Here is a 57,322-nt window from a genome sequence, read left to right on the forward strand (position 1 = left end):
TAAAGGTTTCATCCTATTTTACCTTTTTTGGTCTACCCCCTTGACAATTTGCACTTTTTCTTAACTTGTCACAAATGATATAAAGCAAACACGTACAATCTGGAACTTGACGCAGAAATCCAGCGCTTAAAAGCTCAAGTTCTCCTCAGTTGGGAAAAGGAAGCGCGCACTTTAAAGTGGTTCGGTTTAGCCGACGGGATGAATGTTTTGGAAGCTGGTAGCGGGCCGGGATTTTTCACCGAAAAACTGTTAGAATTGCTGCCAAACAGTTGGGTAACAGCGGTAGAAATTGACCCGGTACTGCACGAAAAAGCAGTAGCATATTTGCAGGACAAAGGGGGCGATCGAGTAAATCGCATCCCAGCATCGGTTGCGGATACTGGTTTGGATGATAACACGTTTGACTTTGCGATCGCCCGTTTGCTGTTCGTTCACCTTCCCGAACCCGTCGCAGCAGCTAGAGAAATATTCCGCATCTTGAAACCGGGCGGTAAACTGGTGATTATCGATAGCGATGCGGATCTGTTTTGGCTGACAAATCCGCCTTGGTCAGTCGAGATTGTCAGGGATAAATTCAAGCAGGTGATAGCATCGCGGGGCGGCAATTTATGCGTCGGGCGAAATCTGTGCCGCATTCTGAAAGAAGCTGGGTTTGTTAGCGTTGATTTAGAAGCGGTTGTCACCCACAGCGATATCATCGGAATTGAAGCGTTCCAACCTTTGCTTGACTCCGGGCCCATTTTGCAGATGGTCAAACAGGGGTTGATTTCAGAGTCGGAAATACAAAGCTATCTGGTTTCGCGGGATAAGTTTGAAGCTGCGGGCGATCGATCGATGATGAGTTTTTGGTTGATGGCTTGCGGGGAAAAAAGCAATAAAATTAAGACAGATATTTCACACAATATGGAGGTTCCGTCGCAGCACAACCTCTAGCACCCTCGCTACATTCCCAGCTAACAAAGCAAACTTATTTAACAGCAAACCCGGAAAAACTTCCCAATAAATTATCCCCTCAGCATTAGGTTAAAGCTGCACGTATAGCTCTATAATCGTATCATATCAAATCCGGTAGTATCGTCGGGCGTCAAATCTAGTCAACAGTCAAAAATCACGAATCCTGCCACCGGATTTGATCTAATTCATCTGCGTTAATCTGTGTTTATCTGCCCTCATCTGCGGTTAAAAGAAGAGAAATTTTTAACCGCAGATGACAATGGATTGACGCAGATTCACGCAGATGAAGGAAGAGAGATAGGAATAATTTAGTAACTTTACACCTACAAGTCTAACAAATCCTGGGAGCCGATCGCGCAAAGGTTGTTTGTGAGAGCCAATGGTTGTCTGTCACATTTTAGCTTAACCAATCAAGTCGTTAGGGAAGCTCTCGTAGACGATCGCACTTTTTACCAACTCCTCAGCATTCAACCCACTTGCCGAACCCCATTAAGAAACTCCGTCCTTGCCTCAATCCTTGAAGGCATTAAAACGCAGCGTACCAGCAATTCTAAATCCAATTCCGGCAGCAACTCACTTCTTGAAACTTGCTCATAATTATCCTCCCGCAACCCATACACAGCCAACTGATTATTTTCCCAAAACCAGACTTCAGGAATGCGAAGTCGCAGATATTTAGCTAGTTTATTTGTGCTACCGCTAGTAATCGTTACTTCCACGGCTAAATCGGGATGCTCTTTTCTTGAACCTATATAATAAGACTCGTCTGGTTCAAATGATACATCTCTTGCCCGGTCTCTGCGAGTTGCACTCCCTACAGGAAAGAATTCAATTCCGAGTTCAAAAAAGTATGCTTCCAGTAATATAGCGATCGCTTTTTTCAAGCTTTCATGTGCTTCACCCAGTGTCATAAACTCGATCCACCCATCAAGATAAGTTATCCGCAAACCCGGAGAGTCAGCCATCAAAGATTCGAGAGCCTCAAATTGCTCCCAAGTATAATAACCGGGGAGAACCAATCGCTGTTCCGCAAGCGTACCTATTTCTTCTAAAATTTTTGCTGTCATAGGTATCACCATCCTATTTTAAATATTACTAGCCCCTACCCAGCACAAACCAGGCAGGGGCATTCACTCACATTCTAACTTAATGAACTAGCTCGATCGCCCTTTTAGTCAACGCCTCAGCAGTCAACCCATTAAACGCCATCAACTGACCAGCACTAGCAGTAGTTTCCCCCCGCTTCCAAGCGAAAGTATCCCGCTTGCAATTGCTGCGGAGCATCACAGGTTCCAACATCCCAGAAGCACCGCCTGTCACGCCAATCAAGGCATCTCCGCCAAACATTTCGGCAAATTTTTCATCGCTCAAAAAGCCGCCGTCAGCTTCCGAACAAGTATCCCAAGCAACATCACCTTGACGGTACAAACGCCGGGGGTTCACAACAGAAACAATCCGCACTCCAATCCCTTCTGTTTCCAAAAATGCCGCTGCTTCAAACACTGGCATTAACGTCATGTCGCCGACAACTGCAAACACCACTTTCTTGCTCCCGCCTTGATTCTGGGTAGCTTGGGGGGAATCGACTTCGTGCAGCACTATTGCACCGTCTTGCAAACCTTGGCGAGTCTGTTCAAGAGTAGTGCGAATTGGCAGTGGCGACTTGCTTGCAGTAATCACAACTCCCTTATTTCTAGCAGTCAAAGCCCACTCGTAACAAGCTTGAATACTGTTAGCATCCGGTGGAAACAAAGGAAACACATTTCCGTTCCGCATCATCGCGGCAAAATAAGCCTCAATTTCCGGCCGCTGGTGCGTCCAACCGTTGCGGCCTTGTTCCAATGCACCCGCTGTAAATAAGGTGACAGTTGCCGGAGTTGGACGGCGCAATTCTGCCATTGCTTGGGTTACAGTTTGCCAAATTGGTAAACCGTTGATGGCAAAAGATTCGTAGGAACACCACAAACTCCGCGCTCCGAATAGCGATAAACCTACGGCTAAACCGGCGCAAGCATCTTCGCTCAAAGGTTCGTAAACTTGACCGTTTGGCGATTGATTGTACAAATCATCTGTCGTCGGGTGAATAATTTTGAGAGCTTGGTTGATATTGGCAATTGCCGATGCTTCGTTGCCGTCAGCATTAGTGACAAGAAAAGTACGATCGCGCTCGCCAACTTTCCCTACCAAAACCCCCATTGCTGTGGTCGAAATCTTCGGTTCTCCCCCAACTGCAAATTCTTCTAAAGGCAATTCGCCTAAATCTGCCAGCGGCAATGTAAACTCAGTAACAACTGTTTTCGCCGCCGGCCCGCCGCCCGCACGCTCGCAATTTGTCCGCACCAACTCCCAAGCAGCAGCAGTCAAAGCGCGCTCTTTTAAAGCACTGATAATGTGCGGAGCATCCAACGTATCTTTCGGATAAAGGTTGTGAGATTTTGCTCCGCGCGCGTGGACGCCAGCACCTTTCAACTGTTTGATAATAAACGCAGTTAATTTGCCGCCGAGAGCAGATTTTGCCGCTTTGTCAACTCCTTCTAAAACAGCTTTGGTAAATGCCATGCGCTGTTCGAGCGAAAAAGCAGTGCTGTCAACATAATCTTCCGGTTGATTTTTATCGTCAAATTCCTTAGCATCAACTAAGATAACTTCTTCAAAACCGTTGCCTTGCCAATAAGCAATCATTTCAGCATTAGTTTTAGTCGAAACCATGCTGTGATGTTCCTGAGAATATCCGTTCCAAACCAACACAGGCAAAAAGTTAGTAACGCTGGGATAAGCAGTGTGGAAATGCGCCATGCTGCTCATCGGATAGGGTTCGCCCATGCCGCCGTCGCCCATTGTGAAAGCAAACAGTTTTTCGCGGTGTAAAAGCGCTCCAGCCATTGCGAAATGCTGCCCTTGTCCGAGGGGGCCGGCCGGTGCTAAAAGGCCGGGAATGAAACCGGAAAGATGTCCTAACAAACCGTCTTTTTCTCGGAATTTATCGCGCACTTGCTGCACGTTGAAAATTCCCATATCTTCCAAAGATCGATCGAGAAACATGGCACTGTAAAAGCCGGGGGCGTGATGGCCGACTTCGGTGACAATGTTCTTGTGTCCGAGCATCACCAAAGCGGCATAAGCCTCAGCTTGGCTAGCAAAACCCCCCGGATGTCCCGATGCCTTGCTGGCGGTGACTTGCAGTGTCAGGTAGCGCAGGGCGTCTGCTCCCAGCATCGTTTGAAAGACGGCGACGGGATCGGCAGGATCGGCGATCGACTTGCTCCCCTCGGCGATCGCAGGTGCTTTCCCGTAAGTCTCAAAACCAGGGAGTGTTTCCGAAAAATATTGAATGCCTTCGCAAAAAGCGGGCGTTGTTGACGTTGCCTGCGGGGTAGTTGCTGTCATGCTTGATACCTAAAAAATTTGAATTCGATTTACGAATGTAAGAGTAATTTTATAGCTTCCGCGTTCCAAAAAATCATGAGTTCTATTATGTCAGTGATAAATAAGTAAAATATCTCACTTTGTCAGCTAATAAGTAGTTGTTTGAGAACCCCGACTTTTTTAACAAGTTGGGGTTCTGTGTTTACCTATTACTAATCCCTCTAAAATCTCAAAGCCAAAATCTAAAATTGTTCCAGCCGTTCCCGGACATCGATATAAAGCACAGTACCGCTTTCAGAAAGAGAAGGCACAGCCTTTTGATTCCCCAGCCAAACAAAAAAACTGCTCAGTGCAGGAGTCGGATCTTGATCGCGGCGCAGCGTGTAGATCAAACCTTCGCAAGGCCCATTAACGCGGCTACTCGTGCAAATCGCTTTCTGGTTATTTACAATACCCACCGTGACATAATTTAGCTGTTTATTACGGTTATAATTCTCAAGGCGCTGAGTCACTTGTTGGCAGCGAGTTAGAGGATCGTAGCCCGAACTAGAAAAGAAATTAGAATTCCAGCGAATCCAAGGCTCTCTGAACCCTTGCGGATTTTGATACACAGTCACCGGCTCGCCCGTTGAGGTATCGCACACAAATCCTCCATAACCCAGACTCGGCTGGTTTTGACCGAAGGCGCTGCTGAGAGAAAGATTGCTGAGAATATCAAAGCCGTTACGCTTGTTTTGTGAAAGCAACTCCCTAAAAGCATCGATCGGGATTGCTGCATTCAACCCCGTTTTAATCTCCTCAATCTGACCGTTCCACTGACTCCTAATTGTGCCAACAGTATCCCCCTGGCCGTGAATTCCTACCACCCTACCATCAGCATCAAATACAGGCCCACCGCTCATCCCGCGCCTGGTTACAGCTTGGTAACGCAGACGATACCCTGATGAGGCGCTGCCCAAGCGAGAAGAGATGATACCAGCAGTAAACTCAAGTTTTCGTTCAAATCCCGAAATTGGCAGCGGATAGCCAGAAACGTAAATAGCAGAACCAACAACAGCACGTTCTGACTCGCCCATTGGTGCTACTGGATACTGTTCTCGGCTCTGAAACTGTATCAAAGCCAAGTCTATATCCGTGTCATTTTTCGGTAAGCGCTGTATTCTAATCGCAGCATAATCCTTTTCCAAATGAGTGCGAATGCTGTATTTTTGAGCGAGGCTTGCCACCACATGATTAGCTGTCAGAACAGTGTAAATGTTACCCTGTTTGGCAATAATTACTCCCGATCCACTAGCAAAAAAACCCAGCGTATTGTTGACTTCCACAGTTGTCAAGGTCGCTAGCTGGGCAATCTCTTGGGCTGTTTTGGCACAGGCAGCATATTGTTGGCTGACAAGCGCCGTCACTGTTAATGCACCTGTCAAGATGATTGTCAGCGCGTCAAACCGCAAACTCCACACATTCATCGATAACTCCCTAGATGAGACGAGGCGAACTGCAAATATATACTAATCGGAATTCCCCAACTGGATTTAACCATTTTTTCCAATAATTCCGCTGTTGGTTCACTTCCCTCTTCAAAAGCATAGACGCCAAAATTTGGATCTCGATACTTGCCCCTACAGTTAATCCCAATCAAGAAACCTTTGGCATTAAAAATCGGGTCGCGACTCATACCGATTTTAACCTCATTTGTATAGCCCAACCTATAACCTTGAGGCAAAGATTTGGGTAGTGGCACCGAAACGAAGCCAGCGTCAATCGATTTTAGATTTTAGATTTTAGATTTTAGATTAAACAATTGAAGCATTGACCCCACGGATAAATTCGGGGGGCAAGTTTCATCGGATACAGGTTTTTTATTTCTCCACGGATGAATCCGGGGGCTTGTATCCTTTATGCTTTCGGTCACCACCAAACCCCCAAACTCAGCACACGCAGGAAAGCCGACTGCCAGCATTGGCTCAGACACCGCTCCTGCCTCAAGGCTTAATGGTGCTATTTTATACTCGATCGCGCGGCGAAACAGAACGATCGCCAGCTCGATATCGCCCAGCCGGCTCAGAACTCCTAGCAGTGGGTGGAGGAGGCTGTCGTCGGTGACAATTATTAGATCGCCACAATCTGCTAGTTAGTCAGCACTGTATAGGTTTGGCCCTGCTGCCGGACGATCGTCCCAGAACCAGAAGATTTCCCCGTCGGGATGCGTACCGCTGTTTGACGCGCCAAATTTGCCACCTCAATCCTTGGAATTGGTGATGGGATGGAAAATTTGCCAATCTTTAAGGCTGTCCGAACGGTGGGGAAAAGGGGGTAGTTGCGCCTCATCATCCATATTTTCCCCTAGCTTTTCGCTGACATCAATGTAAGGAATTTTACTGGTTTCATCAAAAGACGGCATCCCGACATATCCTTGGCGCCAAGCCAACAAATTATACAAAGAGCCGATCGGGTCTTGGCCGGGTCTGAGGGTATAAATCAAATTTTGACACCGCCCATTAACTTGATTCGCCGTGCAGATGACGTTCTGGCCGTTCATTTGGCCCGCAGTAATGTACTTAAGCATTCGTTGGCGGCGATAGATTTCGAGGCGTTGACTCACTAATTGACACCGAGTTGCCGGATCATAGCCAGAACCGGAGAAATAATCGGAAGTCCACTCAATCCAAGGCTCTACAGCACCTTGAGCGTTTTGGTACACCGTCACCGGCGCACCGGTCGAGGTACTGCACCAAAATCCACTTTCCCCCGATGCTCGCCGACCGTAACTCGGTTGAGAAGCAACCGTCAGGCCGCTGAGGGCGATCGCTGTTGCCACAAAAACTTTTGTCAATAATTGCTGTTTCATGATTTTTTCACTGTGTTTTTATGAGATTCGGCACAAAAATCACCGAATGCTGCGATAACACCCTTGACACGCCTGTTCGTTAAAGATCCGCTGACTGAGGAATTATGTGATTCGCGACTTAACCAGAAACCAGTTTTTTTTACGAAAACACTTCGTTGCAGCCCTTATGCCTGGTTAAAAAACCCGGTTTTTTTGCTCTTGATGCGTAAGTTTTGATATTGTTCGCGACTTGCACATTCCTTATAAGCGCGATTTCGGCGCTGTTAAAAAAGCGCTCCGAAGCCGAGCTTAAAATGCGCGCACCAGTCGGAATTCTGTCCTCATTACTACTAATCAAACTCAGGCTTTTACCAACCGGAAGAGGCTTTTCACCTCAGACCTTGGAAAGGATCGAGTTGCAACGGTACATCACACCACTGACAAGGTATTTGATATCACTTACGAGCTGGGTCGCGAGCTTGATCTGCTGAGAAAGGTAAACTGCGGGGTTACTCCACCGAGGGGTAAAACCCCTCTTACCTGATTTAACACTAAAATCCACGTATTAACAAGAACTCTTAACTTGTTTTCATCTCCGTACTGCGGGAAATACTTCTAAGTGAGTGTAATCAGGGTCTAAGTGCTTTCTACCACCAAAATTCACCCTCCATACACTGACGTTTAGTAGAGTATTAAAAACTATGAACCGTATCTGCAAACAGTTAGGATATTTAGGCGTTTGGTTAATTTTGATAGGCGGTAGCAGTTGTTCTAGCTCAGATGCAGCTACCTCAACCGAAGACCAAAGCCCACTCTCAGCAAGCGCCCCTCAGTTCCAACACCTACAGCTAACGGGAAATCAAATTGAGGCTCGATCTAGTCAATTAACGCAGCCTTCTAACTCTGTTGCCTCAGTTTTAAGCAGTGCTACCATCTCAGAAAATACTGTCACCGTTACGGTTTATAAGGTAGATAATTTGTGTCAAACTCTGAAGCCGGAAACAGTTACAGGCCCAGAGAACCAGTTAATGTCCTCGGCGGTTAATGAAGTGTTAAAGCAGCAGATTTTCGATAGTCTTGGTTTGGCTGGTTATCGCCTCACGATCGATCGCGACCTCGGAATAGCTACCGTGGATCTGCGAGCCTCCGGAAATTCGCGGCAGAAATTGCAAAACCTGTCCAGTTGTCAGATGTTAGGTTTGTTCGGGGGCGTGCGCCAAACTTTAACCAGTTATGCTCCTTGGCAAATCAAAACAGTTCGTTTTACAGAGCTTGGAGAGGATATTTTGAGCACCGTTCGAGAATAAGCTAGTGAACTAACCTGACGGTCAACTGGGTACAGTTAGACCGCAGGCTTCTTTTTCCTTTTTTGCAAAGGCTTTTTTGAGTGACGAAGTTCCCCCGCCACTTTTGTAACTCAATCCAATCTTCTTTATAAGTTTGGCTGAATTTTCATCTCGATCCAAAGATTCTCCACACTGACAGAAATGCCAGCGCTCCGATAATTCTTTTGGAACTTTGTTGAGACAATTCCAGCAATGCTGAGAAGTTCCTTTTGGGTCAATAAGCAAAACGCTTTTGCCCAATTTCCAAGCGACATATTTCAGGACGCTAGCAAATTGCCCGTGAGCAGCATCAAGCATGGATTTATTCAAACCACTCTTAGCTGACCGACCGTTAGGCAGATAAACCAAATTACCATTCTCAATATCAGTCTTGGGCTTGGCACGTCTAGTTAGATTTTTGACGCTCAAGTCTTCAATAACCAAAACATCACATTTACCGAATAGCTCATGTGCCGTTTTGAACTGGAAATCTAACCTGGCTCTGGCAACAAATTGATGGAGTTTGGCGATTTTACCCTTGATAATTTTCCAAGGCTTAGAGCCCTTAACTTTTGTAGCTAATTTCGCTGGCAGCCTTGCCAGTTTTTCAGCCAATTTCCTCAAGAATCTCGGATTTTCAACTCTTTCACCATCGGAAAGGTAAGCGTAATTAGATATTCCCAAATCAATGCCAACAGTATTTTCTTCAGTCGGCTGAATTTCTGCAACCGTTACGGGAACCGTTTTATCTTCTAGCGTTAGGGAAATATACCACCCATCCGCTTCTCTGATAACTGTACCCGTCTTGACCTTGAAACCTGTTGGTATTGGACGATGGAAAACCATCGGTACTTGACCTATTTTGGCGAGACTAATACAAATTCTATTTTGCTCATCTTTGACAATATTTAGATTATCTAGTTGAGAATAGGTAAAGGATTTATAGTAGTGAAGCCCTTTGAATTTGGGCTTGCCTCTACGATTACCATTCTTATCCGGCGTGGTAAAGTTTGAGAAGGAAGTTTCAACTCGGCTGACGACATCTTGCAAGACCTGCGAGTCCAACACTTTGTAGTCAGAGAATAGCTTTTTTGTGTTTTTTAGGTCGGCAAGTTGTATTGTCTGCCACTGTACATATCCGCCTTCAATGTTCGAGAAAATGTCACCTTTTTTGGTTAGAGGGTTGCCTGATTCATCTTTTTTTCTGCCGTCCCTAGTTTGCACTCTCGTCAAAGGAATGTTTCGATAAATCTCTTCAATAGGGACTATCGAAACAATTAAGGGACAGGCATTGATGGGCGTTCTCGTTGTTTCCCACCATTTAAATCTTTCGCCGAGTCGGTAGTTGTACTGCCGGCGACAAAGTTCCAGGTGAACCATAATTGTTGTTAATTGAGCCTTGGTGGGTTTGAGGCGGTATTTGTAAGCGAGCTGCATTTTTTAGCTTCCTTTTTCGACCTTTGCACAGTATAGTCTGCGTATGCTCAAAATGCAACACCGAAAACAAAAAATATGAGAAACGACTTTGTGGCAAACGCTCGCTCGGTTTCAGACCTCAAGGCTCATTTAGTCCTGTGCACTAAATATAGGCGCAAGGTGTTCAATGCTGAAATGCTCGCTAGACTCAATGAAGTGTTTGCCGATCTCACTGAAAAATGGTCGTGTAAGCTCGTAGAATTCAATGGCGAAGAAGATCACATTCACTTCTTATTTCAGTATTACCCGCAAATGGATTTGTCGAAATTCGTAAATAATATCAAATCGGTAGCTAGTCGCCGACTCAGGAGCGAATTCCCCGAAAGGGTAAATGAGTTCTACCATAAAGATGTTTTGTGGAGCAGTTCTTATTTTATTGCGTCTTGTGGAGGTGTTACCGTTTCAACACTTAGGAAGTACATTGAGAATCAAGATGCTCCCGAAGATTGATTCGTAGTAGGCAAGTCTAATTGTTGGTTTCCGTTCCTCCACCCAACACGCCTTTCATCCCTACGGTAATTCATTCGGGGTACTTCGCGCAGCGCTCAGATTCATCCCCTCTGAATATACCGAGGGGCTTCCCGGCTGGTAGTTAAAATTATTGGAGATGAGACTTACGCAATTTTTCCCTTAAAAATAAGGGGTGGGAGGGATTGAATAAACCTTCAAACCCTTTGAGATTTGTTGATGCTGCTAAGTCCAGTGACCCAAACCCCGGTAATTCCTATGACACTACCTAATGGCCCCAAAGCTCCACCCTTTGTGCAGCTAATTCAATGGATCGGCGATCCGCTGACATTCATGGATAAATGTGCCAAGCAATACGGCGACATTTTCACAGCTCGAGTGAACAAGGGGAAACCATTGGTTATGATCCACCACCCGCAAGCTGTCCAGGAGATGCTCAATAGCAGCGCGTTTCACGCTCCAGGCAGCCTGAACAGCCTCCTAAAACCCTTGATGGGAGAACAATCCATGATTCTTCTCTCAGGAGAAAGGCACAAACGCCAGCGCCAATTATTGATGCCACCTTTTCACGGGGAACGGATGCGGAATTACGGCCAACTAATTTGCGATATTGCTCAAGATGTTGCCAGCAAATGGTCGGTCGATCGACCTTTTGTGGCCCGCAGCGCCATGCAGGAAGTCACCCTGCGGGTAATCTTACAAGCTGTCTTCGGCCTGGATGACGGGCCGCGGTTGGAAGAGATCAAGCCCCTACTTACCTCAGTCCTGGATATGACTGGTTCTCCGTTGCGATCGAGTATGCTGTTTTTCGGCTGGATGCAGCAAGATTGGGGTTCTTGGAGTCCTTGGGGACGCATGAAACAGCGGAAGCAGAAACTTGACGATCTGATATATGCCGAAATTGAAGAACGCAGGCTGCAACCAGACGCCAACCGCACCGACATTCTCAGCTTAATGATGGCCGCCCGCGACGAAAACGGGCAACCCATGACCAATGAAGAATTGCGCGACGAGTTGATGACGCTGCTGCTTGCAGGCCACGAAACCACAGCAACGGCCCTAGCTTGGGCGTTTTACTGGATTCACAACTCGCCCTCGGTGCGCCAGAAGTTGCTGCAAGAATTGGACAGTTTGGGGGAAAATCCCGACCCGATGGAGATTTTCCGCTTACCTTACCTGAGTGCAGTTTGTCAGGAGACGCTGCGAATTTACCCCGTGGCAATGCTGACGTTTTCGCGAGAAGTTCTCACGCCCGTGGAACTGATGGGATATCAACTCGAACCGGGCACGGTTGTCGTCGGCTCGATTTATTTGACCCACAGACGGGAGGATTTGTATCCAGAACCGCTGCAATTTAAACCTGAACGGTTTTTGGAGAGGCAATTCTCGCCTTATGAGTATTTGCCCTTTGGAGGCGGCAGCCGCCGCTGTATCGGCTTGGCGCTGGCGCAGTTGGAGATGAAACTCGTGCTGGCAACCATTTTGCGGGATTTCGACCTAGTATTGGCCGAGAAAAAGCCCGTACAGGCCAAACGCCGAGGGGTAACTTTAGGGCCTGCCGGCGGCGTGCGGATGGCGCTGCTGGGGCGGCGGATGCCACGGCAGATGCCTGAACCTGTTCTGAGTGGGGTTTAAAGTCGCAGCAGTTGCAGGTGGCGATCGAACTTTCAGCTTTGAGTGCAAACAATTTAGCGAGAATGTGCGATCGTCCGCCAATGCCACCATTTTTTGTAGCATCCGCTACAGATAAATAGCTAGAATCCTTAACCTGTAAGCCTCCCCCCTCTCAATTTTCAAATTCTCAGTCTAAAATAATAGGAGCCTTGCAAACACAGCCTGAAAGCAAAAGTGGGTGATTGCAATAGTCCTCTTGATATCTCAAAAGCCTCCCTGCCATACTTTAAAAACATATGCATACCCTGTTATTCAGCAAGGTCGGAAGCGTGTTGGCATTGCCAGCAATCTTCCGGCCTCTTTATTTTTTGGGCTACTTCAGGCATGGGGTACAAGATGCAGAAGGCAAGGCAAAAATATAAATTCTGCCCCTCTCCCCAATCTAGAGCTTCTGCCTCTAATTCCCATAGAATCCGACAGCAAGTTTAAGGAATCACTAAGGAATAATTAATAACTTGTTAAATCAGCTCCTTTTGCCCTTCTCTCAATCTTCTGTTTTCAGAAATTCCGATACCGAGACAGACTTCGGGAGACTCTCCAGATCTTGAATTTCGCTTTCGTGGGCAAAAAACTCGACTTCTTTGTCGTCAATCTGGATCTGATAGCTAGCGGTAGCTGTCACAACCCGTCGCTTTTTTTTGTCTTCTATTAAAACCCAACACACGACAGGTCTTACCCATCTCTCAACGTGCTGGCTTTGCTTGGTACTCCCAAAGGCATACCAGCCTTTAGCTTCAATAATCTGAAGCACTTTAAAATCGTTACTTGCCATATATTTCTATCGCGTTAACTTCAGTATTCTTCTTAGATAGAACGGCTAGCTTGCTAAGCATGGCAAAGGTTTGACTATCCCAAGCCACACTTTATAACCTGATTTTTTGTCAGGGAAGCGGGTTGGCAGGGCCTTGTATGCGTTGTTGCTTGCTAAATGTAGTGCGAGCTTTTTGTACTCTCCCACAATTACCGTAAAGTATCTATACCGCATCCTCAAAAATTATTCTCGCATTAGCCTCAACAGCAGCCAACTAGACCTTAGCTAGCTGCATCTAAGTGGATGCCAACTGCTTCTAGCGCCTGGTTGGTGAGAGCGATCGGCATACAATATTGTTAAGACTTTTTGCTGCAATCAACTATCATCTTTACCCGATGGGGTAAAACTTAACTAGAGGTTGCCGCTTTCAATTCTAAGCCTCGGCGCGCCTAATTACTAATTAATTGTATGGTGTAGTTGATAATTGCCAAACCGTCGATCGCACTCAACCGCCGTGTCTAACTCTTCGATTACCATCACCGTTAAACTGTTCGCCGCCTTCGGTGAAGCCTACGGCGTTTCGGAACTTACATTAGAACTTCCTCCCGAAACCCCAGTGTCTCAAGTGCTCGAAAACTCGATCGCCCAATATCCTCAATTAGAACAATGGCGCGATCGCACCCGCTTCGGCGTCAACATGGAATTCGTCTCCCCCGACACCATCCTCCAAGACGGCGACGAAGTTGTCCTCATTCCTCCCGTCAGCGGCGGGTAGGCTAAGTTGGTTAATCAAAAATTCGAGGTTTTGTAGTTGTGTTCGATCGCACGACTGCCCAATTGTTAGCCCAAAAAAGATTTATTAAGTTTTGTAACAATTCCGTCGGCAAATCATCCTTGAGCTCGATCGGGCTCGCGTGTGGGCCTGACAATCTGGATTAAGAGCCCGATCCTGAAAACAAGTCAAATCCTTGTGGGGAGTAGGGGTTGGGCGTCCCGCCCGCCCAAATATCAAAGTTAAATACACCACTGTTTAACTGAAAAGTAACTGGAAAATTAATCCCGACTAAAAGAATCGGGTATGGTTGACGCACTAATTTGAGCGTGGTATTCTGCGAAAAGAATTAACAAACATCGCAAAACTAGAGAGTTGAGCTATGACCCAGGCGACCAGAACCCAATCCACAGCAGCAACCTTCACAGCCCTTAAGTGTAAAGAATGTGGCGAAGAGTACGAACTCCAAGCCAAGCACGTCTGCGATTGCTGTTTTGGCCCGCTTGAAGTCAAGTACGACTACGACGCCATCCGCCGCAGCGTCACTCGCCAAACCATCGCAGCCGGCCCCAACTCGATCTGGCGCTACCGCGCATTTTTACCAGTCGCTACAGATAACGTCATCGATGTCGGCACTGGGATGACTCCTCTATTAAAATCCCACCGCTTGGCGCGCCGCCTCGGTCTAAAAAATCTTTATATTAAAAACGATGCCGTCAATATGCCCACTCTCAGCTTTAAAGACAGAGTGGTGTCAGTCGCCCTCAGTAGAGCGAGAGAATTGGGTTTCACAACGGTATCCTGTGCCAGCACTGGCAATTTAGCTAACTCTACGGCTGCGATCGCCGCCCACGCCGGACTAGACTGCGTAGTCTTCATCCCCTCCGACTTAGAAGCAGGCAAAGTCCTGGGCACTCTGATTTACAATCCAACTGTCATGGCAGTTCACGGTAACTACGACCAAGTTAACCGCCTCTGTTGCGAAGTCGCCAATACACATGGCTGGGGATTTGTCAATATCAACTTGCGTCCCTACTACTCCGAAGGCTCAAAAACCCTCGGCTACGAAGTTGCCGAACAGCTAGGCTGGCAATTGCCCGATCACATCGTCGCTCCCCTCGCTTCCGGCTCTTTGTTCACAAAAATCTACAAAGGTTTTCAAGAATTCACCGAAGTCGGTTTAGTCGATGAAAAGAAAGTCCGGTTCAGCGGTGCCCAAGCTGACGGCTGTTCACCCATCGCCCAAGCCTTCCGCGAAGGTCGCGATTTCGTTAAACCGGTGAAACCGAATACAATTGCTAAGTCGATCGCGATCGGCAATCCAGCCGACGGTATGTACGCCTTGGAAATCGCTCGCAAAACCAACGGCAACATTGAATCCGTCAGCGACACCGAAATCATCGAAGGCATGAAACTGCTAGCAGAAACTGAAGGCATATTTACAGAAACTGCAGGTGGCACGACAATCGCAGTCTTGAAGAAACTCGTAGAAGCAGGTAAAATCAATCCCGATGAAACCACCGTCGCTTACATCACTGGCAACGGTTTGAAAACGCAGGAAGCAGTTCAAGGCTACATCGGCGAACCCATCACCCTCGAACCGAAACTAGAAGCGTTCGAGCGCGCCCTCGAACGCGCCCGTACACTCGAACGCTTAGAATGGCAACAAGTTTCGGTTTAACAGCTATTAGTCAGTAGTCGGTAGTCATTAGTCATTGGTTGTTAAGCTGTTGACTGATGATTACTGACTGATCACTGATGACTAATGACTGAGGACTAATAACTAATAAATGACTACTGACTAAGGACTAAAAAAATGACCGTCAAAGTTTTAATTCCCACTCCCCTGCAAAAATTTACCAACAATCAAGCCACCATCGAATGCGCCGGCGATAACATTTCCGAACTAATTGAATCGCTGGAAACAAATTGTCCCGGCATCAAAAAAAGCCTGTGCGACGAAAAGGGAGAACCCCGCAGATTTCTCAACTTCTACGTCAATAGCGAAGACATCCGCTTTTTGGATGGCTCAAAAACACCCCTCCAAGATGGCGATGAAGTCAGCATTGTTCCTGCTGTTGCTGGTGGCTGATTTTGCAACCGCAGATGGTGGCAGATAAACACAGATGAACGCAGATAGAATTAATTACTATCTGCGTTCATTTGCGTTTATCGGCGGTTAAAAACTCTTCCCTCACTTAGTGAGGAAATCTATTTATGAAATCAAATCTAGGGTTGTAGTTGCGCTTGGATGCCCAAGCGCAACTACAAAACCTAAAACTCCTTTCTTGGTTCGCAGTGCGTCCGAAAATTATCGCCCTAAGAAGCTGCCCTTGCAGCAGTCCGGGGACGGCGCCGGCCCGTCACCTGATTGGCAGGAGATGGCAACGATGGCGAGGGCGATGATGGCGAGGGCGATGATGGCGATGATAATAGCTTAGGTGCTTCCAGGGAACCTGGAGATACTGCTGCTTTTTCCGATCGCACTGCTTCTTCAGGAATTTGCATCAGGAATACCAACAGCGGATTGCTTTGAAGTTCCCGGCGCATCACTCGCTGAATTGCCTTTTCTATTTGCGTTTGAACTCCTACCCAGTCAACATCAACTTGTGAGTCAGCAGTGGCGGGTTTGACAAATTCTGACCAACGATCGCTCAAAACTGTTTCAATAGTTTGAGTGATTAATTTTATCACCTCCGTGCGCTCGGCTGATGTCACTACACCTTTCAAGTGAACTTCTGGTTTGGCAACTAATTTGCCTTCCCAATTCAAAGCCGCCGCTACAGTTACAACCCCATCTCCGGCTAACTGCTGACGTTCCTTGAGGACGCTAGCTTTGACCACGCCCGATCGAGAAGCATCTACCAATTCAATTCCTGAAGGCACTTGGCCAGCAACTCGCATCGAATTTTCAGTTAATTCTACGACATCGCCGTTATCAATAACCACCATATTGCTAGCGGGAATGCCCATGCTTTGAGCCGTTTTGGAGTGCTGGATCAGCATCCGGTGTTCTCCGTGAACCGGCAAGAAGAACTTGGGACGAGTCATGTTAATCATTAACTTTTGGTCTTCTTGACAACCGTGACCGGAAACGTGAATGCCTTTGTCGCGGCCGTAAACCACGTGTGCTCCCAGCATCATCAGTTTATCGATCGTGTTTACCACTGCGATCGTATTTCCCGGAATCGGATTAGCTGAGAAAATGACTGTATCGCCCTTTCTGATTTTCAGTTCGTGATGTTCGCCGTTAGCAATGCGAGTCATCGCCGCCATCGGTTCGCCTTGGGAACCTGTAGTTAAAATCAGTACCTTGTCTTCTGCCAAATTGCGGATTTCTTTCAGCGGTTTGAAAATACTATCTTCGCATTTGATGTAGCCGAGATTGCGGCAGTGAGCGATGACGTTAAGCATCGACCGGCCAACCACTCCGACATACCGATTGTTTTTCTTAGCTAAGTCCAAAACAATTTGCAATCGGTGTACCGACGAAGCAAAAGTCGTCAGCATTATCCGTCCCGGTGCTTGAGCGATTATTCTGTCTAAATTCGGCGCCACAGAACTTTCCGAAGCGGTAAAACCGGGAACTTCCGAGTTAGTAGAATCGCTGATCAAGCACAGCACACCTTTCTCGCCGTACTCGGCTAGCTTTTGCAAATCAAAATGCTCGCCGTCTACAGGAGTGTGGTCAATTTTAAAGTCTCCGGTGTGGATCACAATTCCCACGGGAGTGTGAATTGCCACCGTAAAACTGTCGGCCATCGAGTGAGTGTTGCGGATGTATTCGACTAAGAAATTCTTGCCAATTCTGACAGTATCCCTGGGTCGAACCGTTCTCAATTCAGTGCGGTGAGACACTCCGGCTTCTTCGAGTTTTCCGGCTAGCAAAGCCATCGCCAAACGGGGGCCGTAGATGACCGGAATTTCAAATTGTTTGAGGTGGTAAGGAATTCCCCCGATGTGGTCTTCGTGACCGTGTGTCACGATCATACCTTTAATTTTGTGGCTGTTTTCCCGCAGGTAAGTCATGTCTGGGAGGACAATATTTACCCCGTGCATTCCATCTGTCGGGAACGCTAAACCGGCATCTAAAAGAATGATTTCGTCGCCGTACTCGAACACACAAGTGTTTTTACCGATTTCGTGCAGTCCGCCGAGGGGAATAACTTTTAGAGCAGATGCAGTTGTATTTTTGATCATGCGTATCCTTTGTTAGTTATTTTTGTTATTGGTCTGTTAACTGTTGACTGTTGACTGTTGACTGTTGACTGTTGTCTGTCGTCTGTCGCCTACTGTCTAGACCTCTCCAATAATCCCTGTGGAACAGGCATCCTGCCTGTTCAAGACAAGCTTTTTGGGAGGTTTTTATCTGTTGTTCGTTGATGGGGGCGATTTTTTCCAAGATATTTGTGGAAAACTCCCCTACGGGGTTTTACTATCCCCTACAGTCAGTTGTCTTTTGCCTTCAGTCTTTAATCCTCAGTCTTTATTTTTTGACTGTTAGCTAATTACTAACAGTTAATTACTAATGACTGATGACTCAGAACTAATGACTGATAACAACCAATATTCAGTTGTCTGAAAACTCGTTCTCGCTCGTCTTGCTAGCTGATACTGCTGCTAGCTGACTCAGTACGTCCTTTAACTTTTGAGTTACCTCAACGGGCGGATCGCACAGGGGCGGACGGGTGGAGCCTACATCCCAGCCTTGAAGTTTGAGAGCTGTCTTGACGGGAATGGGATTTGTGGTGAGAAAAAGAGCTTTAAACAGGTCAAAAAGTTGCAAGTGAATCTGGGTAGCGACTTGAACTTGACCGGCCTCGAAAGCTTTGATCATCTGTTGCAGTTGCTCTCCTACCAGATGGCTGGCTACGCTAACTACACCAGATCCTCCTACCGCCAACATTGGCAAAGTTAGGGAATCATCTCCAGAATAGATGGCAAATTCAGGGGATGTCAAGCACCGAATTTGACTTGCTTGATCCAAGTTGCCACTTGCTTCTTTTACGGCCACAATGTTGGGGATTTGGGCCAATCGAGCCACCGTCTCCGGCAACATATTCTGACCAGTGCGACCGGGGATGTTATATAACATTATAGGCAATTCTGGAGCAGATTGCGCGATCGCCCGAAAATGATTGTATAAACCTTCTTGCGGGGGTTTGTTGTAATAAGGAACCACCTGCAAACAACCATCTAACCCGAGTTTAGCTGCTTTTTTCGTAGCTGCGACTGCTTCTGAAGTAGAATTCGATCCGGCTCCTGCGATTACCAACGCCTTACCGGCCACCGCCTTTTGTACCACCTGAAATAATTCGTACTCTTCATCCCAGGTCATAGTGGGAGACTCGCCAGTAGTTCCGCACACTACCAAGCTATCTGTACCGCGATCGGCTAAATGAACTGCCAATTGTTCTGCTACCGCATAGTTAACGCTGCCGTCTTCCTTAAACGGCGTAATCATTGCAGTCAGAACCCGTCCAAACTTTACCACACTTTCTCCGATTTTAGACTGTTGATTTTTGATTTTAAATTTTTGATTTCAGATGAAAGGTTTATCTAAAATCCCCAATTTCAATTTCCTAATTGCCAGGGTTCCCCTTAATTAGAAGCCGCCGCCACTTGGGTTCGCAACAAATTTTTTTGGACCAGCAACTCAGCTATCTGCACCGCATTTAAAGCCGCCCCTTTGCGGATTTGATCGCCAGACAGCCACATTTCCAACCCGCAGGGGTGAGAAATATCTTGGCGAATCCTGCCGACTAACACGTCATCCTTACCGCTGGCCTCGACAGGCATCGGGAAATAATTAGCTTGCCAGTCTTCTACCAGCTTAACCCCGCTTGCCTGCTTTAAGATTTCCCTGGCCTCAATCGCGCTAAAAGGCTCTGCAAACTCTAGATTAATCGCTTCCGAATGAGCCCGGAGTACGGGAACCCGCACACAAGTTGCCGTAATTTTAATCTCGTCCGTACCAAAGATCTTCCGAGTTTCGTTTACCATTTTCATCTCTTCTTCACAATACCCCAAATCATTAATCGGGGTGTTGTGCGGAAACAAATTAAATGCTAATGGGTAGGGAAATATATCTGTTTGGGGCGTTTCCCCCTGCAAAATTGCTCTTGCTTGAGCTTTCATTTCCTCCATTGCCCTCGCCCCCGCGCCGCTGGCAGACTGGTAAGTCGCTACAACTATGCGCTGTATCGGCCTAACTTTGTGAAGTGGCCAAACGGCGACTGCCATCAAAATAGTCGTGCAGTTGGGATTAGCAATTATACCTCGGTGAGCTGCTGCTGCTTGGGGATTGACTTCGGGAACCACTAGCGGTACGGTCGCATCCATGCGGAAAGCGCTAGAATTGTCAATTACTACTGCTCCGGCTGCCACCGCTTGCGGAGCCCATAATTTAGAAGTAGAGCCACCGGCAGAAGCCAGTACCAGATCTACATTATCAAACGATCGCGCCGACACTGCTTCGACAGGCAGCATCTCGCCGCCAAAAGGCAAAGTTGTGCCTGCTGAACGTTCCGAAGCCAGCAGCTTCAAGTTAGAAATCGGAAAACTCCTGCTATGCAAGAGTTCTAGCAACTCGGCCCCGACTGCGCCGGTGGCTCCTAAAATGGCAACTCGATAGGATTGAGACAAATTAGTTTCCTCCAAAAATTAAAGTCTAAAAGATCGAAATCAAAAATTTAAATAACTGCAATTCTCAATATCAAACTTAATTAATGTTATGCGACATCAGGAGCATGAGAGGATGGCAATAGTGCAGTTAACCGAAACGGGCGATCGAACTTCCCGATTGATCCGGGCGATCGTACCCAACGCCAGTTTAGCATCTTTCTGCCGCTCGCCCACGCCCAATCCGCATCCGCTTTAGTTTTGCGATATATCTGCATTTTCGCAGGCGCATCCATTGACTTTGACTGACCGCAGAGGTCGGCAAGATTGACATCACAGGGCGATATGTGCTATGGTGCATCGGCAATTAGTGGACTTAACCTCCACATTCCTAGCAGCAAAAGCTAGTATCCTCAAACCAAAACTATTTGGCAAGAGCCAAAAAAGTAGCCGGCAATGACTTACAGTCTCATCCGGTAAAGGTGTTGTAGTTGTGCCGTTACGAGTCAAAGCGTACAAAATTAAAATGCAGGCAAAGTCAGATTTGTATGTATTTTATGACACTATTGTTAAATATCACAAAAGCCGATGAAAGTAACCCAGGAAAAACTTCCAGCTAGCCAAATTGGTCTGGAAATCGAAGTACCGTCAGAAAAGTCAAAACAAGCTTACGAGCAAGTAATTAAACAATTTGCTCGCGAGGTTAGTATTCCTGGGTTCCGCAAAGGCAAAGTTCCCCGTCAAGTTTTGCTACAGCGCCTAGGCCAGAGTCGTTTGAAGGCGACGGCTTTGGAAAATTTGATTAATGATTCCCTGCAAAAAGCCCTCGAACAAGAAAAAATTGCCGCAATTGGCAGTTTTGAACTTCGCACCGAGTTTGAAGAATTACTAGCTAAGTTCGATCCTGAACAGCCTCTGATTTTTTCGGCGAAGGTTGATGTACAACCCGAAGTGAAAATGGGTCAGTACACAGGTTTGCAGCTTCAAGCAGAAGAAGCTAAGTATGATGAGGCTCAGGTAGATGAGGTATTGGCAAAATATCGATCGGACAAAGCTACTTTAATCCCCGTAGAAGGCCGGCCGGCTCAGTTGGGAGACACGGCTTTGGTTGATTTCTCCGGTAGATTTGCAGAAGCAGCCGAAGGCGAAACTCCCGCAGAAATTCCTGGTGGCGAAGCAGAAGACTTCCAAGTAGAATTATCGGAAAATCAGTTTGTACCGGGCTTTATCCAAGGCATGATCGGGATGAATCCAGGAGAAACTAGAGAAGTTTCTGTGCAGTTTCCAGATGAGTATAGCAGTGAAGAATTAGCGGGAAAACCGGCAGTCTTTACGATTACCCTCAAAGAACTTAAGGAAAAAGAATTGCCGGAGCTGGACGACGACTTCGCCCAAGAAGTCAGCGAATTTGAAACTTTAGCAGAACTGCGCGAATCGCTCGAAACTCGGTTTAAAGCAGACAAAGAAAACCAGACATCCGCTAATAAGGAAAAAGCTATATCAGCAGCACTCACGCAGCTAATAGAAGTGGAAATTCCCGAAACAATGGTCGATCGCGAAATAGATTATTTGTTGAATCAACAAGCCGCCCAATTGAGAAATTACGGCATAGATATCAACCAACTGTTTACCGAAGAAAATATGGGCCCGATGCGGGAACGCTCGCGCCCGGAAGCAATTGATCGCCTCAAGCAGAATTTAGCTCTGGCAGAAGTAGCCAAGCTGGAATCCTTATCTGTTGAACCAGCAGAAGTAGCAGCAGAAGTAGAAAAAATCAGAAAGCAGTTTCCCAAAGGAGATTTTGACCCCCAAAGGTTGCAGGAATTTGTAGCAGAAGACTTGCTCAAACAAAAAACCCTGAAATGGTTGGAAGAAAAAGGAACAATCGAACTCCTACCTGAAGGCTCACTGACTCCGGCAGCAGCAGAATCAGAAGAATCGGACGCTGAAGATTCAGCAGAAGCAGCCACGAGCGTTGAAGTGGAAGTCGTAGGCGAAGATTAGGGCGCAGAATCAAAGTAGTAGGGACACCGCACGCCAGCCCTTCTTCGTGTCAACTTAACGTCAAACCCAGTCAGAGACGGCTATTTGATTGTTAAAGCCAGATCCCCCCTTAGCTTGCCCCCTACTCCCCCTTAAGAAGGGGGGACAAGAAGCCTCTTTAAGTCCCCCTTCTTAAGGGGGATTTAGGGGGATCTAGACTTAGCGTAAAACCGAGATTGATCAAGGGTTTTAGCCTGGTTGTTGATACTAATCGGGTCTTGGAGTGTCCCTACGGCGGGGATCGATCGGGGGTATCTGAAGTGCGATCGAATTTTACGTTTAATGTCGAGCTACTGTTGAATTTGGGTTAAATAGTCACAAGATTTTTGCTCGACTATACCCAATGCCCCATTCCCCATTCCCCATTCCCCATTCCCCATTCCCCCGATATCTGTTCAGAAGAGGCATAATAGTTAAAAGCTGGCGGCTTAATTCAAAGCTTTCATCAGCAGCAGCAAATTGTCTAGAATCCTTGACTGGTGTCTTATGGTTGTATCTCAATCTTCCAATTACCTAATTACAAGCTATAACGATTTTGATGTCAGTTCCAGCCCCAGCAATGTAGTGCCGATGGTACTAGAACAGTCGGGGATGGGCGAGCGGGCCTTTGACATTTACTCGCGCTTGCTGCGGGAGCGAATTGTGTTTTTAGGAACTCCCGTAACCGACGAAGTTGCTGACTCAATAGTGGCTCAGCTATTGTATCTAGATGCCGAAGACCCAGAAAAAGATGTCCAAATGTACATTAATTCCCCCGGCGGCTCGGTGACGGCCGGCATGGCAATTTATGACACAATGCAGCAAATCCGCCCGGATGTGGTGACGATTTGTTACGGTTTGGCAGCGAGTATGGGCGCATTTCTGCTGACAGCAGGAGCTCACGGTAAGCGGATGTCTCTTCCGAGTTCCCGAATTATGATTCACCAGCCGCTTGGAGGCGCTCAAGGTCAAGCAGTTGATATTGAGATTCAAGCCAAAGAAATCCTTTATCATAAGCGTAAGCTGAATCAACTGCTAGCGCACCACACAGGTCAACCGATCGACAAATTAGAGGCTGATACAGAGCGCGACTTTTTTATGTCAGCCGAGGAAGCCAAAAATTACGGTTTGGTCGATCGAGTTATCGCTAAAGAAAACCTTCCGGCGGCGGGAGAGAATGTCACTGCACTGAATTAAGAGGCTGTTATGTCTAAGTACGACTCCCATCTAAAATGTTCGTTTTGTGGCAAGTCTCAAGAGCAAGTACGCAAGTTGATCGCAGGGCCCGGGGTGTATATCTGCGACGAATGCGTAGACTTGTGCAATGAAATTTTAGATGAGGAGTTGTTTGATTCGAGTGCAGTACCCGCAGCGGCGGTGGCACCGAAGCAGGAAACGACGCAAAAGCGCCGCGCTACTTCGGGCAAAAGTATGTCGCTGAGCCAAATTCCCAAGCCGAGGGAAATTAAAAATTATCTCGACGAAAATGCGATCGGGCAAGATGAGGCGAAAAAGGTGCTCTCGGTGGCAGTTTACAACCACTACAAGCGCCTGAGCTTTATCCATGCCAAAAATAGCGGCAAGCACCCGCCGGAAGAAGTAGAACTGCAAAAATCGAATATTTTGTTAATCGGGCCGACGGGCTGCGGCAAAACTCTGCTGGCTCAGACTTTGGCGGATATGCTAGACGTACCCTTTGCGGTGGCTGACGCGACGACGCTGACGGAAGCGGGCTATGTCGGGGAAGATGTGGAAAATATTTTGCTGCGGCTGCTGCAAGTGGCAGATATGGACGTGGAAGAGGCGCAGCGCGGAATTATTTATATTGATGAAATTGACAAAATAGCCCGCAAGAGCGAAAACCCTTCGATTACGCGGGATGTGTCGGGTGAAGGCGTGCAGCAGGCGCTCCTGAAAATGCTGGAGGGGACGATCGCCAATGTACCTCCCCAAGGCGGCCGCAAGCATCCCTACCAAGACTGCATCCAAATTGATACCAGCAATATCATGTTTATCTGCGGCGGTGCTTTTGTCGGTCTTGAGAAAGTGATAGAGCAGAGAACGGGTAAAAAGTCAATGGGTTTTATTCAGCCCGGAGAAGCTCAGCCGAAGGAAAAGCGGGCTGCTGATGTACTCAAGCAACTTGAACCGGATGATTTGGTGAAGTTTGGGATGATTCCTGAGTTTATTGGGCGGGTGCCGGTGGCTGCGGTGTTAGAGCCGCTGGATGAGGAAACACTGATGGCGATTTTGACGGAACCGCGCAATGCTTTGGTTAAGCAGTATCAAAAGCTGCTGAAGATGGATAATGTGCAGTTGGACTTTAAGCCGGATGCGATTCGGGCGATCGCCCAGGAGGCATACCGCCGCAAAACTGGAGCGCGGGCGCTGCGGGGAATTGTGGAAGAATTGATGTTGGATGTGATGTACGAGTTGCCGTCGCGCAAGGATGTTGCCCGGTGTACGATTACTAAGGAAATGGTTGAGAAGCGATCGACCGCCGAGTTATTGGTACTTCCGTCTTCGCTGCCAAAACCAGAGTCAGCTTAAAAGTAGATATTCACAATCACTAGGTGACTCTAATTCAACCTAAAACTTTTAGGGTATTAAGAAACCTGGAAGGGCAGCCACTCTTAGCACCGCCCCTACTAAAAAAACCGGGTTTCTCGGTTTTTTTTAGTGATCTACTTACCAATCTATAAAATCATCCTCACCTAACTCAGAAGATAACTCGGAAAAATCCGGTTCAGATTCCAATCTAAAAGTTTCCGACTCCCAAATCTCCAAGTCATCCGACAAATTGACTACTTGCCCGTCAAACATATCAGCCAATTGCCTAGCCGTATTCGCGACATCTCGCGCATCATCACGCACCGCTATAGCCTGAGCGTTAAAGTCATTTTGAGAGTCTGTAGAACCGTTTGTGGGCGATCGTGATTCGGAAATTAGGGGCACATTAACGGCGGTATTTTCAGGCGCTGGCGGGTGTTTTTGTTCTTCTCCCCTATTCCCCAAAAAATCATCTGTAATCTCAGAATCCGCAGACTTCTGCACCTGTTGGCCGACATCATCCGCAGGATGAGAATTCCTGGGATTTTCGCCAACACGTCCGTTAGAAGTGGGCAAATTCTGGGCGCGGGAACTATTAGTTTCAGCGGGATTTGTCAATCCCACTTTTACTGTTACTCGACGGTTAAAAATTTGCAAAAAAGCTTCTGCAATATTAGCTACTTTGTCTTTAACCATATTGAGCAACGGCTGCGAACTAATCTTAACATAAGCAGTATCATTGCTAAAAATTACTAGCTGTCCATGTTGGCGAAGCAGCGATTGAGTTCCATGCGGCCGCACGCGGTCAAGTACCTGTTCCCACACTCGATTTAAATCGATTTCATCGGCTGAATTAGTCGGTGAATAATTTGTTTGATTCGTTTCAGCAGTTGGTACAGGTACGGGAATCGCAGCAGGAGGTGTGCTTTCTGTTCGATTAGCCACCGGCTGCGACTGAGGTGGAGGATTTTGCGAATTGGGAACTGAAGATTGTTCAATATTAGATGTCTGGCTGCCCCCCGATTGTAGGGGCGGTGCCTCCGTGCCCGCCCTGGGTTGGGGGGGGTGATTTTGTGGTGGTTGAGCAACATTTTTAGCTGGTTCTGCTGTTGGTTGTGGCTGAGTTCTAATCGCTGAGGGCAATAATCCCAACAGCGTTACTTCCAGCCACAAACGTGGCTGAGTAGTGTTTTTAATTTGCACTTCGTGGGTTTGCAAATGTTTCTGACCTGCCAAAATCAACTCCGCATCCCAATGGCGGGCAAAATCCCCCAGTTTTTCCCAAGTTGCAGATGTTAACGCTACTAAATCTGACCGCTTTGGTGCAGCTTTGGCTATTAGCAAATCTCGGTAAAAGCTGGCGAGACTTTGCAGCACGATTAGCGGTTCCCGACCGCGATCCATGAGGTGGCGAGTCATGTCTATTAGTGCTGTAGCGTTATCTGTATCAATAGCTTGTAGCAAATCCATTAAATCATTTTCGGGAACCGCGCCGACTAAATCCCAAACTTTTTCGACTGTTACTTGACCGGGAAATAAGCTCAGTTGGTCGAGCAAACTTTCGGCATCTCGCAGACCTCCTTGGGCAATTTGAGCAACCATTTGTACTGCGTCGCTGGCAATATTGATATTTTCTAATTGGGCAATTTTGTGCAAGTGAGCAATCATTGCGTCGAGGGGGATGCGGCGAAAGTCGAACTTTTGGCACCGAGAAATAATAGTTGGTAATACTCTTTGTGGGTCGGTTGTGGCGAGGACGAATACAACGCGATCGGGTGGTTCTTCTAATGTTTTCAATAAGGCATTAAATGCCTGGGTACTGAGCATATGAACTTCGTCGATTACATATACTTTATAGCGGCACTGTACGGGGGAAAATTGAGCTCGTTCGATCAAATCCCGAATGTTATCTACTCCCGTGTTGCTGGCGGCGTCAATTTCGATGACATCTAGTGTCGAACCTCGGGCAATTTCTTGGCAAACGTTGCATTTGCCACAAGGGGTCGGGGTGGGGGCAGCCGTAGAAATACAGTTGAGAGATTTGGCGAAAATTCTGGCACTAGAGGTTTTACCGGTGCCTCTGGGGCCGGTGAATAGATATGCTGGTGCTATGCGCTCTTGTAGGATGGCGCTGGTGAGGGTTTGGGCGATCGCCTCTTGACCGACTAATTCGGCAAATGTCTGAGGGCGATATTTGTGGTGCAGGGGTTCGTAGGTCACGATCGAATATTGGTGGTATTAGCTGTAATCTTAGCTAAGGAGACGTTGTTTGATCGCACCACAGCTCGACTTTCACAGCAAGCCGCCCGGTGGGCTTGCAAGGCGTCCGCGAGCGCACAGTAGGAATATATCACTCTCCCAACGTCCGCCCCTCGATCGTCCGGGCGATCGGCTGTTCTGCTTGATGTTTTCCGCAGCTCGCTTCCATAGTTACTATTAATTTATGTGTATTTCTTTTTATTTTTCTCGAAGAGGAGCCCCCCGAACAAACATTTTTTTTAGCTGTATAGGTATAATATATTACAGACAATTCACCATTTCTATTGACCAGTACCAGCGCGCGATTTTCCGATATTTCGGAAACCTGCTTGCAGTTAAAGATAAAGTATTAATTAGAGGGTGCGTGCTCCAGTTGCAGAAATCCAGTTGTACCAAGATGATGGTGGAATGATGTCAATGTTGGTTGATCCAGTTGCACTAACAGCTCTACTCTGGAGTCCTGTATAAATATAGCGTCAAATTTTACCCTTTAAAAGCCCATGTCAACCCAAATAATCCTTGTAGAACCAAGGTTGGCAGTAGCCTCTCCCAAACCTAAAAAGGCTAAACCCGGAGATCCGTCCTCAGACCAACTCTTAATAGGAGGGGCGGGATTACTGTTGTTATTGCTTATCGGTTTAGCGGTCTTTACCAAGTTAAAACTCGACGATTTGAGCAAAAAGCTCAAATTTGAGGAGTTTAGAAATCGAGAACTCCAGAAAAAATACAAAATGGCTCTGGAAACCATGTCAAAGATGGAAAAGAATCCCGACCTTATCCACTCGCGAGACTTTAATTTAGACTACCTGAGAATGCGAATGGCGGAAGAAGTCTTTCACTTTGCCATTGTGAACCAGATTAAGGTAAAAGTCAAAGAGAAAATTAGTATTGCCCTGCGTCCGACTCAGGGTGCAGTGGGAGATAAAAACGGGAATGCCGGCAGCGGTAGGCAAGTAGATTCGATGTTTGATATCGAATACGAAACTGGCGATCCGGCGGTAAAAATAGAAAAACGAGTGCTGTTTCGGATTCAAATTAAGCTGATGAAACTGCCGACTCAGGCAACATCGGCGACAATTAATCAAATTATTGACTGTTTGGAAACTTATCTGAGTCCTTCAGACGACCACGACAGTTGGCAGCCGACAATTCAAGGTCGCATCGTTCATATTGAGTGGGATCAAAAAGCCAAGCCGACGCCGATGTTGGTGCTAGAACAGTCGAATGAAGGGGTGAATGTTACCTTTAGGACTACGAGAACGCCTGCCGGCAGACCTACAAATGCCAATGATAGCCAATTAGTAGGAGCTAAGGGTCAAAAAAGTGGCAAAAGTAGTTCTAAAACGCCAGCCAAAGGTGCAACCAAAAGTCCTGCCAAGGTAGGAGGAAAGCGTCCCGGTTCTCGGAAATAAGTTGAGGTGGATTAATATTATTTTCCCGAAAGAACGCCTGTGGCAGCCGCTGTTGATGTATCTTGTGCGAGGTAGCCGTCTTCCATGTGAATAATGCGATCGGCTATATCTAAAATGCGGTTGTCGTGGGTGACAAGCAAAATAGTGCAGTGCTGTTCTTTGGCCAAACCTCGCATAATTTCTACCACATCTCGACCTGATTTACTGTCTAGGGCTGCTGTGGGTTCGTCTGCTAATACTAATTTCGGCTGGCTGACTAATGCGCGGGCGATCGCAACTCTTTGTTTCTGGCCGCCAGAAAGACTGTCGGGGTAATAATCTATTCTTTCTCCCAAGCCTACAGCTTGCAGCATTTCCTCTATTTTATCATTAGTTTCTTGGGGAGAAAGATGACTGTGCAGTTCTAAAGACATTTGCACATTTTGCCTAGCTGTCAAGCATTTGAGCAAATTGTGAGCTTGGAAAATATAGCCGATGTCGCGGCGGACTTTAACTAATTTATTTTTCCCCGTTCCCCGCAATTCTTGGTCGAGAATTTTAAGACTACCTTCTTGGATCGATCGCAAAGCTCCAATCAAGGTTAACAATGTTGTTTTCCCCGACCCAGAAGGCCCAGTCATCAGCACGATTTCGCCCGGATAAATGTCTAGGTTGATATCAAATAATGTCTGTTTGCGAAGTTGTCCTTCGCCGAAGGAATGATTGAGATTTTTAATTGAGACAACGGGTAAAGTGTTCATAGGTAATTTGTAGTTGGCAATTGGGCATGGGGAATTGGGCATGGGGAATTGGGAATTAGGCTTTGGGCATTGGTAAGGAGGAGATTTTTTTATTTGCGATCGATATCAGATATTTCATCAATCATTTTCTCTTTCTTACCACCTATTGAGTGTAGATAAGTATTGAGCTTCGGCGACAATTCATCAATTATTGGTTGAAATCTTCTTACCTGTTCATCTACCAGCAACTGTCTGGCATATGCCAGTCTCAAAAAGGTGATTGTTTCATACAAAGAACCTCTGGCAATCTTAACAAAACGCCGATTATCTTGATAATTATACCTGCCCCGTCCTTCTGCAATATTAGCGCAAACACTATCGGCGGCGCGTACAAGTTGCTTGCCCATAGTATCTTTTGTAAAAAAGTCCCATTCTTTGACGATAAACCAAACCTCATTTGCTAGCTTTTCTGCCAACTTGTAAACATCCAAATCCTCAAAATCCGGTCTACTCATATCTACACCCCTCTATTACCAATTACCAATCCCCAATTCCCCATTACCAATTACCAATTACCAATTACCAATTACCAATTCCCCTTCTAAAAAATATCCGCCGGGTCAGCAGCCTGCAACTTCCTAACTGCGATCGCCCCCGACACAGAACACATGACAACTGTCATAATAAAAACAGTCATAGCTTTCGCCAAAGTCATATACATCGGCAAACTCGTAGCACTTCTCCCTAAATTGTACAGCACCAAAGAAACTCCAAACCCCGGCAAATAACCAAGAATTGCCAAAATCAAAGCCTCTTGAAACACCACACCCAAAAAGTAAATATCCTTATATCCCATCGCCTTTAGCGTAGCGTATTCGGGTAAATGATCGGTAACATCAGTATAAAGAATTTGATAAACAATCACTATCCCAACGATAAATCCCATTGCCGCGCCGAGAGTGAAAACAAATCCGATTGAGGTACTTTCCTGCCAATATTTTTTTTCAATATCTACAAACTCTTCTTTAGAAGAAATTCTCACATCATTCGGCAAAGTTGCCCTCATTTTATCAACAACAGCCTTAACATCTGTTCCCGGCTGCAAGTGAACAATACCTATATCGATTAAACCTCTTGTTCTCCGCGTCGAAAAAATCCGCATAAAGTTCAAATCGCTGGTGACAAGATTTCCGTCGGCACCGAAAGAGGCCCCTATAGTAAATAAACCATCTACCCTAACGCGGCGATTGTCAACTTCAGTTTCAACAACTTTTCCCTGTTTGAAATATTCTGCTACCGGTCCAAACTCCGGGCGGGAAGCTTGGTCAAATAAAACCACATCCGAAATTTTGATTTTGTCCAAATTATTTTGGATTTCAGGCATATCAAAGATGGGATGAGCGGGGTCAAAACCGATTACCATCAATTGGCGGGTATTACGCTGGTTGGGGTCGGGGTTTTTCCACAATCCAAAGCCTAAATATACGGGACTAATTGATTTAACGCCGTTAAAGCTCAAGGCTTGATACAAGCGACGCTGGGGAAAACTTTTCATGGCTATTAAAGCCGTAGACTGGGTGCTGGTGATAAAAATATCCCCTTTTAACTTAGAGTGAAAGGTGATGGAGCTTTCAAAGAGCGCGTCTCTAAATCCGAACTGCATAAACATTAGCAAGTCGGCAAATCCAATGCCGGCTAGTGCGACGGCTAAGCGCATTTTTTCGCGGGTTAACTGTGCCCAAGCTAGTGGTATTTTGGCCATAATCCTCCGATTTTAGATTTGAGATTTTGGGTTTTGGATTGAATAATTTTAGGATTTAACTACGGGTGTTGAGGAAGCGGTTTTTTTACCCTTATATTTGATTCAAACCCTTAATCTCGGTTAAAAACCCGGTTGCTTGAGTCCCCATGCGTAAGTTCTGTCAAGGTAAAATTTAGATGTCTATTTTTACTTCAACCTGCAAGTTTGTGAGGGCTGCAACTTTTTTGCTCGATTCCGGATCGAGGCGAATTCTTACTTCGATAACTCTCGCGTCGGTGTCGGCGGCGGGGTCCGTATTGAGGACATCTTTTTTGCCGATTTGTTTGCCGATGCGATCGACTGTTCCTTCCAAAGTGCCTGCAAATACGGGGCTGCTGACGGTAGCGCGCTGACCGTTTCGCACTTTGGCGATGTCGGTTTCGTAAACTTCTGCTACGGCGTACATTTGGTCGGTTCCGCCTAGTTCTACGATGCCGTCTTGGGTGTTGACACGTTCTCCTTGTCGGCTGTGAACTTTGAGGATGTCGCCGGATACGGGTGCTTTGACGTAGCTTAAGTTTAAGTCTACTTGAGCTTTTTGTTTGGTGGCGATCGCACTTTCGACTGCGGCTTGGGCTGCTTGTACGTCTTCGGGGCGTACTTCAGCAATTTGGTCGAGATTTGCTTTGGCTTGATTGATTTGTTCTTGGCCGGTTTCTGCTTTTTGTTTGAGTATTGCTTCGGCTTGATTGATTTGTTCTCTACCGGTTTCTATCTTTTGATTTAAGGTAGCTCTAGCTTGGTTAATTTCCTGCCTGCCTGTTTCTAATTTGCGTTTGAGATTGGCTCGCGATTGATTGATTTCCTGCTTGCCAGTTTCTACTGTTTGTTTGACGGTGGCTTTCGTTTCGACTATTTGCTCTTGCAGTGTTTGCACAGTTTTTTCTAATATAGCTTGAGCTTCTCTGACTCTCTGGCGAGCCGTCTCTACTGCTAAGCGTTTGGTGTCGTAGGCGGAAGCAGAAATTGCGCCTGTTTCTGAGAGCTCTTTATTGCGTTGTTCCTCGGCTTCGGCGTTGGTTAATTCGGCTTTTAGCCGATCGACTGTAGCGTTTTGAGAGGCAATTTCGCCGCGCAATTGAGCTTTTAGCCTAGCCAATTTGGATTGCTGCACCTCTGTTTCTCTTTTGAGTTGTGCCTCCAATTTGGCAAGATTAGCTTGTTCGGCTTCGGTTTCTCTTTGCAGCGCGGCCTCGAATTTGGCAACGTTAGCTTGTTCGGCTTCGGTTTCTCTTCGCAGTTGAGCTTCTAAGCGGGCGACATTCGCTGCTTCGCCTTCGGTTTCCCTTTGCACTTGTGCTTCAAACTTGGCAACTTCTGCTTTCCCGGCGCCGACAACGCCTGTTTTTGCGCCTGCTTGAATTTTCGCTAATTCTGCTTGTTTGACTTTGACTTCTTTGTCGGCTTGTTGGAGGATTGCTTGGAGCCGATCGCGCGTATCGAGAACTGCTATGATTTGTCCTTGACTGACTCGATCGCCCTCTTCCACCTGCAACAGTTCAATTCTTGCTCCCTCCGACGCCGAAGGGGCCGACAATTTGATAACTTCCCCCTGCGGAGTCAACCTACCCAAAGCTGTGACGCTGGTGCGGGTGGAGGCGGGAGTTGCAGCAGCCGTTGCAGCAGCCGCCTTTAACTCTTCGGCTTTTCTAATTTGAGATACTTGCCAAAAACCGACTCCTGTGGTAATGAGAGTGGCCGCGATCGCTAAACCGATGACTCCTCGCCCTGGGGGTTTTAAAAATGATTTATCCTTGACCCGCGATTCCTTTACCATTACTTATAAAGTAGGTGATTTCCTAATTAAGTTTTGTCCACCTACTATTAAGTATTGTAAACCAATTTCAGCTATTTAGGGAAATCAAAAAGCACCTCGGTCATGTAATGTTCTGCCCAATCTTGACCGAAAGCTTTTTCGAGTACGCGGCGGGTTTTGTCGTTTTGCTGCTGCTGGCTACAGTAGTAAATATGAGCGTCGAGAATTTTCGATTCTTCGGCGGAAGAGACAGGTTCGGAGGCGACTGCCTGTTGGCAGTGAATTTCCACGTAGGATTCAACTATGTCGAGAAATCTGTTTTCTTCTTCCATCGACTCTGGCCGCACAAACAGACAAAATTCTGAGAAAATATCGCCCCATTCTGGAATTTGGCGGGGACAAGAAAATTGCTTGAGCGGCAAAATTTCCAGTTGAGTTCGGTAGTTTTCCGACAAAGTTCGATCGGGATTGAGGGGAGAAAGGTCTGCGATCGCGGCGCTAACTTGACCTTTGCCTGCTACTATATCCGTACCGAACATCGGCAAAGCATAATTCGGTCTGGGAAACATCACGCAGTGCAGTATGTCAAGTACCGGCCCAACTTTAGCGAGTTCGAGGTGTATTTTGCGGAACTGGGGCGTTTGATAGCAGCGGTTTTCAATGATCAATTTTTCTTCTTCCAAGCGCCCTTCTACGTATCCCAACTCAGCGGGCAGGTGGTAGGGTTCCAGGTCTAGATAGCGGTGCCATACTGCTTCCATCCGGTCTGCTAAATTGCGGATGAGGTAGTGCTGTTGTTCGCGGAGGGAAGGCTGGGATATTTCTAACATTCCTAATTTATCGGGGGATAGCTTAATAAAACTTGATTCTACTGTTGCAGGATGCAGGAAAAAAGGTAGATACTTTAACAATATCAGTAGATTGACTTACGATCGAGCAAGTTTTACAGGAGATTTTGTATGTTTGGTCTGGGATTGCCCGAAATGGGCATTATTGCGGTGGTTGCCATACTAATTTTCGGCCCCAAGAAGATTCCTGAGTTAGGAAATGCTTTGGGCAAAACGCTGCGGAGTTTTAAGGAAGGGGTTGGTCAATCTGATGATGAAGCTGTTGAGAAGGATAAAGAGGAAGAGGGCCAGCCGAAAGTGTAAATTAGCTTTGTAGTGAGGATTTTAGTCCTGATTTTTAAGGGTTCAAGCCCTCACTACGAACCTATTCGGGAAATTTGCCTTCTCTAACTTCTAGGGAATAATCTTTTACAGCTTGGGTAATTGTTTCTCGCAAATTGGCGTAAGCTTTCGCAAAAGGCGGCTGTTTTTCGGAAAGTCCCAACAAATCGGAAGTAACTAAAACTTGACCGTCGCAGTGCGGCCCGGCGCCGATACCAATGGTGGGAATAGTTAATTTTTGGGTAATTTGAGCGGCTAAGTCTGCGGGAATGTGTTCTAGCACGATCGCAAAGGCACCGGCTTCTTGAAGCGCGATCGACTCTGCTAGGATGCGATCGGCTGCTTCGGCAGTTTTTCCTTGTTTTTTGTAGCCGAGTTGGTGTACCGACTGCGGAGTTAAACCGACGTGTCCCATCACCGGAATTCCGGCGGATGTTAGCTGCGAAACTGTGGCGGCCATTGCTGGATATCCACCTTCTAATTTTACAGCTTGAGCGCCGGTTTCTTTCAAAACTCTCCCCGCCGAGTGCATGGCTTGCTGGGGACTTTCTTGGTAAGTCAAAAACGGCAAATCCACCACAATTAATCCTTGTTTAACTCCACGGCGCACTGCTTTAGCGTGGTGCAGCATTTCATCGAGGGTTAGCGGCAGTGTTGTGTCGTAGCCTAAGACTGTCATGGCGAGGGAATCGCCGACTAGGATGATATCTACGCCTGCTTGATCGATGAGTTGGGCGATCGCATAATCATAAGCTGTCAGGACAACAATTGACCGCCCTTGTTGTTTCCACTGAATTAATTGATGAGTAGTGACTGACATTTTAGTGCAAAACAAAAATATAATATCATCTCCTGCTATTACTTATGATATCAAATGCGGGCGATCGCAGCTTATATTATTTATCATTCGGCTATTAAAATCGCTTAAAAATTAAACTTTCGTTTTACGACAGGGGGACTAAGAGTAAGATCAGAAAAATATATAAATTTTATACGCGAATATAACTTTGCATTTCCTCACCATACCAAACAATCAACCCCTGATTTTTCAAGTCCACTTCTCAACCCAAATTTTCCTGGATAATTAAGCCGAATCAAGTTTCTTATCCTGCAGAAAGCTCTACACCATCATACCTGCCTTCTAGTCCAGCTACCGCAAAAACAACATTTTTGAATAGACGAAGTTTTCTAGTTCCTATTGCTGTATTTTCTTGAATTTCACAAACTAGGGTTAAACGTAACTAATCAATAATACACTTCAGGATACATCTTCTATGTTTTAACAAAAGTTATAACTGAGATCACTGTTGTTATTTAGTGTTTAATCTGGCTGGACAAATGTTGCAAATTAATAGCAAAAATGCTCTCTAATTATTGAATTCCGAAGCTTCTGCCATTCTTGTTTAGAAACATCAGCACGAGTTTTGTCACCCGATGGATCGCGGATATCCCAAATTGTATCTGCAATCCGATCAATTGATCGCCCATGAGAACGATAATCGAAGTCCCAGAAAGCATCACCGACGCAATCTCCTTGTGTAGTAATCATTTCTCGATCAACTGTACTACGAATAGCATTCCATTCGCGGATGTAGATAGCAGAATCATCCGATCGCAATTTACGGTCTCCCAATTGAGGATTCACTCTATAAAAAAACCAATCCGTAAACCTATCCACAGCTTGAGTTCGAGATTCATAATCGCGCGCTGTAGCACTATCTAGATTGGAACCACCGATTACAAGGGAGATAGCTAATGCACACACCCCTAAAAACTTCGAGATTGACTTAATTGAAAGTGATTTAATTAGCATGATTCAACCCAATTAAAATTATGAATTTCCCCGATATAGCTGGTGATAAATATTTCGTTGCCATCCATCTCTAGAACAAGAACCTCCTCCTGTTTGAGGTACGAGAGTAGATAAACACCAATAATTTTTACCATCAAAGACAACGCCTTTTTTGATATATTGTAACTCAGAGATAGGTTGCCACGGTCGATCAATATTAGACTCGTCATAATATCGATATAGTTTTCCCTTTACCTCTAAACCCTGATCCGTACCTCCCAACCAATAACGACCTTCTTGAATTATGTTTGATGAAGATTTTTGTTGATTACTATCTGTCTTTTTCTCAATCCACCAATTCCTCACAAAACGTTTTGTGTTTTCATAACCTCTTGTCGTAGCGACTATAACTAGCAGTTCTCCTTGTTGATTGATAAACTCAAAACGACAAGGCCCTTCTCCCGTACCAGAACAATCCTTAATCTCTTTATATCCTAAATCAAATAGCTCTTTAACAGAACGATCTCTGAGGTTAGGTTGACCTTGTAAGCTGGGCTGCCACCCTTGTTGGATCAGGATTTGGCGCGCCTCTTTGTATGGCATACCTTGTTGAAGAGGTATTTTTTGAGTGGAATTTACAGAATTTTCAAGGCTGACTTGAACCTTTTCACTTAAAGCAACAATTGTTGAATTTTTGTCGGAATTATTGATGTAATTTTTTTGACTTCCTGTATCGACTTTCGCACTATTTATGCGGGGAATTTGTTGCTGTGGGGCAGCACCTGCAAAACTTGTATATCCAATGGCGATTAGTCCCATCAATGGTGCAATAATTCTGGTTGTAATAAGAGTGCGATCGCCTATCCAACTTTTCATACTCATCGGTTAAAAACCTTTCTTTTTACAGAGTTGTGTAGAGATGACCTCTACTCTAGGAGTTATCTTCGATCAATGCTGCGCTGTAAGGCGATCGAATCTCACAGTCCACAATTAGAAATAAACATTTCGCGTCTAATTGCTGACCATTCACTAATGCCGATCCGATCGCTTTTGGGAATGGGCTGTCCGGTTCGTTGAGGATGGCGACTGTAAAAAATTGTATCTGCAAGTAAATCGTAGGTTTCTTCGTAGGTTTCGCCGTTAATTGTCGTGAATTCCCATCCTGTATTTCCTGGGGCGGGCCTAAAGCAGACTTCTTGTACCGACTTGACTCGCGGATCGATCGCTTCGCGCAATCTCCGCCATTGATTGCTATATTCGCGATCGCCCGCTTGGAGTTTGCGATTGTTTAACTGAGGATTAACCCTGTAGAATAAGAAATCGGTCAATTGATCGACGGCTTGTTCTCGCGATTCGGCTTTGGCTAGATTGGGGCTGCTGAGGACAAGGGCGATCGCCAGAGAACAAACCATTGAAAATCTTGAGAGAGACTTAATTGATAACAACTTGATTATCATAGTGATTTGGTGTTAATTCCTACTTCCAGCCCAACCACCGCAACAAAGGCACAACCAAATAATGGCTGACTCCCAAACAAAGCCCGATCGCACTTCCCAACAAACCAAAAAACATAATCGAACCCCAAACTTGCAGCCAGCCGAAGGTAACGTTAGACAGTGACAAAATCCCAAAGAAACTCCCCGGAAAAATGTTCCACGCATTCAGCAACAGAAACATTCCCGTAGAGAAAACAGCCACTACCAAAGCGTGAACTAATTGATGGCTCCGCAAACCCATTCCCACAGTCAAAGAGGCGATCGCAAAAGCTCCCAAAATCACCCCCTGCACACCACTAGAAGCTGTTGCTTCCATCCAGCACAAACCCGCCAACAAATAGCCCTGAGCTCCCATCAATCCAGACAGCCAATACTGTTTTTGCTGGCGAAAACTCCCCGCATCCGTCAAACCGATCGCAGTTCCGAACCCCGCAAACCCAAACAGCAGCACTTCCGGCCCCACAGCGAAAGTGATGTTAGGAATTAATTGCTGCAAACCTTGATTCAGAAAACTGGCAATTTCCTGACCTATAGGCGAAGCATAGCCCAAAACCAAACCGCCGATCGCCCCCGCAGTTCCACCAACGGCACCCAGCACCATTTCCCAGCCCGTATCCAGAGAAGCTACCACGATTTGGGCGATCGCGCCGAACAGCACAACCATCAAACTTCCCGTTTTTTGCGCCCCCGTCACCACTACTTGCCGACAGAATTCTACAATAGCTTGACCCATTGGGGCGATCGCGATTTTGCCCTTACTCCTAGCATAAATCTCCTGCAAACGCGCCCGAACATCCCCAGCCGTCGCCGGACGTTCCCGCACGTTCGATCGCACCATATCGTCCAACAAATTAGCCAAAGGCGGACTCACAGATACAATGTGGCGCCACCGCAACTCTCCCGTCATCGGATCTTCAATTTCCGCCGGATACTTCCCCGTCAGCAAATGAATACAAGTCCGCCCCAGCGCATAAAAATCCGTCGCCGGCACCACACCGCCGCCCACAATTTGTTCCGGCGGACTGTACCCAGGCGAAATCAACCGCGTCGAACTCGGAGAATCTTTCCCCACCGGTTCGACACCGCCCATCTGTTTAACTCCCCCAAAGTCGATCGTCACCAATTGCAGTCCGCCCAAACCCTTGCTCAGCAATACTTGGGGCGATTCCGGGTCTCGCAGCATCAAATTTGAGGGTTTAATGTCGCGGTGAATAATCTGACTCCTGTGCAACTCCTCTAAAATTTCCACAGCTTGACTCAGCCAACTAAACACCCATTCCTGCGGACATCCTTGAGGGTGCTCGTCGAGAACCTCTTCTAAAGTTTTGCCGTGAATCTTTTCCATTACCAAACAAGGCAGCCGCTTCGCCGCAGGATTTCCCTCGCCACCTGCAAAATTTTGCGTTTGGACGTGAAAATAACCGTCAGGATCGACTCTAGGAACGCCGGGGTGCCGCAAAAGTGCCAAAACCCAAGCTTCTTGCTCGAACAGTTTCAGCGCTTTCGGGGCAGTTTCGAGCAACACTTTCAGGACGCGCTCGGTTTGAGTTTCTTTGTCCCAAACTGTGAAAATCGCTGCAAAACCCCCGGAACCGAGGCTTTCTAGAGGCACGTAGCGATTTTTTAGCTGCAGCGGAGCCCCGCAACTATGACAAAAATTGTTGCCCCAAGTCTGAGGGTAGGGCCTTGGGCAATCTGGATTGATGCAGTGGACGGCTTTTGAAGGGGGGTGAGGCACAACCAGAGTAAAAATGGGACTAAATATCCATACTAGACTTACGCGCAGTTAACGCAGAAACCAGGTTTTCAGCGAGGTTAAATTGCTGTAACGACGGATTTGGTTTGAGAAACAAGCTTGCTCTTGCTGCACAAGCCCTGTCCATATTATGTGGTATCCTGTGGATTTTTGAGTTAGCGGTCTCAGATTTACGGGATTTTAGATTTGGGATTTTAGATTGCTACATACTGAATTGTAGTTGAGATTGATCGGGCGATCGATCTTAACTCCCAACCACAACTTTAGGTATTTCTAACTACTTCCCTCTGGCTCATTACCCATTACCAATTCTGATTTTTAAGTATTAAATTCTTTACATAAACCGTATTGATCCGCTGTTCGGCTTGCTGCACCATATCTTTCGCTCGCTCAAAATTCCCCCTCCGCTCTCCGATCCCCAGCCTTTCCTCCTCCATCCTTCGTCGCTTGGATTTTATAAGATATGTTACAAAGATTTTCGGAATGTAAAGCAAAATAAACAATACTTATGATGATAAAAAGAATATTAAAATTTGAGAGTGCCATTTTGTTGATATATTTTTAACAGCCTGCGATCGGGCAAAAAAATTAAGCGAATACTAGGAAGCGAGATATGGCTTACGCGCAAACCCAAACTCAATCAAAGGCTGGGTATAAAGCCGGAGTTCAAGACTATAAACTAACGTATTACACGCCGGACTACACGCCGAAAGATACAGATATTTTGGCTGCCTTCCGCGTCACACCGCAGCCGGGAGTTCCCCCAGAAGAAGCAGGCGCTGCTGTGGCTGCTGAATCTTCTACAGGTACATGGACAACTGTTTGGACTGACCTCCTGACCGACCTCGACCGCTACAAAGGTCGCTGCTACGACATCGAACCAGTTCCTGGTGAAGACAACCAATACATCTGCTTCATTGCCTATCCTTTGGATTTGTTTGAAGAAGGTTCCGTCACCAACTTGCTGACCTCTTTGGTCGGTAACGTGTTCGGTTTCAAAGCTCTGCGTGCTCTGCGGTTGGAAGACTTGCGGATTCCCATTGCTTACCTGAAAACCTTCCAAGGCCCTCCTCACGGTATTACCGTTGAGCGGGACAAATTGAACAAGTACGGTCGTCCTTTGCTGGGCTGTACAATTAAACCCAAATTGGGTCTGTCTGCTAAGAACTACGGTCGTGCCGTTTACGAAGTTCTGCGCGGCGGTTTGGACTTCACCAAAGACGACGAAAACATCAACTCGCAACCGTTCATGCGCTGGCGCGATCGTTTCTTGTTCGTTCAAGAAGCTATTGAAAAAGCCCAAGCAGAAACCGGCGAAGTCAAGGGTCACTACCTCAACGTAACTGCCCCTACCTGCGAAGAAATGATGGAGCGGGCTGAGTTCGCTAAGGAAATCAAAACCCCCATCATCATGCACGACTACCTGACCGGTGGTTTCACTGCAAACACCACCTTGGCCAAATGGTGCCGCCGCAACGGTATTTTGCTGCACATTCACCGCGCCATGCACGCAGTTATCGACCGTCAGAAAAACCACGGTATCCACTTCCGCGTGCTTGCCAAGTGCTTGCGGATGTCCGGTGGCGACCACCTGCACTCCGGTACAGTTGTGGGTAAACTCGAAGGCGAAAAAGGCATCACGATGGGCTTCGTAGACTTGATGCGCGAAGACCACATCGAAGAAGACCGCAGCCGCGGTATTTACTTCACCCAAGATTGGGCCTCCATGCCCGGTGTCATGCCGGTTGCTTCTGGTGGTATCCACATCTGGCACATGCCGGCTTTGGTGGAAATCTTCGGCGACGACTCCTGCTTGCAGTTCGGCGGCGGCACCTTGGGCCACCCTTGGGGTAACGCACCTGGTGCAGCAGCTAACCGCGTTGCTTTGGAAGCTTGCGTCCAAGCTCGTAACGAAGGCCGTAACTTGATGCGCGAAGGCGGAGACATTATTCGCGAAGCTTGCAAATGGAGCCCTGAATTGGCTGTTGCTTGCGAACTGTGGAAAGAAATCAAGTTTGAGTTCGAGGCAATGGATACCGTTTGATGATTTTGGGTTTGAGATTTTAGGTTTTAGGTCGCAAACTTGCTGGGAAGTCTTTATCTTTGAAGAAGATTTACTTGTAAGTTTGCATCCAAAATCTAAAATCCAAAATCTAAAATTTGAGGGAGCTGGGGTCAAAATGGATCTCAAACAAGTTGCGAAAGACACCGCTAAGGTGCTGGCAAGTTACCTAACCTATCAATCCGTGCGGATGGTGGTCGCTCAGTTGAGCGAAACCAATCCTCCTCTGGCAATCTGGTTGAACGACTTTTCCACTAAGGGCAAAATCCAAGATGGAGAAGCTTATATTCAAGAGTTGCTTTTGGAAAATCAAGATTTAGGCTTTCGGATCATGACTGTGCGAGAGTATCTGGCTCACGATGTGACGGAATTTTTGCCAGAAATGGTTTGTACTGGCATTCAACAGGCGAATATGGAACACAGACGCCAGCATTTAGAGCGAACTACGCAACTTAATTGGTCTGTTTCTAGCAGTCATCCTGAAACATCAATAGATTCTGAACCGAATCTGGATAATTTGTCGAGTTAATTGATCGACAAGTGCGATCGAACACACACCTTAGAGATACAAAAATGAAGACTTTACCTAAAGAGCGTCGTTACGAAACTCTGTCCTATTTGCCCCCGCTGACAGACGCGCAAATTGCCAAGCAACTCCAGTACATCCTGGATCAAGGCTACATTCCCGGCGTAGAATTCAACGAAACCTCTGCCGCTGAAATGCGCTACTGGACTTTGTGGAAGTTGCCTTTGTTTGGTGCTCGCAGCGTCCAAGAAATCATGGCAGAAGTTCAAGCTTGCCGTCAAGAAAATCCTACTTGCTACATCCGCGTTATGGGTTTTGACAACGTGAAGCAGTGCCAAGTGCTCAGCTTCATCGTCCACAAGCCGAACACCAGAGGCTACTAAAAAGTATTGGCTGGCTAATCTAACTTTTAGGTTAACAGTCATTGCAGATGGGAGGCGGGGAATTTTCTCTGCCTCTTTTTTTATAGTTTGCAAATAGCTTTTAACACTTGCAACAACAAAATTGAAGAGTCGGGTTCCATCAGGTTTAGCAAAGGCATTAGCTGATAGGTTGGGTTATTGCCCCCCTGAATATTGACGAACTGATAGTGCATTCCGTTTGTTGTCAAACCCCAAATTGTGTCTTGATATTTTAAACTTTGATAAGCATAGGTTAGCAATTGGGATAAACCCATCAATGCGTTGATTCCAGAATTTTTACTTTCAATCACCAAAACCCAAAAATATGTATTGCTTCTGATGGGTTTTATCCTGTTGACAGCTAAGATATCAAACCGTCCTTTAATGATTGTATCTTCATCTTCAATGCTAATTTCGGCGATGTCTTGTTCTAAACTAATTTTAATCGGGCGGCGGTAGAAGCCAGCCAATCGCATGAGGGGAAAGGTAGTCAGAGCTTTTACCAGTCCTTCAGAAACCCTATCAGTTGAAATGTAGTCATCGAAATCATCCCTAATTTGTATAATTTCCTGCTGTTCGTGTTCTGTGATATCTTCAAGAGATAACAGAGAGGTAAACGAGTTAGTGTACTGCTTTTGAAAGCCGAACAGACGGTGTACTTCTGCTAATGTTAGGTTTTTGGCATTGGCATTAATAGTTGTCGTCATATTTTAATAGTTATTTAATTTTTAGTTATAATTATAACATAGACATTGGGGTAGTCAATTTGCACCATTCTTAGGAACAGGCTTTTCGGCCCGTTCCACAATATATCAAGTGGTAGGGTGCGTCGCCATCGAAGATATTTAAATCCGAGCAAAAATCTCATAGCGACGCACCCTACCTTATTGAAGACGATCGCAATCTATCCTTTCCATCACAATCCCATCAACTACTTCATAACCCCAATTAAGATGTCGATTTGCCAACTGCTGGGCCATGTCATATTCGCCCAAATTGCAGAGTTCAACTAACTTTTGATATCCTTCATCTCTTTCTCGCTGCAACCTTTCCCGCCGCAGTTTTTCTCTCTCTTCCTCAGACGGATTTGGTCGCTCTTCTCCCAGCGGATTAATATCGCTAACTCGTTTCATATCAGCCTCATTAAAAAGGGATTGATTCGACTATTTCACCGTCAACTATTTCGTAGCCCCATTCTGGGTTGGCAGCGATTTGTTTTTCAACAATACTTCGACCGAGAGGAGTTTTGTAAGCTTTTTGCAAAGAGGAAATACTGGGGATTTCGGCAGGGGCGGGCAGCTCTTTTTGTTCGTTTTTTTGCGGTTCAGCAATTGTTTCAGATGTGGAGTGATTTAATGCCGATTGAGGGGCGATCGCCCCTAACTTTCGCATTACACTATCCTTGGTGATTTGTGGCTTTTCGTTGAAGGAAGAGGGCAGATATGGTGTGTCAACGCCCTGCTGTTTTGCTTTGAGTGCATCATCGGCAATACGATCGCACTTTCGCAAAAATCCCTCCCACAAATCTTTGCCCAAAACCGGGTTTCTCAAGTCAGCACGGGCTTTAGAGACTGCTGCTTCCAGCGGTTCGCCTTTGTGCACGTAATACTGAATTCGCTCCTCTTCAAAAGCAGGATAAGGCACTTCCGGCTCGATTTCCCAATCCCGCTGGAATTTCTGACTTTCTCCTAAAGGGATTCCGGCGATAAATTCATCCCAAAAAGTCGAGGTTAAGCCTTTTGTCATGCTGTCAATAATTTTAAATGCCCATCCAGAAGGATTGCCAAATCCTAGATTACGCTCTTGAGCATATCCTTCTAAAGCTCGCTGAAAGTTGTGCAGTTGTTCTTGAGAATTCCAAGGGCCGCTAAATCGGTAATGAGGCGTGACAGCAACGGCTATTTGCTGGCGGGGTTGCCCGAAATATTTGTCGGTTTTAACTACATGATTTGGGGGTGATGTTTCGCGGCAGATTTCAACAGGGTGATTGTGACTTTCGCGGCTTATCTGTGTTATGGTATCTGGCGGATTCGGTGTCCAAAAGTTATTGAGTTTTTCCTCGAAAGCGTCAATGTCCGCCCAGAGTTCTAGGGTGTCCGTGTTGGGATTTGTTAATTTTTCTTTCAGGAGCGATCGTACTTTAAGTTGCTGTCTCGCTAATTCCTGTTCTTCCTGATTTAAACCAGTGGCTTTTTCTATTTCTGCGCTGTTAGTTTTCACCCATTCGCCGGAGTAGGAATGTTGTGCTTGCCATTGCAATAATTGGCACAGAAAAATACTGGCTGTGACTCCGCCAGTGATTTGGGCTAGTTTGGGATAGTAGATGGCGGGGTTTCCTAGATTTCCTAAAAATATTCCTATTTTCATTTTTTATATTCCTAATTCCCTTGAATAGTAGGGTGCTCTTCGGCGCACCTTACCTCGACTAAACTAGCATTGAGAAACTTAATCTTTTCTTTAAACTTCTGTCTATTCCTGACTGAATGGAGTTTCTAGAGGAAAGACGGGGATCGCATATTTGATCGCCTGATTGACAGGACTGAGTTAAACGTAATAATAAATTATTTACTGTACAGATCCTCCCAAAATGAATCCAGAACGCCAAGAGGCTTATTTGAACTTAATCGAGCGAGTGCTTACTTGCCCCAACGGCCAAGAACCAGAGGTTTTGAGTTCGTGTTCCGATTTAATTGATGCGGGATTTGTGCAAATGCTAATCCAGATATCGGCTTCAATGGCCCGCGAAGGTGACGAAGATACTGCTAATTTTTTAGTGCAACTTGCTCGTTTGCTGGGGAAATCTTTGGGTTTGTCGCCGGATTTGGTGCCGGCTGGGTACAGTAGTGCACAGGGGTAGAGAAAAAGTGCGTTAGCGAAGCCCTCGAAGAGGATCGCCTCGTTGTATCATGTTTTGAGAAATGAGGGCGATTCCCTACCCTTCGGGATAGCTTCGCCTCACCTACTTTTTAAATGCAGCGATGGCTTTACAGTTTATATTCGAGAGGCTCGCAAAAATCATCCACCCCAGTTTTAAATACATAAATAATCACCGACGTTACCAAAATATCAGGGCAAATTTTTGCGGCAACTAAATCTCTAAATGCTGCATTCAATTGTCCGTTTGTCAACTCTTCTTTAACCTCTGATTTGCAGATAGCAACGCGGCATCTTTTGGCTAATCCGTCTAACCAATTTTCTGATATATTCGGTTCTTGTCCGGCTTGAATTGCTAGAGATATCGCTGCATCTTCGATGTTACCTTCGCAATCTTCGATTGCGTCTAGGGCTTTTAGGGCTGCGGGATATTCGGCTAATTGCGAGCGAAATTGGGCAATTTGTTGTGAGGTAATAATCACCATATTATTTTCCTGGGCTCTCTGTTGGTGGGATAAGTTTAGCAATTAAAGTTGCTATTATAGCATTTTTTTTGAGGTTGGGATTGATTGTTTGAATTTTATCACTGGTGCAATAGTTCAATGTGGTTTCAACCCCCGTCTCATAGCGGAGTCCGACGAGGGTTGAAAGCCCGGCCTCATAGCTGAAGTCCTCTCAAGAGGACTGATGAGAAGGATTTAAAAGCTAATTAATCATGTTCAAAATGTCATCCTTAATTAACATTTTGTACCTCTTCAGTCCTCTTTTAGAGGACATTCGCTATGAGACATCGGTTTCAACACCTGGCGGACTTGGAGATAAACTATTGATTAACATTTTGTACCTCTTTAGTCCTCTTTCAGAGGACATTCGCTATGAGACAGGGGTTTCAACCCCAGGCGGACTATGGGACTAACGACAAATCTTGATGATCGCCTTTTCAACCTCTGGCGGACTATCCGACTGACGACGAATCCCAGCAATTGTTGCTACAATCAAAAAAACCAACCGCCTCAAAATGTCACCAATGTTGGATAAAATATGGCGATTCCTCAAACAATTAATTCAGCGGGTGCTCCGCACTTCTCTACAGCATTTTAACCCACCCTTACGCCCCCTTGGTAAGGAGGAGAACAAGAAGGATCAAATCTTTCTTCCAGCCTTAGCAAGGGGGGACAGAGTGGGTTCCTCCAACTTTGACTGATGCGGAATACGAGGCGAAGTTGATGGAATTTATCGAAGGGGTGAATGAGGGCTGGGGAAGAGGGGATGTTGCGAGATTCTTAATCGCAAAACGCATTAAAAATGGTGATTTGGCAGCTTGGTTGCGGAGGTTTGGCGATCGATTTTTGCAGGGCGGGGGCGGGCACGGGGGCATCGCCGCTACGGATGCGGTGGTATCGCTTGAGGTAATAAGCAATGTGATTTAGTGAATTTTAAAAGGGAGATATCCTCCTCTAACAAACTTTTAGAATTCATCAGATTATCCTGAAGCCTATAACAATTGGGGCGTTAGCCTGGGTATTTTAGGATTGTTTGAACAAGAGAGTGTCTCCTATGACAAAGCCTTATAAATCAAACCAGATTACCACTTTTATCTAAAAACCGGATAATAAAACTTAAAAAATTAGGAATTATATAAGGGTTAATTCTTCGTCAAAACTGAGATATTGCACCATTATCAATAACTCTTATATGGGCTGGTTATCCTGCCCAACCCTACTCCTTACCCGAAAATCTACTATTTGTGAAACAAGCCGGAAAACCTATTCTAGAGAATGGTGCAACATATGATTTAAAACACACATTATCAATAAAATGGCGCTAAAATAGATTAATCGGCGATTGAAATCGCTTCTACACATACAACAAAGTCCGTCTGCGCGGACTAAAGAGAGGAAAGATAAGAAAATGACAACCATTATTTTAAACTTAGATACTGTCGAACTAACAGATGAACAGTTTTACCGTTTATGCCAGATAAATCGAGATTGGCAATTTGAACGGACACCTAAAGGAGAAATCATTATTATGTCACCAGTAGGCGGAGTCAGCGGCAATCGAAAAGCCTATTTAATTACAGATTTGGGCTTGTGGAACCGTAAAATGCAGCTAGGGAGAGTGTTTAGTTCTTCTACAATTTTTCGCTTACCTAATAATGGCTATCGATCGCCTGACGTGGCTTGGGTTAGCTTAGAAAGATGGTCTGCTTTAACAGCAGAAGAACAAGAGAAATTCCCGCCAATTTGTCCTGATTTTGTCATAGAATTGCGATCGCGACCAGACCCCCTGCGGCCACTTCAGGAGAAAATGCAGGAGTATCTAAACAGCGGTTTACGCTTGGGTTGGTTAATTAATCCTCTAGACGAAAAAGTGGAGATTTATCGCCCTTCTCGCGAAGTAGAGATTGTACAATTTCCTGTAAGTTTATCGGGAGAAGATGTCTTGCCCGGATTTGTTCTTAATTTGCCGATGATTTGATATTGCATCAAAGTTTCCCTGTTTCCAACTGTATTTTCTTCGGACAAATATCATCATCGTACCAACCAGTCAAAGCCACCGCCAAAGCATCCGCCGCATCGTCGGGTTTCGGAATGTAACCCAACTCCAACTCCCGCGCCACGGCCTCTTGCACTTCGGACTTATCTGCATTACCCCGGCCGGTCAAAGCTTGCTTAATTTGAGCCGGCGTAAACTCGAATAACGGCACTCCACGCTGCGCCAATACTAGGGTCAAAACGCCCCGCGCTTGCGCTACAAGTATGGTATTTCCCATCTTGTAAAAGAACAGTTTTTCGGCAATTGCTAGATCAGGTTTAATCTGTTCAATTACCTCGTGCAAATCGTCGTAAATTGTTTTCAAGCGCTGTCCCATTTCCTGTTTTGGCGTTGTTTGTATGACGCCGCAATCAATCATGGAAACGCTGTTTTTATCTTGTTTGCCGGGGACAATTTGACAGGAAATTGCCCCGTAGCCAAGATTTGCTAAGCCCGGATCTAATCCTAAAATTCGTTTTTCCATTGCCAGAATTAGTAATTGGAAATGGGGAATTAGGTATGAAAATTTGGGAAGGTTTCATCACCACCAATTACCAATTACCAATTACCAATTACCAATTACCCCTCAGTTGTTTCTAGGCCGAATACCCGATCGAACACTTTAGTCACTTTATACCCCGAATCTATTGATTCTAGCGGGTCTTTCCGCAACCGGTGCCGCAAACACAGAGTCATCACCCGGCGAATATCGTCCACTGTGACCTCTGTGCGGCATTCCAAAGCCGTGAAAGCTTTCGCAGCCCGATTTGTGACCAAATCGCCCCGCAGCCCGTCTACGTCCAATTCCGCGCAAACTTGGGAGATTTTTACTCGCAAATCTCGATCGATAGTTACCGATTTCAACCTTTCCTGAGCTTCCACCAACTTCTGCTGCATATCATCTTGTTCGTGCTGATATTTCGCGAGAAACTCCGGCGGATTTTGGTCAAAACTCGATCGCTGTTCGACAATTTCCACTCTTAAATTCGGGTCTTTTACAGTCCGAATTTCTGCGTGCATCCCGAATCTGTCGAGCAACTGCGGCCGCAATTCTCCTTCTTCTGGATTCCCGGAACCGATTAAAATAAACTTAGCCGGGTGGCGGATCGAAATGCCTTCTCTTTCCACAGTATTCCAACCGCTGGCGGCGGAGTCGAGCAAAACATCGACTAAATGATCGTCGAGCAAATTGACTTCATCAACGTACAGAATGCCGCGGTTAGCTTTAGCTAAAAGGCCGGGTTCAAAAGCTTTAACTCCTTCCGACAAAGCTTTCTCGATGTCGATCGTACCGCAAACTCGGTCTTCGGTAGCGCCCAGAGGTAAATCTACCATTTGGACTTTCTTGCGGGCGATTTTAATGTCAGTTTGAGATAAAGTGCGATCGCGCACCTCATCACTCATCAAATCTGGATCGCTGGGATGACTGTTAAAAGGATCGTCAGCCACCACCTCAATTTCTGGCAGCAAATCAGTGAGGGCGCGGATTGTGGTAGATTTACCAGTACCTCGATCGCCCATAATCATCACCCCGCCAATTTTGGGATCGATGACATTCAACAGCAGCGCCAGTTTCATCTCCTCCTGGCCAACAATTGCAGTGAAGGGAAAAACAGCGCGGCGGGCTGGGGTAGCGGTAACGGTTGGTAGAGCGCCCGCATTTAGGGTATTGCTGACTTCGGCAGTAGGACTCACAGGATAACTCAAAATATAATAATTGCTTGTTTATTGTGACATATAGGTGGACAACAGTCGATCTGCAGCCTTGAAATCCAAGTACAGAGTTTGTCTGATTCCTCTCAAAACCCCGCCAAAAACAGACTATTTCTGAGACACAGAACGCGCAAACTCTAAAATTTGTTGCTGACGTTCATCAGACAAACGTTCAACCATCGCAGCTAATAGCTCAGATACAGACAACCAACGCCTTTCTTTCGACTTCCAAACAACTAAAAACTGCTCGGTAGACAGAGTACACAAAGCTATCGTTTCGCCAGAGCTATCGCTAAATTCTACCTCGTAATTTCCATCATCATAACAATCTACAATTGCCCCTCTAACACCCTGGTGCAAATTAGATTCAGGCAATTTTACTAACAATTCGACTATATCAAATAATTCTGGCACGATCGTGCTTACCTCCGAACGAATAGTGTTACCAGTCTCGCCCCATTACTACCCGGTTCTACGATCCAACCTGTACGGACAATCCCCTGCTGTCCCTGTGCGCCCAGAATTTCCAAGTCTACAGTATAGCGCTGTCCGTGTTTGTCATTTAGTCCTAAAACTGCTTCAGCATCAAGAGTTTTAGCTGAAATTTGTGCTAACAGCAATTCATAGTTGTCTTGGCTAAATCCTAAACGACGCTGAAAAATTACAGCTTTATCGCTACCGACTGGATTATCTAAATTAAGAGCATACTCTGTTAATTTTCGAGGATCGATAACGAGATGGCTGACAAATTCTTTCAGCTTCATGTTTGTTTACATAACACTAATTTTAGCATCCAACAGATTAAAGAGCTGTTTTGGGAACCCCATCGACTTTCAATTTTAGCTCTAACGTACAATAACTAATAACTAATAACTAATAACCCACAACTACCACAGCGGCTCGGAAGCCATCAAAGCAGTCGCAGCCTCGCTCGGTAACGGCTTAGCAAAAAAATAACCCTGACCGTACTCACAGCCGATCGACCTCAACCTAGCTAATTGTGCTGCCGTCTCCACACCCTCAGCAATCACATCCATACCCAAAGCATGAGCCAGCGCCACAATCGTCCGCACGATCGCCACATTCTCCCCCTCGCTTTCGATCTCCATTCGCCCCACAAACGACTTATCAACCTTCAAAGTATCCGTAGGAAACCGACTCAAATAACTCAACGACGAATAACCAGTGCCAAAATCATCAATTCCCAACTTGACATTTAACCCTTTCATCTGCTTTAAAACCGCGATCGCCGACTCCACATCATCCATCACCACACTCTCAGTAATCTCCAACTTCAAACTTTCGGCACTCAAACCCGTTGTTTGCAAAATCACCTGAATGCGATCGACCAAATCCGGCTGAGCAAACTGCTTCCCAGATAAATTTACACTCATAATCAAAGCTCGATCGAAACCAAACATTTCCTCCCACAGCCGCAACTGCCGGCAAGCCTCCTCCAGCACCCACTCACCCAGCGGCACAATTGCCCCCGTTTCCTCAGCCACCGGAATAAACTTCACCGGTGGAATCAAACCCCGCAGCGGGTGTTGCCAGCGTACCAAAGCCTCAAACCCAATAATCCTCCCGCTTGCCAAAGATACAAACGGCTGGTAGTGCAGTAAAAACTCCCGACGCTTGAGGGCCATCCGCAAATCCGTCTCCAACTGCAACCTCTCCACCGCCAAAGCGTGCATCGAAGCATTAAACACCTGATACCTTCCCGTTCCCAAAGCCTTCGCCCGGTACATCGCCGTGTGGGCGTCCCGCAGCAAGTGTTCCGGCTGTTCCCTGACAGTAGCAGCGGGTTCGCCCCCCAGGGCAATCCCGATGCTCGCAGTCACAAACACCTCCTGCCCCTTCAACTCAAAAGGTACAATTAAAGCTTGGTGAATTCGAGTGGCCAAATCCACGGCACTTTCAACATCAACATTCCTCACCAAAATCGCAAAATCATCACCCCCCACCCGCGCCACAGTATCCCCGGAGCCAATAATCGCCCTCAACCGCAGCACCACCGCCATCAGCAGTTCATCCCCCACCAAATGACCCAAAGAATCATTAATCACCTTAAACCTGTCTAAATCTAGAAACAGTACCGCAAACTGATCGCTGCGCCGGCCCCTAGTATTGGCGATCGCCTGCCCCAAGCAATCCACGAACAAATCCCTGTTGGGCAAACCCGTTAGAGAATCGTGAAAAGCATCGTAAAGCTTCCTGTAAGCACTGACACCCAAACCAGTCACCACCAAACCCAAAGTCGGCGACACTAACGGTACCCACCCACCCCCAATAAAAATCCCATAAGTAATCCCCAACAAACCCATCAATCCCGCACCCCCAGCCAATCCGGCCCTCGCAGGATGCTGAATCCGCCAAGCCAAAACCCCGCCAACCATCGCCCAAGCACCGTTCCACAAAATTTCCGCCCATTCCGGCCACACCCAAAACAGCGATCGTCCATCCAAAACCGCACTCAATATTTGGCTGAGCATTTGCGCGTGCAGCAACACCCCCGGCATTTTCGGACTTTGCTTTTTAACCGGGCTGTAAGGCGTCAAAAACAAATCTCTGGTACTCGGTGCCGTCGTCCCGATCAACACAATCTTGTCCTTAACCCAGCTTGGGTCAATTTCTCCCTTCAATACCTGCCTGATACTGACTTGTCGCGCCACCTCCTTACCAGAACGGTATTTGAGCAGAATTTGGTAGCCTTTGGCGTCGAGATTTGCATAGCCGCCACTGTCAGAAGTTAAAGGCACAAATTCTGCCTTTCCCCAGTTGATTTGGTGGGGATGAACAGCGCTATTTTTCTGCTGTACTCTGTCTTTGAGATACAGCAAAGCCACTTGCAAAGAAAACGATAATGCAATCTTTTTGTCTGGTTGCGAGACTGAGAGCAAATTGCGGCGTACAACGCCATCAGGATCGAGCACGAAGTCGTTAAAACCAACTCGATCGGGCGGTATCCCCGGAGGCGCAGGCACTCCCGGACTTTCTGAATCGCTCAATTGGTTGATCGCCACCACATTCGGTGCTTTCAGCCCGGCCAGCAATTTTTCGTGTCCCGGCGCTTGAGGCAAATCCCGGTACAAATCCAAACCGATGACTTTTGGCTGATACTTTTGCAATTTTGCCAAGGTTTGAGCGATCGCACCGTCGGAAATCGGAAATCTCCCCAAAGCTTGAATATCGGCCTCCGAAATTCCCACTACCAGCAGTCGCGGATCGGGCCCCGAATCTGGCTGCAAGCGCACTAACGAATCAAAACTCGCCAATTCCAAGCTTTGCAGGCCTCCCAACTCCCGAACTCCCATATTCAGCAGCGTTACAGTCGCGCCCGCAAGCATTGCAGGCAAAATCCTGACCCGTCGGTTTTGAGAACTCAGGTTGAGGCTAGTTGCCACAGACATGACATATCGAAGATTTCGAGAAAATTTGGCAGTCACAGAAAAAATATGTCGGTGCAAATTAGCTTTGCACAAGTCTGTTCTTACAGAATTGAGCTTAATATGAGATTGATTGTAATTTTTTCAGAACTTGTGCCACAACCGAGTTTCTTTAAGCTAATTACTCGATTTGGCAAAGTATTTCTCGAATGGGAACCGGGTTTTTGAAGATTTGCCGACAAATCCTGTCTTTCATTCCTTGTTTCCCCAAATTCGCACAAGCGTTAAAATTTAGTCGATCGAACTTTCAGGATATTTTTGAGATTATGGCGAATCAACTTCCGATTCCGGTGATTGTTAACGGTGCTGCAGGCAAAATGGGCCGCGAAGTAATTAAGGCGATCGCCCATGCTAGTGACCTGACCTTATTTGGGGCTGTAGACCGCTCTCCTGAGTACCTCAACGCCGATGCCGGCGAATTAGCCGGATGCGGCCCGTTAGAAGTTCCCATCACTGACGACTTGCAAGGAATGCTGGTATTAGCAGCTCAGGAAAAGCAGTTAGGGGTGATGGTAGATTTTACGCACCCTTCGTCAGTTTATGAAAACGTGCGATCGGCTATAGCTTACGGCATTCGCCCGGTAGTCGGCACTACGGGATTGAGCAGCAAGCAAATTGCAAAATTAGCTGAATTCGCTGATAAAGCGAGCACTGGGTGTTTGATAATACCCAATTTCTCGATCGGCATGGTTTTGCTCCAACAAGCCGCCGTCACGGCATCTCAGTATTTTGAACACGTAGAAATTATCGAGCTGCACCACAATCAAAAAGCCGACGCCCCCAGCGGTACGGCAATTCAAACTGCCCAAATGCTAGCAGAAATGGGAAAAACTTTCAATCCGCCAGAAGTTGAGGAAACCGAAAAATTAGCCGGAGCGCGAGGTTCAGTAGCAGATGAAGGGATTCGCATTCACAGCATCCGTTTACCCGGTTTAATTGCCCACCAAGAGGTAATTTTTGGCGGCGCCGGTCAAGTTTATACTTTACGACACGATACGAGCGATCGAGCTTGTTATATGCCAGGAGTCTTGCTGTCTATACGCAAAGTCATTGAACTGCGATCGCTCGTTTACGGCCTGGAAAAGATATTGTAGTCATTAGCCATTAGTCATTAGTCATTAGTCAACAGTCAACAGTCAACAGTCAACAGTCAACAGTCATTGGTAATATGGAATTAATCTAACTTCTGACTTCTAACTTCTGATTTCTGACTTCAACATCAATCCGTTAAAACCCTTATATAATCCGCTGCCAAACAGACATCCGTTGTATCAGTTACAAAATCTGTTGCCCAACTTCCTATGCTAATTCCCTTAACCCGCCAAACCTTTCAAGAACTAATTCCCGCCGTCGCCACGGGAGTCCAATACAAATATTGCTGGGGGAAACCGCCCGATTTCTTGAGGAGAATGTTAATCTCTGCGGTTATCGTAATTCTCGTGCTGGTTGTCTACAGCTTCGTCGGTTCCGATATCGGGCCGCTAGTTTTAATCACCGGATTGATAGCTGGTTTGTACTGGCTGTGGGGGCCGATTTTGTGGGCGAGTTTGCGGAATGCAGAATGCCGCAAATATCAATACTGCGGTTTTTGGCAAGGACGAGTTTTGGATATTTACATCACAGATGAAGTCACAAGTCAAGAAGAAACAGTCAATCAAAAAGGACAACTCGTAATAATTGACAACCTAGAACCGCGCATCAACTTAGAAGTTGGCGACAAAACCGGATTTACCACTACACTTCGAGCTCCCTTGCGGAAAGAACACCAAGGAATTGTCCCCGGCCAAGCTGCTTTAATGTTAATCATGTCAAATCAAGAAGATTTAGGCAGAATTGCCAAAGTTTCAGATATTTATATTCCCAGCCGTGACGTGTGGGTGAGCGACTATCCTTATCTGCGTAGGGATTTGTTTGTCGAGATGAGCCAACAGATTAAAAAAGGTAGAAAAAAAGACCGCGATCGCACTAATCAAAGCAGAGATGTAAAAAGGCGATCGCCCGCTGATGATTAATATTGATCGTAGCGACAAATTTAAGAGCGATTTCAGGTGAAAATTAGGACAAAATTCACAAGATAGCAGCTAATGCCTACGGTTCTTCAGGTTGGCCCCTACAGTTTCATCTTTTTTAGTTCCGATCGAGGCGAACCAGCCCACATTCATGTTAAGCGCGATCGGCAACTTGCCAAATTTTGGATGAATCCTGTATCTCTAGAAAAAAATCGAGGCTTCAAAGAGCATGAATTAAACCAGATCGCTCGTCTTGTAGAGGAATACGAACAAACATTGTTGGAGGCTTGGGATGACTACTTTGATCCTTGAAACAGAACCCCTTGTAATTAAAGTCACGGTGACAGACGAAAAAGTGATTGTGGACTTAGCTGATGGTCGCAGTTTGAGTGTTCCCTTAGCTTGGTATCCCCGTTTGTGGCACGGTTCCCCGGAGGAAAGACATAATTGGCAGCTACTTGGAGACGGTTATGCAATTGAATGGACTGATTTAGATGAACACATTGAGGTTGAGGGTTTGCTAGCTGGCAGACGTAGCAATGAAAGTCAACGCTCGCTTGAACGTTGGTTAATAGCCCGCAACACTGCTCGAAGTAATCCAGAACGACTGATAACTAATGACTAAGTAAACCAACCTAAAAAAATAGAACACCAATAGTTAAGCGTCATTGCGATATTTTCAAGAAATACACCAAATTCTAGAAGCGATCAAGCGAGCTTTTTCGTCATAAACACGCTATTGGGGTCATCAATATATTCAGCAAAGGGGCCTCGGTACTTAAACCCATACCGTATATACAAGGCTCGTGCGGGGGCGAACTCAGGCAAAGCCCCTGTTTCCAAATTCAGGCAATCGTAAGCACGCTGTTCGGCTTCTTTGATGATGTGTTCAAGAATCTTCGAGGCGATACCTTTACGGCGGTGAGCCTTGGCGGTACGCATTGATTTGATTTCACCACTTCTTGAATCTAGTTCTTTCAGTGCTCCGCATCCGAGTAATTCATCACCCTCCCAAGCCGTCCAAAAAGTAATATCGGGCGATCGCAATGCTTCTAAATCAAGAGCATGAATGCTTTCAGGGGGTGTAATCTCTTTCATATTTTCGAGATGTTCGCCTAGAAAGTCAGCAATCTTTCTACCTGTCAGGTCATCTTCGCGAATTTGCAATCGACTCATCTACTTAATTTGCTAGAGAATTTTGCTGCTTACTCAACTATTCCCCTCTTGGCCGTAAGCCTGCCAAGCCAAATCCACCAGCCCGTTAACAATAGCCACAGCTACCACCGCAGAGCCCTTGCGGCCCTCAATCCGAATGTGAGGAATCATCGAATCATGCAGCCGCGACTTAGCCACGTCAACCCCTACAAACCCAGAAGGAGTCCCAATTACCAAAGCCGGTCGAATTTCCTCAGATTCAATCAAATCTACGATCGCCGACAAAGCAGTTTGAGCCTGGCCCACCACAAAAATCCCTTCAGGATAGCGTCTTGCCAAAGTTTCAATCCCCCAAGCCGCCCGCGTCCTTTCCTTTTGGGGGCGCGTCAAAGCCTCCATCGAACAGTAAACCGGATTCGCAAACGTACTTTGGATCAAGGGCGTAATGCCCACCTGCACCATTGGCACATCTACCACGATCGTAGTCCGGGCAGCCAAAGCAGCCGCCCCAGCCTGCAAAGCCTGATCGGAAAAACTAATTAAAGACTTGTACTCAAAATCAGCAGTCGCATAAATCACGCGGCGGACTATTTCGTACTCCGCCGCTGAAAAACCGTGGTCGCCAATTTCGTTATCGATTAATCCCAGACTCTGGGCATCGCTTACGTGCCATTCCATTTGTTGGATAGCTGTCGCCTGTGAGTTGTCAGGTATCAGCTTACCAGCTTTTAGTCATTTGTTGACTGTTGACTGTTGACTGTTGACTGTTGACTGTTGACTGGCAACTGCCAACTGGCAACTGCCAACTGACAACTGCCAACAAATGACTAAGTTTCCGACGACGACGAAGATTTGCCCAACACCGGAGTCAGGAATGCCACCAAAACTCCGATCGCAAAACCGGACACATTCCGAACCACAGGCAACCAGTCAGAAGTCCGAGTCACCACCGGCCCAAGTCCGAAAGCGAAAAACAGAATGCCCCACAGCGGCGAAAAAATCAGAGCCCACTGCCAAGCCACAACCTGTCCCGGCTTCCGAGGCTGAGCCGCAAACCCGCAGATGACGCCGCCAACCACCGACGTAATTAACGTCAGAACCCACTGTTCCCTCGGCAAACCGGGAACCACGCGGCATCCGCCTTGACGCAAACAGCCTTCTATAGACTCCAAAGATTCAATAATCGCTCGATCTTCGCCATTGTCCCGCACAAAAAATTGATTACCGTAGCGGGTTTGCAGTTCCACCCAAAAAGTGCGTGGCAGCAGCGGATACAGCGAGTCGCCCACATTAAAATTGAGCAAATTGCCCCCTCGGGGGTCAGCAACTAATAACACACTCTTGTCATCTAGCCCCCAATAGCTTTTGACAGCCAAACCGGGCGTGCGATCGTACTGAGTCAGCACTCGCAATTTCCAGCCGGTTTCGGCTTCAAATGCCTTTAAATTTTTTGCCAAATTTTCTTCTTCAATATCCGTAAGCGCTTTAGCTAAGTCAATGATCGGCGTCTGAGTTGACGGCAACAAATCGGGATTATTGAAAGCGTGGGCCGCAGGTGCGATCGTCCACACGGACAAAGCCAGAAAAAATGCGGCAACAGAGGCTAGAAATTTTCGCGGGAAAAGCTGTGAC

Annotated in this window: 57 protein-coding genes (1 of these 57 cut by a window edge); 25 read left to right on the forward strand and 32 right to left on the reverse strand. The window is 46.4% G+C overall.

The features are described 5' to 3' along the window. Positions 1-117: 117 nt before the first annotated feature. On the forward strand, positions 118-933 hold the full coding sequence (locus QUB37_RS14855) for a methyltransferase domain-containing protein (RefSeq protein ID WP_333163338.1): 816 nt from the start codon (positions 118-120) through the stop codon (positions 931-933). Between the two features lie 488 nt (positions 934-1,421). Here QUB37_RS14855 and QUB37_RS14860 read toward each other — a convergent pair whose 3' ends face one another. From QUB37_RS14860 to QUB37_RS14870, 3 genes are all read right to left on the reverse strand, one after another. Then, on the reverse strand, positions 1,422-2,021 hold the full coding sequence (locus QUB37_RS14860) for a Uma2 family endonuclease (protein WP_333163183.1): 600 nt from the start codon (positions 2,019-2,021) through the stop codon (positions 1,422-1,424). Between the two features lie 79 nt (positions 2,022-2,100). Next, the gene (locus QUB37_RS14865; RefSeq protein WP_333163185.1) at positions 2,101-4,341 is read right to left on the reverse strand and encodes a phosphoketolase; all 2,241 of its coding nucleotides are present in this window, start codon (positions 4,339-4,341) and stop codon (positions 2,101-2,103) included. Between the two features lie 221 nt (positions 4,342-4,562). After that, positions 4,563-5,786: a COP23 domain-containing protein gene (locus tag QUB37_RS14870; protein WP_333163187.1), complete on the reverse strand. Its 1,224-nt coding sequence runs from the start codon at positions 5,784-5,786 to the stop codon at positions 4,563-4,565. A gap of 493 nt (positions 5,787-6,279) precedes the next feature. Here QUB37_RS14870 and QUB37_RS14875 point away from each other — a divergent pair, with 493 nt between their 5' ends. Then, the gene (locus QUB37_RS14875) at positions 6,280-6,423 is read left to right on the forward strand and encodes a hypothetical protein (RefSeq protein ID WP_333163189.1); all 144 of its coding nucleotides are present in this window, start codon (positions 6,280-6,282) and stop codon (positions 6,421-6,423) included. A gap of 136 nt (positions 6,424-6,559) precedes the next feature. Here QUB37_RS14875 and QUB37_RS14880 read toward each other — a convergent pair whose 3' ends face one another. Next, positions 6,560-7,168 (reverse strand): COP23 domain-containing protein, encoded by a 609-nt coding sequence (locus QUB37_RS14880; RefSeq protein ID WP_333163191.1) that lies wholly within the window; start codon positions 7,166-7,168, stop codon positions 6,560-6,562. A gap of 680 nt (positions 7,169-7,848) precedes the next feature. On the opposite strand from QUB37_RS14880, the gene QUB37_RS14885 reads away from it, so the two are divergent. Beyond that, positions 7,849-8,454 carry a hypothetical protein gene (locus QUB37_RS14885; protein ID WP_333163193.1) on the forward strand — a complete coding sequence of 202 codons (606 nt, stop codon included), beginning with the start codon at positions 7,849-7,851 and terminating at the stop codon, positions 8,452-8,454. Between the two features lie 21 nt (positions 8,455-8,475). Here the strand turns inward: QUB37_RS14885 and QUB37_RS14890 are convergent, their stop codons facing one another. Next, positions 8,476-9,909 (reverse strand): transposase, encoded by a 1,434-nt coding sequence (locus QUB37_RS14890; RefSeq protein WP_333163195.1) that lies wholly within the window; start codon positions 9,907-9,909, stop codon positions 8,476-8,478. Positions 9,910-9,984: 75 nt separating this feature from the next. On the opposite strand from QUB37_RS14890, the gene tnpA reads away from it, so the two are divergent. From tnpA to QUB37_RS14905, 3 genes are all read left to right on the forward strand, one after another. Further along, a complete protein-coding gene (gene tnpA / locus QUB37_RS14895) occupies positions 9,985-10,398 on the forward strand; it encodes an IS200/IS605 family transposase (protein ID WP_333163197.1) in 414 nt (137 codons plus the stop codon). Positions 10,399-10,674: 276 nt separating this feature from the next. After that, a complete protein-coding gene (locus QUB37_RS14900) occupies positions 10,675-12,051 on the forward strand; it encodes a cytochrome P450 (protein ID WP_333163199.1) in 1,377 nt (458 codons plus the stop codon). Beyond that, positions 12,041-12,166 carry a hypothetical protein gene (locus tag QUB37_RS14905; protein WP_333163201.1) on the forward strand — a complete coding sequence of 42 codons (126 nt, stop codon included), beginning with the start codon at positions 12,041-12,043 and terminating at the stop codon, positions 12,164-12,166. The genes QUB37_RS14900 and QUB37_RS14905 overlap by 11 nt, the downstream gene beginning before the upstream one ends. Before the next feature lie 408 nt (positions 12,167-12,574). On the opposite strand, the gene QUB37_RS14910 is transcribed toward QUB37_RS14905, so the two are convergent. Continuing rightward, positions 12,575-12,862, reverse strand: coding sequence for a hypothetical protein (locus QUB37_RS14910; protein WP_333163203.1), 288 nt, complete (start codon positions 12,860-12,862; stop codon positions 12,575-12,577). Between the two features lie 493 nt (positions 12,863-13,355). Here QUB37_RS14910 and QUB37_RS14915 point away from each other — a divergent pair, with 493 nt between their 5' ends. From QUB37_RS14915 to QUB37_RS14925, 3 genes are all read left to right on the forward strand, one after another. Continuing rightward, complete coding sequence (locus QUB37_RS14915) at positions 13,356-13,616, forward strand: MoaD/ThiS family protein (RefSeq protein WP_333163205.1); 261 nt, start codon at positions 13,356-13,358, stop codon at positions 13,614-13,616. Positions 13,617-13,995: 379 nt separating this feature from the next. Continuing rightward, entirely contained in the window at positions 13,996-15,294 is a 1,299-nt protein-coding gene (thrC, locus tag QUB37_RS14920) for a threonine synthase (RefSeq protein WP_333104957.1), read from the forward strand. Between the two features lie 135 nt (positions 15,295-15,429). After that, positions 15,430-15,705 (forward strand): MoaD/ThiS family protein, encoded by a 276-nt coding sequence (locus tag QUB37_RS14925; protein ID WP_333163207.1) that lies wholly within the window; start codon positions 15,430-15,432, stop codon positions 15,703-15,705. 227 nt (positions 15,706-15,932) lie between these two features. Here QUB37_RS14925 and QUB37_RS14930 read toward each other — a convergent pair whose 3' ends face one another. The 3 genes from QUB37_RS14930 to QUB37_RS14940 all read right to left on the reverse strand — a co-directional run bounded on the left by QUB37_RS14930 (position 15,933) and on the right by QUB37_RS14940 (position 20,258). Further along, a complete protein-coding gene (locus QUB37_RS14930) occupies positions 15,933-17,813 on the reverse strand; it encodes a ribonuclease J (RefSeq protein ID WP_333163210.1) in 1,881 nt (626 codons plus the stop codon). A gap of 370 nt (positions 17,814-18,183) precedes the next feature. Further along, entirely contained in the window at positions 18,184-19,107 is a 924-nt protein-coding gene (gene dapA, locus QUB37_RS14935; protein WP_333163212.1) for a 4-hydroxy-tetrahydrodipicolinate synthase, read from the reverse strand. 107 nt (positions 19,108-19,214) lie between these two features. Continuing rightward, positions 19,215-20,258: an aspartate-semialdehyde dehydrogenase gene (locus QUB37_RS14940; protein WP_333163214.1), complete on the reverse strand. Its 1,044-nt coding sequence runs from the start codon at positions 20,256-20,258 to the stop codon at positions 19,215-19,217. Between the two features lie 112 nt (positions 20,259-20,370). Between QUB37_RS14940 and QUB37_RS14945 the strand changes: the two genes are divergently transcribed. From QUB37_RS14945 to clpX, 4 genes are all read left to right on the forward strand, one after another. Then, on the forward strand, positions 20,371-20,493 hold the full coding sequence (locus QUB37_RS14945; RefSeq protein ID WP_333163216.1) for a hypothetical protein: 123 nt from the start codon (positions 20,371-20,373) through the stop codon (positions 20,491-20,493). Positions 20,494-20,822: 329 nt separating this feature from the next. Further along, on the forward strand, positions 20,823-22,238 hold the full coding sequence (gene tig, locus QUB37_RS14950) for a trigger factor (protein ID WP_333163218.1): 1,416 nt from the start codon (positions 20,823-20,825) through the stop codon (positions 22,236-22,238). Positions 22,239-22,763: 525 nt separating this feature from the next. Then, a complete protein-coding gene (gene clpP, locus QUB37_RS14955; RefSeq protein WP_333075055.1) occupies positions 22,764-23,453 on the forward strand; it encodes an ATP-dependent Clp endopeptidase proteolytic subunit ClpP in 690 nt (229 codons plus the stop codon). A 9-nt stretch (positions 23,454-23,462) separates the two neighbouring features. Continuing rightward, positions 23,463-24,806: an ATP-dependent protease ATP-binding subunit ClpX gene (gene clpX / locus QUB37_RS14960; RefSeq protein ID WP_172188019.1), complete on the forward strand. Its 1,344-nt coding sequence runs from the start codon at positions 23,463-23,465 to the stop codon at positions 24,804-24,806. A gap of 138 nt (positions 24,807-24,944) precedes the next feature. On the opposite strand, the gene QUB37_RS14965 is transcribed toward clpX, so the two are convergent. Further along, positions 24,945-27,026, reverse strand: coding sequence for a DNA polymerase III subunit gamma/tau (locus QUB37_RS14965; RefSeq protein ID WP_333163221.1), 2,082 nt, complete (start codon positions 27,024-27,026; stop codon positions 24,945-24,947). 539 nt (positions 27,027-27,565) lie between these two features. Here QUB37_RS14965 and QUB37_RS14970 point away from each other — a divergent pair. Continuing rightward, positions 27,566-28,477: a hypothetical protein gene (locus tag QUB37_RS14970; RefSeq protein WP_333163223.1), complete on the forward strand. Its 912-nt coding sequence runs from the start codon at positions 27,566-27,568 to the stop codon at positions 28,475-28,477. Positions 28,478-28,494: 17 nt separating this feature from the next. Here the strand turns inward: QUB37_RS14970 and QUB37_RS14975 are convergent, their stop codons facing one another. The 5 genes from QUB37_RS14975 to QUB37_RS14995 form a co-directional block, all read right to left on the reverse strand. Continuing rightward, on the reverse strand, positions 28,495-29,217 hold the full coding sequence (locus tag QUB37_RS14975) for a DevA family ABC transporter ATP-binding protein (protein WP_333163225.1): 723 nt from the start codon (positions 29,215-29,217) through the stop codon (positions 28,495-28,497). A gap of 89 nt (positions 29,218-29,306) precedes the next feature. Then, positions 29,307-29,711 carry a four helix bundle protein gene (locus QUB37_RS14980; RefSeq protein WP_333163227.1) on the reverse strand — a complete coding sequence of 135 codons (405 nt, stop codon included), beginning with the start codon at positions 29,709-29,711 and terminating at the stop codon, positions 29,307-29,309. 86 nt (positions 29,712-29,797) lie between these two features. Beyond that, the gene (gene devC, locus QUB37_RS14985) at positions 29,798-30,958 is read right to left on the reverse strand and encodes an ABC transporter permease DevC (RefSeq protein ID WP_333163229.1); all 1,161 of its coding nucleotides are present in this window, start codon (positions 30,956-30,958) and stop codon (positions 29,798-29,800) included. 172 nt (positions 30,959-31,130) lie between these two features. After that, complete coding sequence (locus QUB37_RS14990) at positions 31,131-32,774, reverse strand: HlyD family efflux transporter periplasmic adaptor subunit (protein WP_333163231.1); 1,644 nt, start codon at positions 32,772-32,774, stop codon at positions 31,131-31,133. A gap of 71 nt (positions 32,775-32,845) precedes the next feature. After that, positions 32,846-33,583 (reverse strand): phycocyanobilin:ferredoxin oxidoreductase, encoded by a 738-nt coding sequence (locus QUB37_RS14995; protein ID WP_333163233.1) that lies wholly within the window; start codon positions 33,581-33,583, stop codon positions 32,846-32,848. Positions 33,584-33,712: 129 nt separating this feature from the next. Here QUB37_RS14995 and tatA point away from each other — a divergent pair, with 129 nt between their 5' ends. Next, positions 33,713-33,904, forward strand: a complete 192-nt coding sequence (gene tatA / locus QUB37_RS15000; RefSeq protein ID WP_333163235.1) for a twin-arginine translocase TatA/TatE family subunit — start codon at positions 33,713-33,715, stop codon at positions 33,902-33,904. Positions 33,905-33,965: 61 nt separating this feature from the next. On the opposite strand, the gene panB is transcribed toward tatA, so the two are convergent. The 5 genes from panB to QUB37_RS15025 all read right to left on the reverse strand — a co-directional run bounded on the left by panB (position 33,966) and on the right by QUB37_RS15025 (position 38,948). Next, positions 33,966-34,742 carry a 3-methyl-2-oxobutanoate hydroxymethyltransferase gene (panB, locus tag QUB37_RS15005; protein WP_333163237.1) on the reverse strand — a complete coding sequence of 259 codons (777 nt, stop codon included), beginning with the start codon at positions 34,740-34,742 and terminating at the stop codon, positions 33,966-33,968. A gap of 528 nt (positions 34,743-35,270) precedes the next feature. Beyond that, positions 35,271-35,735 (reverse strand): hypothetical protein, encoded by a 465-nt coding sequence (locus tag QUB37_RS15010; RefSeq protein WP_333163239.1) that lies wholly within the window; start codon positions 35,733-35,735, stop codon positions 35,271-35,273. Between the two features lie 18 nt (positions 35,736-35,753). Further along, positions 35,754-36,590, reverse strand: a complete 837-nt coding sequence (locus QUB37_RS15015; protein ID WP_333163241.1) for a hypothetical protein — start codon at positions 36,588-36,590, stop codon at positions 35,754-35,756. Between the two features lie 101 nt (positions 36,591-36,691). Beyond that, positions 36,692-37,126 carry a hypothetical protein gene (locus tag QUB37_RS15020; RefSeq protein WP_333163243.1) on the reverse strand — a complete coding sequence of 145 codons (435 nt, stop codon included), beginning with the start codon at positions 37,124-37,126 and terminating at the stop codon, positions 36,692-36,694. 64 nt (positions 37,127-37,190) lie between these two features. After that, positions 37,191-38,948 (reverse strand): serine/threonine-protein kinase, encoded by a 1,758-nt coding sequence (locus QUB37_RS15025; RefSeq protein WP_333163245.1) that lies wholly within the window; start codon positions 38,946-38,948, stop codon positions 37,191-37,193. A gap of 631 nt (positions 38,949-39,579) precedes the next feature. Here QUB37_RS15025 and QUB37_RS15030 point away from each other — a divergent pair. The 3 genes from QUB37_RS15030 (at position 39,580) to QUB37_RS15040 (ending at position 41,937) form a co-directional block, all read left to right on the forward strand. Continuing rightward, on the forward strand, positions 39,580-41,010 hold the full coding sequence (locus tag QUB37_RS15030) for a form I ribulose bisphosphate carboxylase large subunit (protein WP_333163247.1): 1,431 nt from the start codon (positions 39,580-39,582) through the stop codon (positions 41,008-41,010). Between the two features lie 136 nt (positions 41,011-41,146). Then, positions 41,147-41,557, forward strand: a complete 411-nt coding sequence (gene rcbX, locus QUB37_RS15035) for a RuBisCO chaperone RbcX (RefSeq protein WP_333150391.1) — start codon at positions 41,147-41,149, stop codon at positions 41,555-41,557. A 44-nt stretch (positions 41,558-41,601) separates the two neighbouring features. After that, positions 41,602-41,937 carry a ribulose bisphosphate carboxylase small subunit gene (locus tag QUB37_RS15040; protein WP_333163249.1) on the forward strand — a complete coding sequence of 112 codons (336 nt, stop codon included), beginning with the start codon at positions 41,602-41,604 and terminating at the stop codon, positions 41,935-41,937. Positions 41,938-42,017: 80 nt separating this feature from the next. On the opposite strand, the gene QUB37_RS15045 is transcribed toward QUB37_RS15040, so the two are convergent. From QUB37_RS15045 to QUB37_RS15055, 3 genes are all read right to left on the reverse strand, one after another. Continuing rightward, a complete protein-coding gene (locus QUB37_RS15045) occupies positions 42,018-42,662 on the reverse strand; it encodes a restriction endonuclease subunit R (RefSeq protein ID WP_333163251.1) in 645 nt (214 codons plus the stop codon). 177 nt (positions 42,663-42,839) lie between these two features. Continuing rightward, positions 42,840-43,088 carry a hypothetical protein gene (locus QUB37_RS15050; protein WP_333163253.1) on the reverse strand — a complete coding sequence of 83 codons (249 nt, stop codon included), beginning with the start codon at positions 43,086-43,088 and terminating at the stop codon, positions 42,840-42,842. A 10-nt stretch (positions 43,089-43,098) separates the two neighbouring features. After that, a complete protein-coding gene (locus QUB37_RS15055; protein WP_333163255.1) occupies positions 43,099-44,322 on the reverse strand; it encodes a hypothetical protein in 1,224 nt (407 codons plus the stop codon). Between the two features lie 220 nt (positions 44,323-44,542). On the opposite strand from QUB37_RS15055, the gene QUB37_RS15060 reads away from it, so the two are divergent. Further along, complete coding sequence (locus QUB37_RS15060; protein ID WP_172187985.1) at positions 44,543-44,812, forward strand: hypothetical protein; 270 nt, start codon at positions 44,543-44,545, stop codon at positions 44,810-44,812. 127 nt (positions 44,813-44,939) lie between these two features. On the opposite strand, the gene QUB37_RS15065 is transcribed toward QUB37_RS15060, so the two are convergent. Then, positions 44,940-45,314 carry a hypothetical protein gene (locus QUB37_RS15065; protein ID WP_333163258.1) on the reverse strand — a complete coding sequence of 125 codons (375 nt, stop codon included), beginning with the start codon at positions 45,312-45,314 and terminating at the stop codon, positions 44,940-44,942. A gap of 711 nt (positions 45,315-46,025) precedes the next feature. Between QUB37_RS15065 and QUB37_RS15070 the strand changes: the two genes are divergently transcribed. Then, positions 46,026-46,259, forward strand: coding sequence for a hypothetical protein (locus QUB37_RS15070; RefSeq protein ID WP_333163260.1), 234 nt, complete (start codon positions 46,026-46,028; stop codon positions 46,257-46,259). A 481-nt stretch (positions 46,260-46,740) separates the two neighbouring features. Further along, the gene (locus tag QUB37_RS15075; protein WP_333163262.1) at positions 46,741-47,310 is read left to right on the forward strand and encodes a Uma2 family endonuclease; all 570 of its coding nucleotides are present in this window, start codon (positions 46,741-46,743) and stop codon (positions 47,308-47,310) included. Positions 47,311-47,317: 7 nt separating this feature from the next. Here QUB37_RS15075 and ruvC read toward each other — a convergent pair whose 3' ends face one another. The 5 genes from ruvC to QUB37_RS15100 all read right to left on the reverse strand — a co-directional run bounded on the left by ruvC (position 47,318) and on the right by QUB37_RS15100 (position 52,490). Next, the gene (gene ruvC / locus QUB37_RS15080; RefSeq protein WP_333163264.1) at positions 47,318-47,851 is read right to left on the reverse strand and encodes a crossover junction endodeoxyribonuclease RuvC; all 534 of its coding nucleotides are present in this window, start codon (positions 47,849-47,851) and stop codon (positions 47,318-47,320) included. Positions 47,852-47,946: 95 nt separating this feature from the next. Beyond that, positions 47,947-49,062, reverse strand: a complete 1,116-nt coding sequence (gene bchI / locus QUB37_RS15085; RefSeq protein WP_333163266.1) for a magnesium chelatase ATPase subunit I — start codon at positions 49,060-49,062, stop codon at positions 47,947-47,949. 126 nt (positions 49,063-49,188) lie between these two features. After that, complete coding sequence (locus QUB37_RS15090) at positions 49,189-49,494, reverse strand: DUF4926 domain-containing protein (RefSeq protein ID WP_333163268.1); 306 nt, start codon at positions 49,492-49,494, stop codon at positions 49,189-49,191. 8 nt (positions 49,495-49,502) lie between these two features. Continuing rightward, positions 49,503-49,844 (reverse strand): DUF6883 domain-containing protein, encoded by a 342-nt coding sequence (locus QUB37_RS15095; RefSeq protein WP_333163270.1) that lies wholly within the window; start codon positions 49,842-49,844, stop codon positions 49,503-49,505. Positions 49,845-49,967: 123 nt separating this feature from the next. Then, positions 49,968-52,490 carry an EAL domain-containing protein gene (locus QUB37_RS15100; RefSeq protein WP_333163272.1) on the reverse strand — a complete coding sequence of 841 codons (2,523 nt, stop codon included), beginning with the start codon at positions 52,488-52,490 and terminating at the stop codon, positions 49,968-49,970. Positions 52,491-52,792: 302 nt separating this feature from the next. Between QUB37_RS15100 and dapB the strand changes: the two genes are divergently transcribed. From dapB to QUB37_RS15120, 4 genes are all read left to right on the forward strand, one after another. Further along, positions 52,793-53,620 carry a 4-hydroxy-tetrahydrodipicolinate reductase gene (gene dapB, locus QUB37_RS15105; protein WP_333163274.1) on the forward strand — a complete coding sequence of 276 codons (828 nt, stop codon included), beginning with the start codon at positions 52,793-52,795 and terminating at the stop codon, positions 53,618-53,620. 207 nt (positions 53,621-53,827) lie between these two features. Next, positions 53,828-54,538 carry a phosphate ABC transporter permease gene (locus tag QUB37_RS15110; RefSeq protein WP_333163276.1) on the forward strand — a complete coding sequence of 237 codons (711 nt, stop codon included), beginning with the start codon at positions 53,828-53,830 and terminating at the stop codon, positions 54,536-54,538. Between the two features lie 72 nt (positions 54,539-54,610). Beyond that, complete coding sequence (locus QUB37_RS15115) at positions 54,611-54,847, forward strand: DUF4160 domain-containing protein (RefSeq protein WP_333163278.1); 237 nt, start codon at positions 54,611-54,613, stop codon at positions 54,845-54,847. Next, a complete protein-coding gene (locus QUB37_RS15120) occupies positions 54,828-55,160 on the forward strand; it encodes a DUF2442 domain-containing protein (protein ID WP_333163280.1) in 333 nt (110 codons plus the stop codon). Before QUB37_RS15115 ends, QUB37_RS15120 begins: the two co-directional genes overlap by 20 nt. Positions 55,161-55,243: 83 nt before the next feature. Here the strand turns inward: QUB37_RS15120 and QUB37_RS15125 are convergent, their stop codons facing one another. From QUB37_RS15125 to QUB37_RS15135, 3 genes are all read right to left on the reverse strand, one after another. Then, a complete protein-coding gene (locus QUB37_RS15125; protein WP_333163282.1) occupies positions 55,244-55,711 on the reverse strand; it encodes a GNAT family N-acetyltransferase in 468 nt (155 codons plus the stop codon). A 33-nt stretch (positions 55,712-55,744) separates the two neighbouring features. Next, entirely contained in the window at positions 55,745-56,368 is a 624-nt protein-coding gene (locus QUB37_RS15130; protein ID WP_015179019.1) for a precorrin-8X methylmutase, read from the reverse strand. A gap of 149 nt (positions 56,369-56,517) precedes the next feature. After that, a protein-coding gene (locus QUB37_RS15135) for a TPM domain-containing protein (protein WP_333163285.1) crosses the window boundary here: on the reverse strand, positions 56,518-57,322 show its 3' portion. 2 nt of this gene lie beyond the right edge of the window; only the last 805 of its 807 coding nucleotides appear in the window; the start codon is cut by the window's right edge — 1 of its three bases falls inside, at position 57,322; its stop codon occupies positions 56,518-56,520.

Source organism: Microcoleus sp. AT3-A2, assembly GCF_036705685.1.
In the GTDB taxonomy this organism is placed as follows: domain Bacteria; phylum Cyanobacteriota; class Cyanobacteriia; order Cyanobacteriales; family Microcoleaceae; genus Microcoleus.

Excerpts from the sequence above, each read along its gene's own strand:
- QUB37_RS14860 (WP_333163183.1), bottom strand. The coding sequence starts at position 2,021 with ATGACAGCAAAAATTTTAGAAGAAATAGGTACGCTTGCGGAACAGCGA.
- QUB37_RS14865 (WP_333163185.1), bottom strand. The coding sequence starts at position 4,341 with ATGACAGCAACTACCCCGCAGGCAACGTCAACAACGCCCGCTTTTTGC.
- QUB37_RS14870 (WP_333163187.1), bottom strand. The coding sequence starts at position 5,786 with ATGAATGTGTGGAGTTTGCGGTTTGACGCGCTGACAATCATCTTGACA.
- QUB37_RS14880 (WP_333163191.1), bottom strand. The coding sequence starts at position 7,168 with ATGAAACAGCAATTATTGACAAAAGTTTTTGTGGCAACAGCGATCGCC.
- QUB37_RS14885 (WP_333163193.1), top strand. The coding sequence starts at position 7,849 with ATGAACCGTATCTGCAAACAGTTAGGATATTTAGGCGTTTGGTTAATT.
- QUB37_RS14890 (WP_333163195.1), bottom strand. The coding sequence starts at position 9,909 with ATGCAGCTCGCTTACAAATACCGCCTCAAACCCACCAAGGCTCAATTA.
- tnpA (WP_333163197.1), top strand. The coding sequence starts at position 9,985 with ATGAGAAACGACTTTGTGGCAAACGCTCGCTCGGTTTCAGACCTCAAG.
- QUB37_RS14900 (WP_333163199.1), top strand. The coding sequence starts at position 10,675 with ATGACACTACCTAATGGCCCCAAAGCTCCACCCTTTGTGCAGCTAATT.
- QUB37_RS14910 (WP_333163203.1), bottom strand. The coding sequence starts at position 12,862 with ATGGCAAGTAACGATTTTAAAGTGCTTCAGATTATTGAAGCTAAAGGC.
- thrC (WP_333104957.1), top strand. The coding sequence starts at position 13,996 with ATGACCCAGGCGACCAGAACCCAATCCACAGCAGCAACCTTCACAGCC.
- QUB37_RS14925 (WP_333163207.1), top strand. The coding sequence starts at position 15,430 with ATGACCGTCAAAGTTTTAATTCCCACTCCCCTGCAAAAATTTACCAAC.
- QUB37_RS14930 (WP_333163210.1), bottom strand. The coding sequence starts at position 17,813 with ATGATCAAAAATACAACTGCATCTGCTCTAAAAGTTATTCCCCTCGGC.
- QUB37_RS14945 (WP_333163216.1), top strand. The coding sequence starts at position 20,371 with ATGGCAATAGTGCAGTTAACCGAAACGGGCGATCGAACTTCCCGATTG.
- tig (WP_333163218.1), top strand. The coding sequence starts at position 20,823 with ATGAAAGTAACCCAGGAAAAACTTCCAGCTAGCCAAATTGGTCTGGAA.
- clpP (WP_333075055.1), top strand. The coding sequence starts at position 22,764 with ATGGTTGTATCTCAATCTTCCAATTACCTAATTACAAGCTATAACGAT.
- clpX (WP_172188019.1), top strand. The coding sequence starts at position 23,463 with ATGTCTAAGTACGACTCCCATCTAAAATGTTCGTTTTGTGGCAAGTCT.
- QUB37_RS14970 (WP_333163223.1), top strand. The coding sequence starts at position 27,566 with ATGTCAACCCAAATAATCCTTGTAGAACCAAGGTTGGCAGTAGCCTCT.
- QUB37_RS14975 (WP_333163225.1), bottom strand. The coding sequence starts at position 29,217 with ATGAACACTTTACCCGTTGTCTCAATTAAAAATCTCAATCATTCCTTC.
- QUB37_RS14980 (WP_333163227.1), bottom strand. The coding sequence starts at position 29,711 with ATGAGTAGACCGGATTTTGAGGATTTGGATGTTTACAAGTTGGCAGAA.
- devC (WP_333163229.1), bottom strand. The coding sequence starts at position 30,958 with ATGGCCAAAATACCACTAGCTTGGGCACAGTTAACCCGCGAAAAAATG.
- QUB37_RS14990 (WP_333163231.1), bottom strand. The coding sequence starts at position 32,774 with ATGGTAAAGGAATCGCGGGTCAAGGATAAATCATTTTTAAAACCCCCA.
- QUB37_RS14995 (WP_333163233.1), bottom strand. The coding sequence starts at position 33,583 with ATGTTAGAAATATCCCAGCCTTCCCTCCGCGAACAACAGCACTACCTC.
- tatA (WP_333163235.1), top strand. The coding sequence starts at position 33,713 with ATGTTTGGTCTGGGATTGCCCGAAATGGGCATTATTGCGGTGGTTGCC.
- panB (WP_333163237.1), bottom strand. The coding sequence starts at position 34,742 with ATGTCAGTCACTACTCATCAATTAATTCAGTGGAAACAACAAGGGCGG.
- QUB37_RS15010 (WP_333163239.1), bottom strand. The coding sequence starts at position 35,735 with ATGCTAATTAAATCACTTTCAATTAAGTCAATCTCGAAGTTTTTAGGG.
- QUB37_RS15015 (WP_333163241.1), bottom strand. The coding sequence starts at position 36,590 with ATGAAAAGTTGGATAGGCGATCGCACTCTTATTACAACCAGAATTATT.
- QUB37_RS15020 (WP_333163243.1), bottom strand. The coding sequence starts at position 37,126 with ATGGTTTGTTCTCTGGCGATCGCCCTTGTCCTCAGCAGCCCCAATCTA.
- QUB37_RS15030 (WP_333163247.1), top strand. The coding sequence starts at position 39,580 with ATGGCTTACGCGCAAACCCAAACTCAATCAAAGGCTGGGTATAAAGCC.
- rcbX (WP_333150391.1), top strand. The coding sequence starts at position 41,147 with ATGGATCTCAAACAAGTTGCGAAAGACACCGCTAAGGTGCTGGCAAGT.
- QUB37_RS15040 (WP_333163249.1), top strand. The coding sequence starts at position 41,602 with ATGAAGACTTTACCTAAAGAGCGTCGTTACGAAACTCTGTCCTATTTG.
- QUB37_RS15045 (WP_333163251.1), bottom strand. The coding sequence starts at position 42,662 with ATGACGACAACTATTAATGCCAATGCCAAAAACCTAACATTAGCAGAA.
- QUB37_RS15050 (WP_333163253.1), bottom strand. The coding sequence starts at position 43,088 with ATGAAACGAGTTAGCGATATTAATCCGCTGGGAGAAGAGCGACCAAAT.
- QUB37_RS15055 (WP_333163255.1), bottom strand. The coding sequence starts at position 44,322 with ATGAAAATAGGAATATTTTTAGGAAATCTAGGAAACCCCGCCATCTAC.
- QUB37_RS15060 (WP_172187985.1), top strand. The coding sequence starts at position 44,543 with ATGAATCCAGAACGCCAAGAGGCTTATTTGAACTTAATCGAGCGAGTG.
- QUB37_RS15065 (WP_333163258.1), bottom strand. The coding sequence starts at position 45,314 with ATGGTGATTATTACCTCACAACAAATTGCCCAATTTCGCTCGCAATTA.
- QUB37_RS15075 (WP_333163262.1), top strand. The coding sequence starts at position 46,741 with ATGACAACCATTATTTTAAACTTAGATACTGTCGAACTAACAGATGAA.
- ruvC (WP_333163264.1), bottom strand. The coding sequence starts at position 47,851 with ATGGAAAAACGAATTTTAGGATTAGATCCGGGCTTAGCAAATCTTGGC.
- QUB37_RS15095 (WP_333163270.1), bottom strand. The coding sequence starts at position 49,844 with ATGAAGCTGAAAGAATTTGTCAGCCATCTCGTTATCGATCCTCGAAAA.
- QUB37_RS15100 (WP_333163272.1), bottom strand. The coding sequence starts at position 52,490 with ATGTCTGTGGCAACTAGCCTCAACCTGAGTTCTCAAAACCGACGGGTC.
- dapB (WP_333163274.1), top strand. The coding sequence starts at position 52,793 with ATGGCGAATCAACTTCCGATTCCGGTGATTGTTAACGGTGCTGCAGGC.
- QUB37_RS15110 (WP_333163276.1), top strand. The coding sequence starts at position 53,828 with ATGCTAATTCCCTTAACCCGCCAAACCTTTCAAGAACTAATTCCCGCC.
- QUB37_RS15115 (WP_333163278.1), top strand. The coding sequence starts at position 54,611 with ATGCCTACGGTTCTTCAGGTTGGCCCCTACAGTTTCATCTTTTTTAGT.
- QUB37_RS15120 (WP_333163280.1), top strand. The coding sequence starts at position 54,828 with ATGACTACTTTGATCCTTGAAACAGAACCCCTTGTAATTAAAGTCACG.
- QUB37_RS15125 (WP_333163282.1), bottom strand. The coding sequence starts at position 55,711 with ATGAGTCGATTGCAAATTCGCGAAGATGACCTGACAGGTAGAAAGATT.
- QUB37_RS15130 (WP_015179019.1), bottom strand. The coding sequence starts at position 56,368 with ATGGAATGGCACGTAAGCGATGCCCAGAGTCTGGGATTAATCGATAAC.